This is a genomic window from Blastococcus sp. SYSU D00695, from assembly GCF_054050555.1.
In genome coordinates, this window is sequence record NZ_JBJGZP010000008.1 from 57,672 (window position 1) to 113,279 (window position 55,608).

The window sequence follows — 55,608 nt, forward strand, 5'->3', positions numbered from 1 at the left end:
GCGTCGGAGACGGGGACGATCTCGTCGGCGATCTCGCGGTCGTAGGTGGCGGGCCAGAAGTCCTCGCCCACGCCCTCGACCAGGTAGGGCCGGCCGGTGCCGCCGGAGTAGACCGAGCCCTCGGGGTCGGCGCCGACGACGCGCACGCGGCCGCCGGAGACCTCCTTGAGGTAGCGGCCGGTGCCGCTGATCGTGCCGCCGGTGCCCATGCCGGTGACGAAGGTCGTGACCCGCCCCTCGGTCTGCTCCCAGATCTCCGGGCCGGTGGTCTCGTAGTGCGACTGCGGGTTGGCGGGGTTGGAGTACTGGTCGGGCTTCCAGCCGCCGGGGGTCTCACGGGCCAGCCGGTCGGAGACCGAGTAGTAGGAGCGCGGGTCCGCCGGGTCGACGGCGGTGGGGCAGACGACGACCTCGGCGCCGTAGGCCCGCAGCACGTTGATCTTCTCCTGGCCGACCTTGTCGGGGCAGATGAAGACGCACCGGTAGCCGCGCTGCTGCGCGACCAGGGCCAGGCCGATGCCGGTGTTGCCGCTCGTCGGCTCGACGATCGTGCCGCCCGGCCGCAGCGCGCCGCTGGCCTCCGCGGCGTCGACCATGCGCACGGCGATGCGGTCCTTCACCGACCCGCCCGGGTTGAGGTACTCCACCTTGGCCAGCACCAGGGGCGCGTCGGGGCCCAGGTCCCGGGTGACCGACCGGAGGCGGACCAGGGGAGTGCCCCCGACCAGGTCGACGACGGACTCGGCGTACTGCACGGGGACCTCCTCGGCGGCACCACGGGCGCGGGGCCGACCCGTCCATCCCAGCAGACCGGCGCGTGCCGGGCACCGCCGCTGCTGCCAGGGAGCTCACAGCCGGCGTCCCTCCGGTGCCCGGCCCCTGGCGGCGGGACGCCGGCGCGGGCGAGGATCGACCGGTGACCGAGACCGTGGACCCGACCTGCGGCGTGGCGCACGGCGCGCCCGCCCCCGAGGTGACCGGCCGCGTCCTGGTGGCCGTGTTCGCCTCCCCGGTGGCCGAGGGCTGCTGCGCTGGGCGCCCGAGCTCGGCTACCGCGCCGTGCTGCTGGACCCGGACCCGGCACGGGGCGCACCGGTGACGCGGTTCGACGGGGCGGACCTGCCGATGGCCGACGCCGACGTCGTGGTCACCGACCACCACCGGCCCGAGCTCGGGGAGGTGCTGCGCGACGCGCTGGCCCGGCCGGTGCGCTGGGTGGGCGTGATGGGCAACCCGCGGCACGAGGGGCCGCACGTCGCGGCGCTGACCGCCCTCGGCGTCCCGGCGGCCGACATCGCGCGGGTGCACCGGCCCATCGGGCTCGACATCGGGTCGCGCGCGCCCGCCGAGATCGCGCTGAGCACGCTGGCCGGGCTGCTGGCCGACCGCAACGGCCGGTCCGGTGGTCCCGCGCACGCCCGCGCGGGAGCCGTTCAGGCCTGAGCGGTTCCCCGCAGGTGCGCCAGCGCGGCGTCGTGCAGGTGGCCGTTGGTCGCCAGCGCGCTGCCGCCGGCCGGGCCGGGGGCGCCGGAGACGTCGGTGAACGTGCCCCCGGCCTCGCGGACGATCACGTCCAGGGCGGCGAGGTCCCACACCGACACCTCGGGCTCGCAGGCGATGTCGACGGCGCCCTCGGCGAGCAGCACGTAGCTCCAGAAGTCGCCGTAGGCGCGGGTCCGCCACACGCTGCGGGTCAGGTCGAGGAAGCCGTCGAGGGCGCCGCGCTCCTCCCAGCCCGACAGCGACGAGTAGCTCAGGCTGGCGTCGGCCAGGTCGCGCACGCCCGACACCCGGCAGCGCGTCGCGGACTCCAGCCGCCGCCCGGTCCAGGCTCCGACGCCCTTGGCCGCCCACCAGCGGCGGTTCAGCGCCGGCGCGGACACCAGCCCGACGACCGGCTCGTCCCCGTCGAACAGCGCGATGAGCGTCCCCCAGACGGGCACGCCGCGGACGAAGTTCTTCGTCCCGTCGATCGGGTCCAGCACCCAGCGGCGCGGCCCGTGGCCCGTCGTCCCCATCTCCTCGCCGAGGACGGCGTCGCGGGTGCGCGCCCGCGCCAGGGTGATGCGCAGCTGCTCCTCGACCGCCCGGTCGGCGTCGGTGACCGGCGTCAGGTCGGGCTTCGTGTCGACCTGGAGGTCCTGCGCGCGGAAGCGGTCCATGCTGATGCTGTCGGCCTGGTCGGCCAGCACGTGCGCCAGGTGCATGTCCCCGGTGTGGTCGCGGCCCGACGTCATGGGCACCGAACCTAGCGGGCGCGGTCTGGTTACCGTCGCAGGCGTGGACGCGAGACCCGACGCGACGACGATCGCGGGGCTGCTCGCCGACCCCACGCGGCTGCGGGTGGTGGCCGCGCTGGCGCTCGGTGCGGGCACGATCGAGGAGGTCGCCGCGGCGGCCGGGCTGTCGCTGAAGGACGTCGCGCTCGCCGCCCGCCGGCTGGCCCGCGCCGGCCTGGTGCGCCGCGACCGGCACGCGCTCGAGCTGCTGACCGACCGGTTCGGCGCCGCCGCCCGCGCCGCCGCGCAGGCCGCGCCGCGCCCCGAGCCGCTGTCGGACGACCCGGCGGAGGACGCCGTCCTCTCCGCGTTCGTCCGCGACGGGCGGCTGGTGTCGATCCCGGCGCAGGCCACCAAGCGGCGGGTGGTGCTGGAGCACCTGGTGCGGGTGTTCGACGTCGGCGTCCGCTACCTCGAGCGGGAGGTCAACGCGCTGTTGGCGGTCTGGCACCCCGACACGGCGGCGCTGCGGCGGTACCTGGTCGACGAGGGGCTGCTCACCCGCGAGGCGGGGCTGTACTGGCGCAGCGGCGGCTGGGTGGACGTGTAGGAGCCGCGCCCGCGCCCCGCCGGCGTGCGCGCCCGCATGCGCATGGCGGCGGTCACCCGGGCCGGGGTGACCGCCGCGATGCGCATCGCGGTGCCGGTGCCGGTGCCGGTGGCGGTGCGGTGGCTGGTGCGGGCGTCAGTAGCCGGGGCCGACCTGGCCGACGGCGCCCAGCAGCACCCGCACCGCCCGCAGCTGGTCCTGCCGGTGCGGTGGACCCGTCGCCGCCCAGGCGTCGAGCGCGCAGTCGGGGTCCGCGGCGGTGTGCCCGCAGCCGGGTGGGCACTCCTCGGCGGCTCCGGCGATCTCGTCGAACGCCGCCAGCACGTCGCCGGCGGTCACGTGCGCGAGGCCGAACGAGCGGATGCCCGGGGTGTCGATGACCTCACCCCCGGCCGGCAGGTCCAGCAGCACCGCCGACGACGACGTGTGCCGGCCCTTGCCGATCTTGCTGACGTCGCCGGTGGCCCGGAACGCGTCGGGCACGAGCCGGTTCACCAGTGTCGACTTGCCGACACCGGACTGGCCGACGAGCACGCTCATCCGTCTCCCGAGCCGCGCCAGGAGGTCCTCCAGGGAGGCCTCCCGCGACATCGGGACGGCGTCGACGTCCAGGCCGGCGTACCGGTCCAGCAGCGGCTGCGGGCTGGCCAGGTCGGTCTTGGTCAGGCACAGCAGCGGCTCCAGCCCGCCGGCGTAGGCGGCGACCAGGCAGCGGTCCAGGAAGCCGAGCGCCGGCTCCGGGTCGGTCACCGACGTGACGATCACCAGCAGGTCGGCGTTGGCGACGACGACCCGCTCGGTCGGGTCGGTGTCGTCGGCGGTGCGCCGCAGCGACGTCACCCGGTCCTCGATCACCACGATCCGGGCCAGGGTGTCCGGCCGGCCGCTGGTGTCGCCGACCACCCGCACCCGGTCACCGACCACGACGCCGTGGCGGCCGAGCTCCCGGGCGCGCATCGCGGTGACCTCGAGCGGGGCGCCGCCGGGGCCCGCGACGCGCACCTGCATCCGCCCGCGGTCGACGGCGACCACGAGCCCCGGGACGGCGTCCTCGTGCGCCGGCCGGGTCCGCGTGCGGGGCCGCGAGCCGCGCCGGCTGGGGCGCGAGCGGACGTCGTCCTCGTCGGAGCGGCTGTCCAGCCGCCGGGGGCTCAGGACGCGCTCCCCAGCATCGCCGCCCAGCGCTCGCGGAAGTCCGGCAGGGTCTTGGTGACCGCGCCCGGGCCGGTGACGCGGACGCCGTCGACGGCCAGCCCGAGCACCGCCGCGGCGTGCACCATCCGGTGGTCGGCGTAGGAGTCGACCTCCGCCGCCCGGAGCCGGCCCGGCTCGATGACCAGGCCGTCGGGCAGCTGCTGCACCCGGGCGCCGACGGCCGACAGCACCTCGTCCAGGGCCTGCAGCCGGTCGGTCTCGTGGCCGCGCAGGTGCCCGATCCCGGTGAGCCGGGAGGGGCCGTCGGCCAGGGCGCACAGGGCGGCGAGCACCGGGGTCAGCTCACCGACCTCGCCGAGGTCGGCGGTGAGCGGGCCGATGGCCCCCGTGCCGGTCACGGTCAGCCCGGCGGCGGTGCGCTCGACGGTCGCGCCCATCGCGGTGAACAGCGGCCCGAGGTGCGCGCCGGGCTGCGTGGTCTGCTCCGGCCAGTCGGGGACGGTCACCCGCCCGCCGGTGACCAGCGCCGCGGCCAGGAAGGGGGCGGCGTTGGACAGGTCGGGCTCGACGGCGCGGTCGACGGCACGGACCGGTCCGGGGGCGACCCGCCAGCCGCGGCCGGTCGCGGTCACCTCGACCCCGTGCTCGCGCAGCGTGGTCACCGTCATCTCGACGTGCGGCATCGACGGCAGACCGCCGGCCGGCGCGAGGTCCAGGCCCTCGTCGAACCGGGCCGCGGCCAGCAGCAGCCCGGAGACGATCTGGGAGGACTCGCTCGCGTCCACCGTGACCGGCCCGCCGCGGACGCCGCCCCGGCCGTGCACGGTGAACGGGGCCCGGCCGCGGCCGCCGTCGTCCACCTCGACGCCCAGGTCGCGCAGCGCCGCGACGAGACCGGCGTTGGGCCGCTCGTGCAGCCGCGGGTCACCGTCCACCCGGACCGCACCGTCGGCCAGCGCGGCCACCGGGGGCAGGAAGCGCAGCACCGTGCCGGCCAGGCCCGCGTCGACCTCGGCGGGGCCGCGCAGCGGCGCCGGCGTGACGAGCAGGTCCCCGCCGTCCTCGTCGATCCGCACGCCCAGGGCACGCAGCGCGCCCGCCATGAGGTCGGTGTCGCGGGCGCGCAGCGGGCGGACGAGCCGGCTGGGGCCGTCCGCCAGCGCGGCCAGCACCAGCGCCCGGGCGGTGATGGACTTCGACCCGGGCAGGGGGACGACGGCGTCCACGGGGGAGGGCGCGTGCGGCGCCGGCCAGACCTCGCTCACGCGCTCAGTCTGCCCGGCGCCGTCTCGCTGGACCCGGGGTCCTTCCTCAGCCGGCGACGGGCTTGGACGCCTTCCTCGCCGGGACCGTGCGCACCAGGCGGCGGTTGGCGAACTCGAACATCGCCAGCTCCGACAGCTCGCGGCCGTAACCGGACCGCTTCACGCCGCCGAAGGGCAGCTCGGGGGAGGAGCCGGTGGGCTGGTTGATCCACACCATCCCGGCCTCCAGCCGCTCGGCGACCGCGCGGGCCCGGTCGAGGTCGCTGCTCATGACCGTGGCGCCCAGGCCGAAGTCGCTGTCGTTGGCCAGGGCGACCGCCTCCTCGTCGTCCTTCACCTTGTAGACGACGGCGGCGGGCCCGAACAGCTCCTCGCGGAAGGCCCGCATCTCCGGGGTGACGTCGGTGAGGATCGTCGCCTCGACGAAGGCGCCGGGCCGGTCGGGCCGCTTGCCGCCGGCCACGACGGTCGCGCCCTTGTCGATCGCGTCCTGGATCTGGGCGTGCAGGTCCTGCGCCGCGCGCTCGCTGGACAGCGGGGCCAGGGACGTCGCCGGGTCGGCCGGGTCACCGGGGGAGAAGGTCGAGAAGGCCTGCCGCAGGCCCTCGACGAAGGGCTCGTAGAGCTCCTCGGTGACGATCAGCCGCTTGGACGCCGTGCACGCCTGGCCGGTGTTCTGCATGCGGCCCGTGGTGGCGGCCTTGACGGTCGCGGCCATGTCGTCGGCGTCGAGCACGATGAACGGGTCGCTGCCGCCGAGCTCGAGCACGGACTTCTTCAGGTACTTGCCGGCGAGGGCGCCCACGGAGCTGCCCGCCCGCTCGCTGCCGGTCAGCGTCACGCCCTGGATGCGCGGGTCGGCGATGACCTGCTCGACGTCCTCGATGCGCAGGAAGGTGTTGGTGAACACGCCCTCGGGGGCGCCGGCGTCGGTGAACAGCGCCTCGATGGCCTCGGCGCACTGCGGGGTGATCTCGGCGTGCTTGAGGATGACGGTGTTGCCCAGCACCAGGTTCGGCCCGGCCACGCGGACCACCTGGTAGAAGGGGTAGTTCCACGGCTCGATGGCCAGCAGGACGCCGATCGGCCGGGTCTCCACGACCGCCTCGCCGCGGCCCATCATCGGGGTGATGGACGTCGGCTCGAGGAAGCCGGGGCCGTTGTCGGCGTAGTAGTTGAGGATCATCGAGCACAGGTACAGCTCGCCGGTCGCCTCCTCGAACCGCTTGCCCATCTCGGTGGTGATGAGCTTCGCGAGGTCGTCGCGGCGCTCGTCCATCAGCTCGGCGGCCCGGCGGACGACGGCGGCCCGCTCCTCGACCGGGCGGCGCTGCCACTCCTGGTATGCGGCGTGCGCCGTCCCGATGATCCCGTCGATGGCCTCGGTGGGGGTGAAGTCGAACTCCTTCTCCGTCTCGCCGGTGAAGGGGTTGACCGTGGCGTACCTCCGGCTGCCGGAGTCGCCGGCGGCCGTGGCGTGCTGGGTGTCTGACTGTTCTGTCGCGGTCACGCGTCGATCCTCGTCTCGTCCTCGTCCGTTGCCCAGGGCACCCCTACCCCCACGGGTGCCCGCCACGCGCGCACGGGCCACACGTCGGTGGGCGCCCCTAGGCTCGGCGGCAGCCAACGCGCCTGCAGGGAGGAGCCGCCGATGTGCGGTCGGTACGCCGCCAGCCGCCGCCCGGAGGACCTGGTGGTCGAGTTCGAGGCCGTCCCCGTCGAGGGGCAGGCGCCGTTGCCGGCCGACTACAACGTCGCGCCGACCAAGGACGTCTACGTGGTCCGGCACAAGCGCGAGCGGGACGCCGAGGGGGCGCTGACCGGCGGCGGCCACCGGGAGCTGCGCGCCGTCCGGTGGGGGCTGGTGCCCTCCTGGGCCAAGGACGCCTCGATCGGCAGCCGGATGCTCAACGCCCGCGTGGAGTCGCTGGCGGAGAAGCCGGCGTTCCGCCGGGCGGCGGCCTCCCGCCGCTGCCTGGTGCCGGCCGACGGCTGGTACGAGTGGGCCAGGCGCCTGGACCGGCCCGGCAAGCAGCCGTACTACATGACCCCGGCCGACGGGTCGGTGCTGGCCATGGCCGGGCTGTGGGAGGTCTGGGGCGAGGGCGAGGACCGGCTGTACACCTGCACCGTCATCACCTCCCCGGCCGTCGGTGCGCTGGCCGAGGTGCACGACCGGATGCCGCTGGTGCTGCCGCCCGACCGGTGGGCGGACTGGCTCGACCCCACCCGGCAGGACGTGGCCGCCCTCGCCGAGCCGACGCCGCCCGAGGTCGTCGAGGGCCTGGAGCTGCGACCGGTCAGCGCCCTGGTGAACAGCGTGAAGAACAACGGGCCCCAGCTGACCGAGCGGTCGGAGTCGGTCGCCGAGCCGGCCGAGCAGCCGGCGCTGTTCTGAGATGACCCCGGCCGACGACCCGCCCCCGGCCGACGACCCGCCCCCGGCCGCGGGGCCGCTGCCCCGCTGGCTGGCCGCCGGCCTGACCTTCCTCACCTCCGGTGCGGTGCTGGTCCTGGAGATCGCCGGACTGCGGCTGATCGCGCCCTACGTCGGGATCACGCTGGAGACCAACACGGCGGTGATCGGCTTCGCGCTGGCCGCCATCGCCGTCGGCGCCTGGGCCGGGGGCGGCCTCGCCGACCGCACCGACCCCCGGCGGCTGATCCCGCCGCTGGTGGTGGCCGGCGGGGCGCTGGTCGTGGCGGTGCTGCCGCTGGTCCGGTTCACCGGCGAGGCGTTCGGCGGCGGGGACGCCGGCAGCGTGCTGCTGCTGGCCTTCGTGGCGATCGTGGTGCCCGCGGCCCTGCTGTCGGCCGTCCCGCCGATGGTCGTGAAGCTGCAGCTGGCGAGCCTCGCCGAGACCGGCGCCGTCGTCGGCCGGCTGTCGGGCATCGGGACCCTCGGCGGCATCGCGGCCACCTTCCTCACCGGCTTCGTGCTGGTGGCGCTCTTCCCGACCAGCGGCATCCTGGTCGGTACCGGGCTGCTCACGGTGCTGGCGGGCGTCGTCGCCGCGGTGGTGCTGCGCCGCCCGGCGGCGGCCACCCGGCGGTGGACGGCCGGGCTGCTGGTCCTGGCCGTGGGCGTCACGCTGCTGGCGGCGCTCGCGCCCAGCCCCTGCGAGGAGGAGACCTCCTACCACTGCGCGCGGGTGGCGACCGACCCCGATCGGCCGGCCGGGCGCCTGCTCCTGCTGGACACGCTGCGCCACTCCTACGTCGACCTGGCCGACCCCACCCACCTGGAGTTCGAGTACGTCCGCGCCATCGCGACGGTCACCGACGTGCTCGCCCCCGCGGGGCGGCCGGTGTCGGCCCTCCACCTGGGCGGGGGCGGGCTCACGGTCCCGCGCTACCTGGCCCGGGTGCGGCCGGGCACCGAGAGCCTGGTGCTGGAGGTCGACCCCGGCGTCGTGGCCGTCGACCGGGCGCGGCTGGGGCTGCGGACCTCCGAGGACCTGCGCGTGCGGGTCGTCGACGCGCGCATCGGGCTGGGCGACGAGCCGGCCGGTGGTCGCGACCTCGTCGTCGGGGACGCCTTCGGCGGGCTGTCGGTGCCGTGGCAGCTGACCACCCGCGAGGCGCTGGAGGAGGTGGACGCGGCGCTGGCCGACGCCGGCGCCTACGTCGTCAACCTCATCGACCACCCGCCGCTGGACTTCGTCCGCGCCGAGCTCGCGACCCTGCGCGCGGTGTTCCCGCACGTCCTGCTGCTCGCGCGGGCGCCGGTGCTCGCGGGGGAGGACGGCGGCAACGTCGTCGCGGTGGCCGCGCGCCGGCCGCTGCCCGTCGCCGCCCTCACCGCGGCGCTGCCCGGGCGGGACCTCGCCTGGCAGGTCGCCGGCGGGGCGGAGCTCGACCGCTTCGTCGGGGACGCGCCGGTGCTCACCGACGACCACGCGCCGGTGGACCAGCTGCTCACCCCCTACGGCGCCCCCGGCTGACCCGCCGGCGGTCAGCGGCCGATCGGCGCGGTGCGGGCGCGGGTGAGCCGCACCAGGTCGGCGGGGGCCAGCTCGACCTGCAGCCCCCGGCGGCCGGCGCTCACCATCACCGTCGCGAACCCCAGCGCGGAGTCGTCCACCACCGTCGCCAGCGCCTTGCGCTGGCCCAGCGGGCTGATCCCGCCGCGCACGTAGCCGGTGGTGCGCTCGGCGTCCGCGGGATCGGCCATCGCCGCCTTCCGCCCGCCGGTCGCGGCGGCCAGCGCCTTGAGGTCCAGCGTGGTCGCCACGGGGACGACGGCGACGGTGAGCGCGCCGTCCACCCGGGTGACCAGCGTCTTGAACACCTGGCGGGGATCGGAGCCCAGCGCCGCGACCGCCGCCTCCCCGTGCCCCTGGCCGGACGGGTGCTCGGGGTCGTAGGAGTGCAGGGTGTGCGCGACCCGTGCCCTCTCCAGGACCCGGACCGCGGGGGTGGCCGCCACGGCGCGGCAGCCTAGCGAGGCGCCGTCCGGGGAATCGGCGCCGGACCCGGGCGGTTGGACCCGGCGTGACCAGCACCCCCTCGACCGCCCGCGCGCGGGCCGGCGCCGGTCCCGCCGTGCGCCGCCGTCCGCCGGGCCGCCCCGATTCCGCACGACTAGGATCGTCCGAGGTGGCACCCCGCGTCCGGGGTGCGCAGAGAGGACGGTCGGTGCCCGAGGAGCCCACGAGCACGGACGAGGCGACGGTCGGCGCACCCGTCGAGGTGCCGGAGGCCCGTGAGGGCGGCAGCCGCGCGGAGGTCGCCGAGACGCGGGCCGAGCGCGACGCCCGCTTCGAGCGGGACGCGCTGCCCTACCTCGACCAGCTCTACCCGGCCGCGTTGCGGATGACCCGCAACCCCGCCGACGCCGAGGACCTGGTCCAGGAGACCTTCGTCAAGGCCTACTCGGCCTTCCACCAGTTCGCCGAGGGCACGAACCTCAAGGCGTGGCTGTACCGGATCCTGACCAACACCTACATCAACAGCTACCGCAAGAAGCAGCGGCAGCCGCAGCAGTACCCCACCGACCAGGTGCAGGACTGGCAGCTGTACGCGGCCGAGGAGCACACCTCCAACGGCCTGCGGTCGGCCGAGATCGAGGCGCTGGACCACCTGCCGGACTCCGACATCAAGGAGGCCCTGCAGCAGCTGCCCGAGGACTTCCGGCTCGCGGTCTACCTGGCCGACGTCGAGGGCTTCGCCTACAAGGAGATCGCCGAGATCATGGGCACGCCGATCGGCACCGTGATGTCGCGGCTGCACCGCGGCCGGCGAGGACTGCAGAAGCTGCTGGCCGATTACGCCCGCGAGCGCGGATTCGTCCGCGCGGGCGCCGGGGAGGAGGCGTCGTGAGCGAGCACCCCGACGGGCACGTCGAGATCAACTCCTGCGACGACGTCCTGTCGCACGTCTTCGAGTTCCTCGACCACGAGACCGACGACGCGCGGCGGGCGGTCATCGCCGAGCACCTCGAGGACTGTTCGCCCTGCCTGCGCGAGTTCGGCATCGAGCAGGAGTTCAAGGCGCTGGTCCGCCGCCGCTGCGGGGGCGACCAGCCACCGGTCGGCCTGCGCGACCGGATCAAGATGCAGCTGACCAGCGTCTCCTTCGAGGAGGACGGCACCACGGTCAGCGTGGAGCGGATCACGACCGAGGTCGTCACCGAGCGGACCGGCGAGCGCCCCACCGCCTGAGCGGCGGGGCGCCCGCACCGGCCGCGCCACCCGGTCACCCGGCCCGGGCCCTGCTCGGGGGCTCGCGCCGGGTGCGTGGGGGCCGGGGCCCCGCCTCAGGCGTTGGGCCGCTTGCCGTGGTTGGCCTTGTTCCCCTTGCGGGAGCGACGCTTGCGTCCACGCTTGGACATCGCTGCCCTCCTTCCTCGGATCGTGCGGGAGGCGCCCGGCCGGGCACCTCGGAACGGCGGGACCGGCCGGGGCCCGGGTGTGCGGGCTCCTGGCGGACCCGCCAAGCTGACCGGGCAAGCCTCTCACGCCCGGCGCCGGGGACCGCGCCGGGCGGAGGGCGGGGACGCGACACGGGGAGGGTCACGGCCGGTGGGGCAGTCGGGGATCGAGAGCGTGCTCGTGGCCGGGCGCGGCCCGGCGGCCTGCGCGGTGATCGCCGCCTGCACGCGGCTGGAGATCAAGGCCGTCGCCGTCCACTCCGAGGCCGAGCGGCACGCCCTGCACGTCCGGATGGCCGACGACGCCGTCCTGCTGGGCCCCGCACCCGCCGCGGAGTCCTACCTCGCCGTCGACCGGATCGTCGAGGCCGCGCGGCGCAGCGGGGTCTCCGCCGTCCTCCCGGTTCCGCCGGCCCTGGCCGGCAACGCCCGGCTGGCCGGGGCGGTGGTGGCCTCCGGCCTGACCTGGGTCGGTCCCGAGGCCGCCGTCCTCGAGCGGCTCGGGGGCGACGGCGTCGAGCCGGCCAGCGAGCGGGGGCTGCTCGCGTGGGTCACCGACGAGGGCCTGCGCTGCGCGACGCCCGTCACCCGCGACCGCGCCGCCGGCATCGCCCGCGTGTCCTGGACGCCCGAGGAGCCGCCGCCCCTCCCGGCCGCCGCCCGCCGGCTGGTCGACGTCGGGTGGCGCGGGCTGGTCACCGTGGGCGTGGACCCCGACGGGGAGCTGGCCGAGGTCGCCGCCGGGTTCTCCCTGGACATGGCGGTGCTGGAGCGGGCCCACGGCGTGGACGCCGTCGACCTGGCGCTGCGCAGCGTCTCGGGGACCGCGGCCCGCCCGCTCGCGCCGGCCGACCCGCCCCGTGCCGCGGTGGCCGTGCAGCTGCGCTCGACGCTCCCGCCCGGGCGGGCCGGGCGGGTCACCGGCGGGCTGCCGGGACCGGGCCGGCTGCGCGGCCGGCGGCGGTCCCCGGACGTCGTGGCCACGCGCGGGTACGAGCCGGGGGACCGGCTGGACGGCTGGTACGACGCGCTGCTGGCCACGGTGAGCTCCGGTGCCGCGGACGTCCCGACGGCCGCGCGGGCGGTCAGCGACGCCCTCACCGGCCTGGGCGAGACCGGGGTGCCGCACGACGGCGCCGAGGTGTGCGCCGTCCTCGAGCGCCTGGCCACCGGCGAGCCCGTGCCCGGCGGGCGAGCCGGGTAGCCGGCCTCCCCGGGTGGTTGGATGACCACCGGCAGCGTCGACGTGCGGGAGGTGCCGGTGGCGGTCGAGGAGATCCACGCCGAGATGGTGTCCAGCGTGTGGAAGGTCCTGGTGACGCCCGGTGCGACGGTCGCCGCGGGCGACACCCTGGTCATCCTCGAGTCCATGAAGATGGAGATCCCGGTGCTCACCGAGCGCGCCGGCACGGTCGCCGAGCTGCACGTTGTCGAGGGCGAGGTGCTCCAGGAGGGCGACCTGATCGCCACCGTGGAGAGCTGACCGGCCCCACCACCGGACGCCGCTGCGGACCGGCCGGCGCCGGCGGCGGCACTCCTACGCTCGGGGGCACGATGAACACGCTCTCCGACCGCCTCACGCGGGGCTCGGCCACCTCGCCGTCGCAGGCCGACCACGCCCGCCGGCTGGTGGCCGACTGGCAGTTGCTGGCCGACCTCTCCTTCGCCGACCTCACCCTCTGGGTGCCCCTGCGGACCGGAGCGTGGTGGTGCGTGGCGCAGGTGCGCCCGCTGACCGCGCCGACCAGCCAGCCGGAGGACCTCGTGGGCAGCGAGGTGACCGGGGAGGACGCCGAGCCGTTCGTCGTCGCCCACCGCGAGGGCCGGCCGGTCACCGAGGGGGAGCCGGACTGGTCGGGCGCCACCCCGCGGCGGCGGGAGGTCATCCCCGTGCGGCACGACGGCGTCGTCGTCGCCGTCCTCGCGCGCGACACCAACCTGGCGGTGACCCGGTCCCCGTCGACGCTGGAGCTGACCTACCTCGACATCGCCGCGGACCTGTGCCTGATGGTCTCGGCCGGCACCTTCCCCCCGGAGCAGGTCCTCGACGCGGAGCTGAGCCCCCGCGTCGGCGACGGGCTGGTCCGGCTGGACGGCGACGGGCGCGCCGCCTACGCCAGCCCCAACGCGCTGTCGGCCTTCCGCCGCATCGGCGTGACCGGCGACGTCGTCGGTGCCGACCTGGCGCCGCTGAGCCGGGAGGTGGCCGTCGACCGGGTCGCCGGGGAGACCGTGGCCGCCGCCATCCGCGCCGCCGTCGCCGGCCGCTTCCCCGAGCCGATGGACCTGGAGGGCGCGGGCGCCACGCTGCTGGTCCGCGCGCTGCCGCTGCAGGCGCCCGGCGGGGAGGAGGGGGCCCTGCTGCTGGTCCGCGACGTCACCGACGTCCGCCGCCGCGACCGCGCGCTGCTCACCAAGGACGCCACGATCCGCGAGATCCACCACCGCGTGAAGAACAACCTGCAGACGGTGGCGGCGCTGCTGCGGCTCCAGGCGCGGCGGATGACCGAGCCCGCCGCCCGCGCGGCGCTCGAGGAGTCCGTGCGCCGCGTGGCGTCCATCGCCGTGGTGCACGAGACGCTGGCCGGCAGCCGCGAGGACGTCGTGGACGTCGACGACGTCCTCGACCAGGTGCTGCCGATGCTGGGCGACCTCACCTCGATCGGCCCGGCCGCCCGCACCTGCCGCATCGGCGCGTTCGGCGAGCTCCCGGCCGCCGCCGCCACCCCGCTCGTCCTCGCGGTCACCGAGCTGCTGCACAACGCCGCCGAGCACGCCTTCCCCGACGGCGAGACCGGCAGCATCGAGCTGCAGGCGGACCGGCACGGCGACGACCTCGTCGTCCGGGTGCGGGACGACGGCCGCGGGCTGCCGGCGGGCTTCGACGTCGCCGCCAGCGACGGCCTCGGGCTGCAGATCGTGCGCACGCTGGTCACCAGCGAGCTCGGCGGCGCGCTGACCATGGGGCCGCCGGGCGACGGCGGCCGGGGCACCGAGGTCGTGCTGGACCTGCCGGGGGCCGCCCGCCCGCGCCGCTGACCGCCCCGCCGGCCGTCCCGGGGGTGTCCCGCGTGCCCGGGACGCGCTGCCCCATGTGGCCGGGCCCGGCCCGCGCGAGGGTCGCCTCCCCGCACCGATCCCGAGGAGGCCCCCGTGACCACCGCCCACCCAGTCCCCGCGCCGCTGCCCACCGCCCCGGCGGCACCCGTCCCGGTCCGGCCGCCCGGCCGCGCCTGGGCCTGGACCGGCCTGGCCGGAGCCGTCGTGGGCGTGCCGGGCCTGATGCTGACCGGGAACACCTACGACGCGTCGACCGGCGTGGTGGCCGACAACCCGGCGCTGCTGGCGGCGGTGACCGACAGCGCCGGGCTGGTCTGGGCGCAGCAGGTCGTCTGCGCGGTCGTGGCCGCCTGCTTCCTCGTCTTCGCCGCCGGGCTGCGCCGCTCGCTGGCCCGGCAGGAGCCGGCCGACAGCCTCGTGCCCGGCGTCGCCGCCGCGGGCGTCGTCGTGACGGCGGCGGCGGTCCTCGTCGGCGGGGGGATCAGCACCGAGCTGTACTGGGCGCTGACCGGCGACCAGCCGTTCGACCCGGACACCGTCGGCGCTCACCTGGCGCTCTACAACACCCTCCCGTGGCTGTGGGCCGGGTTGGGCGTCTCGGCGGCGGCCGTCGCGGTCGGCGGCTTCCGGCACGGCTCGGTGGGTCGCCCGACCGCCGTCGTCGGCCTGCTCGCCGCCCTCGCCGTCGCCGCGTCGCAGGCGATGCCGGTCCAGTACGTCGCCGTCCTGCCCGGGGGGCTGTGGGTCGCGGTCACGGCGCTGACCGCCGCGCTGGGACGGCGGCGGGCCTGACCCGGGCGCGCCGGCCGCTACCGTGCGCGCCGTGTCGACGTCCACGGCCGCCGGCCGCGCCCCCGCCGGGGCCGCGGCGGGCGGTCCGCGGCCGGGCGTGCCGGGCCGGTGGACGTCGTCGCTGCGGGCGGGCGCCCTGCCGACCGCGGCCGCCGTCCTGCTCCTCGCCGCGGCCGGGGCGGCGCTGTCGCTGACCGCCGGCCGGCCGCTGTCGGACTCGCTGCACCTGGTCCCCGTCGCGGTCTGCGCGGCGACCGGTGGGCTGGTCGCCCGGTCGCGCCCGGACAACGCGCTGGGCCACCTGCTGCTGGGCAGCGCGGCGGCGTTCGCGCTGCTGGAGGCCTGCGGCCAGCTGGCGCTGCGTGCCCCGGAGGGGTCGGTGGTCGCCGCCGTCCTGGGCTGGCCGCAGACCTGGCTGTGGGTGCCGGCGAACGCGTTGCTCACCGTCACGCCGGTGTTCTTCCCCGACGGCCGGGTGGCGGCGGCCTGGCGCCGGCCGCTGCTGGTCTTCGTCGCGGTGACCACCGCCGCCGCGGTCCTGTCGGCCCTGCGCCCGGGACCCGACGAGCAGCTCGGCGTGCCCGGGCGGCCCAACCCGCTGGGCGTGCCGGGGCTGGGTCCGGTGGCCGACGCGGTGGGCGGGATGTGCACGGTCGTCGCCGCGGCGGTGCTGGCGGGTGCGGGGCTGGACGTCGTCCGCCGGGTGCTGCGCGCGCCGGCCGGCTCGCGGCTGCGACAGCAGGGGGAGTGGCTGGCCTACGCCGCGGGGCTGGCCGCGCTGCTGGTGGCCGTCCGCCTGGCGGCCGGGCTGGCCGACGACGACCCGCGCGGGCTGTTCCCGCACGGCCTGGCGTGGGAGGTGGTGGGCACGCTCGCGGCGTGCCTGCTGCCGGCCGGGCTGGGCGTCGCCGTCGTCCGCCACCGGCTGCTCGACATCGACCGGCTGATCAGCCGCACGCTGGTTCTGGTCGCGCTCTCCGCGGCCGTCGCGGTCCTCTACCTGGCGGGGGTGACGGCCGCGGCCGGGCTCTTCGGGGGCACGGTCGAGCTGCCGGCGTCGCTGGGGGCGGCCGTGGTCGCCGCCGTGCTGCTCGCGCCGGTGCGCACCCGGCTGCAGCGCCGGGTCGACCGGCTGCTCTACGGCGAGCGCGGCGACCCCTACGCCGTCCTCGCCCGGTTGGGGCGCGAGCTGGAGTCCGCGCCGGGCGCGGTCTCGCTGCCCGCCGCCGCGCGCACCGTCCGCGACGCCCTGCAGCTGCCCGCCGCCGGCGTCGAGGTGCCCGGCGAGCGGGTGACCGCGGGCGTGCTGCCGCCGGACCCGGTGGCGCTGCCCCTGGTCTCCGGCGGCGAGCAGGTGGGCCGGCTGCTGCTGGCCCCGCGGCCCGGCGAGGCGACCCTGGGACGCCGGGACCTGCGGCTGCTGCGCGACGTCGCGCCGGGGATCGCCGGGGCGGTGCGCGCGCTGCGCGAGAGCGAGCGGGCCGGCCGGCTCGCCGCGGACCTGCAGCGCTCCCGCGAGCGCCTGGTCCTGGCCCGGGAGGAGGAGCGGCGCCGGCTGCGACGCGACTTCCACGACGGGCTGGGGCCGGTGCTGGCCGGCCTGGCGATGCGCGCGGAGACCGCGCGTGAGGTGGACGACCCCGCGGTGGTCCGGCAGCTGCTCGACGAGGTCGCCGAGGACGCGCGAACGGCGCTGTCGGACGTCCGGCGCCTGGTCGACGGGCTCCGCCCGCCCGCGCTGGACCACCTCGGCCTGGCCGGCGCGCTGGCGGCCACCCTGACCGGCCGCCCGCGCTCGGGCACGCCCGTGGCGCTGGACGTGCCCGAGCCGCTCGGGCCGCTGCCGGCCGCCGTCGAGGTCGCCGCCTACCGGATCGCGGTCGAGGCCGTGGCGAACGTCGACCGGCACGCCGGCGCCTCGGCCGCCGGGGTCCGGCTGGTCGCCGGCGGAGGCCGGCTGCGGGTGGAGGTCACCGACGACGGCCGCGGCTGTGACGGGACGCCGGGCGGCGGGGTCGGGCTGGCCTCGATGCGGGAGCGGGCCGCGGAGCTCGGTGGGAGCTGTACCGTCACCCGCCGCGTGGGTGGCGGCACCGTCGTCCGCGCCGAGCTGCCGCTGGAGCCGGGGGAGGGAGGTCACCGTGGAGCCGATCCGCGTCCTGCTGGTTGACGACCACGCGCACTTCCGGGCGGGGCTGCGGTCGCTGCTGGCGACCGCGCCGGACCTCGAGGTGTGCGGGGAGGCGGCCAGCGGCGAGGAGGCGCTGGCCGTCGTCGGCCGGACCGCGCCCGATGTGGTGCTGCTCGACCTGGGCATGCCGGGCATGGGCGGCGTGGCGGCGACGGAGCGGCTGGTGGCGGCCAGCCCGCACGCCCGCGTGCTGGTGCTGAGCATGTCCGACGACGACGACTCGGTGTTCGCCGCGCTGCGGGCCGGAGCCCGTGGCTACCTGCTCAAGGGCGCCGGCCGGGCGGAGATCCTGCGGTCGGTGCGCGCCGTGGCCGAGGGGGAGGCCATCTTCGGGCCGAGCATCGCGCTGCGCCTGGCGGCGTTCTTCGCCACCCCGCCGACGGAGCCCTCCCGGCCGCCGTTCCCCGAGCTCACCGCCCGCGAGCGGGAGGTCCTCGACCTGGTCGCCCGCCACCGGACCAACCCGCAGATCGCCGACGCGCTGGGGGTCAGCAGCAAGACCGTGCGCAACCACGTGTCCAACGTGTTCGCCAAGCTGCAGGTGGCCGACCGGGCCACCGCCGCGGAGCTCGCGCAGCGCTCGGGCCTGGGCGGCGTGGGTCGCTGACCGGCCCGGGAGACGCGAGAGGCCGGCCCGGTGCTCCGGGCCGGCCTCTCGCGTGGTGGTGCTGTGCTGGTGCGGCCGTCAGGCGCGGACGCGGGTCCGGGACTGCCGGCGCTTGAGCGCGCGGCGCTCGTCCTCGGAGAGGCCGCCCCAGACGCCGGAGTCCTGACCCGAGCGCAGCGCCCAGTCCAGGCACGACTCGACGACCGGGCAGCGCCGGCACACCGCCTTCGCCTGCTCGACCTGGACGGTGGCGGGGCCCGTGGTGCCGATCGGGAAGAACAGCTCCGGGTCCTCGTCGCGACAGAGGGCGCGGTGGCGCCAGTCCATGGTGGTGTGCTCCTCGAAGTCGTCTACGGTGCTGGTCGGGTCGCTGTCTCCGGGCGTCTGCGCGGGCGACACGACGTCGTGCCGTCTACCAGCGACCGCCTGCGCTTTGTTACGGGCAGGTTGCGTTCCTGGTCGCGATGTTTTCACGGCTCAGACGCCTGTCAAGCGCATCGAGGGCCCGGTGGGACCCCTCGTGAGCAAGCTCACCACGCCCGTGATAGGGGCGCCACTCGGCGGGGGTGGACGGTTGACAGGCCGACCCGGACGTGCCCTTCCGGCAACCGCTCGCGCGGCCCCGTCCGGCGGGCCCGCACCGAGCGCGCGGAGGGCGGGGTCCTCGCCTCAGGCGACGACGCGCAGGGCGGCGGGGACCGAGCGCAGGCGCAGGGCGGTGGCCGTGCCCAGGTGGTCGCCGTCCAGCTGCCACCCCTGCGGGCGGGTGGCGGTGAGGGTCAGCTCGGGCAGGTCGTGCCAGCGGTGCACCCGCCGGCCGCGGACGTCGGGCTGGGGGCCCATCACCTGGCGCACCGCGCGGAGCATGCCGACCGAGCCCACCCGGCCGAGGGCGAAGACGTCGAGGTGGGCGTCGAAGGAGGCCTCGGGGCTGGGGTTGACCGGGCGCGCCCCCAGGTAGGTCCACGGGCTGACGTTGGAGACCAGGCAGAGGAAGACCCCGTCGCGCGCGGGCTCGCCGGGCACCTCGACGGTGACGGCGGGACGGCGGCGCTCGCGGCCGAGCAGGAACGCCGTCGTCGCCTCCCGGACGTACAGCAGGCCGGTGGAGCGGCGGCCGCGGGCCCGCTGCGCCTCGACGCGGGCGATGACCTCGGCGTCGAAGCCGAACCCTGCGGTGAAGACGAACCAGCGCGGCTCGTTCCAGCCGGGGTGCGCGGCGGCGTCGCGGGCGGCCCGGGCGGGAGCGACCGCGGGGTCGACGGGCTCGGCCGGCGCGGTGCTGGTGCCCGAGGCGCTCGCCGTGCCGAGCGCGACCCGGCGGGTCCGCCCGGCGCGCAGGCTGTCCAGGATCTCCGCGGTCGCCTCCACCGGGTCGCGGGAGCGGCCCAGCGCCCGGGAGAAGACGTTGGTCGAGCCGCCGGGGACGACGGCCAGCGTCGGCACCTCCGCGCCGGGGCCGTCCTGCAGCAGCCCGTTGACCACCTCGTTGACGGTGCCGTCGCCGCCCAGGGCCACCACGACGTCCACGCCGTCGGCGCGGGCCTGCTGGCCGAGCTCGCGGGCGTGCCCGCGGTGCGTCGTCTCCGCCAGGTCGACCTTCAGCTCGCTGCCCAGGGCGCCGACGAGCACGTCGCGCACCTTGGTGTTGGTGGAGGTCGCCGCGGGGTTGGCCACCACGAGCGCGCGCATGCGGTCCAGGCTAGCCACGACCTGCACTCTCCCCGACCAGCAGCGTGTCAACCGTGTGGCCGCTGACGCGTAGCCTCGCTGCTGTGACGCAGGAGAGCGGTGCGCCCGGGCATGGGGACGGGCACGGCGGTGCGCAGCGGCGCGGCAGCCGGGTCGACCGCCTGCTCGGCGGTGCCGCCGACCCCGGGGCGCCGCGGCCGGCCGCCGACCGCCCGGAGGCGCCCGTCGCCGTCCGCCGGGCCGCGCTCGTCGTCGCCCTCGAGGCGGCCCTGCTGATCGGCGGCGCGCTCGTCCTGCTGTACCTGACCGTGACCGGCGACCCCGCCAGCGTCAGCAACGCCCTCGCCGAGGTCGTCTACGTCGGCATCTTCGGGGTCGCCATGGCGGCCGCCGCCGTCGGCCTCTGGCGGGTCTCCCCGTGGGCGCGGGGGCCGGTCGTGGTCCTGCAGCTGCTGCTCGCCGCCCTGGGGTACACGACGGCGTTCACCGCCGACCGCCCGCAGTTCGGCATCCCCGTGCTGGTGCTCGTGGTCGTGGAGCTGTACCTGCTGGCCACGCCCGAGGCCCGGCTGGCGTACTTCCGCCGCGGCGAGGACTGACCGGCCGGTCCCTAGACGAGGTCGACGACGTCGGCGATCGAGTCCAGCACGCGGCTCGGGCGGAACGGGAAGCGCGCGACGTCGGCGGCCCGGGTCGAGCCGGTCAGCACCAGGATCGTGTCGAGGCCGGCCTCGATGCCGGCGACGACGTCGGTGTCCATCCGGTCGCCGATCATGACGGTGCTCTCCGAGTGCGCCTCGATCCGGTTCATCGCGCTGCGGAACATCATCGGGTTGGGCTTGCCGACGAAGTAGGGCTCCGCCCCCGTCGCCTTGGTGATCATCGCGGCGACGGCGCCGGTGGCGGGCAGCGGGCCCTCCGCCGAGGGGCCGGTGACGTCGGGGTTGGTGGCGATGAACCGGGCGCCGGACCCCACCAGCCGGACGGCGCGGGTGATCGCCTCGAACGAGTAGGTGCGCGTCTCGCCGAGGACGACGTAGTCCGGGTCGGTGTCGGTGAGCGTGTAACCGGCCTCGTACAGCGCGGTGGTCAGGCCGGCCTCGCCGATGACGTACGCCGACCCGCCGGGCTGCTGGGTGGACAGGAAGTCCGCCGTCGCGAGCGCCGAGGTCCAGATCGACTCCTCGGGCACCTGCAGGCCCGAGCGGGCCAGCCGCGCGGCGAGGTCCCGGGGCGTGAAGATCGAGTTGTTGGTCAGCACGAGGAACCGGCGGCGCCGCTCGACCAGGCGCGCGAGGAACTCCGCGGCCCCGGGCAGCGCCTGGCCCTCGTGCACCAGGACGCCGTCCATGTCGGTGAGCCAGCACTCGGCCGGCTGGCGTCCGGTGCTCATGCGCGCCGGTCCGCGGCGAAGCCGGCCAGGGCCTCGTCGGTCAGCCGGAAGACGGTCCACTCGTCCATGGGCAGCGCACCCGCCGCCCGGTAGAAGTCGATCGCCGGCGCGTTCCAGTCCAGCACGGACCACTCCAGCCGGTCGTAGCCGCGCTCCACGCAGGTGGCCGCCAGGGTGCGCAGCAGCTCCCGCCCCAGGCCCGCGCCGCGGTGCTGCGGCTGCACGTAGAGGTCCTCGAGGTAGACGCCGTGGGTGCCGCGCCAGGTGGAGAAGTTGAGGAACCACAGCGCGACGCCGACGACGGCCCCGTCGCCGGTCACGGCGACGTGGCCGAACAGCGCGGGGGAGTCGCCGAACAGGGCGGCGGTGAGCTGCTCCTCGGTCAGCCGGACCTCGTGCAACGCCTTCTCGTACTCGGCCAGCTCCCGGACCAGGCCGACCACGGCGGGGACGTCGGTCTGCCGGATCACCCGGACACTCACGTGAGCAGCTCCTTGACGCGGCCGGGCACCAGCTTGGCCAGCGGCGACAGCGCCGGCACCAGGACGGGGGCGAACAGGTAGCCGTAGGCGAGCACGCAGCCGGTGACCACGGGCACGGTGACGAAGCCGATGACCATGACGACGGCGGCGGCGATCAGCCCGTACGGCCGGCCGCTCTTCGGGCTGACCAGCGAGCGGAAGGACCGGAAGCGCACGGTGCTCACCATCAGCAGCGCCGGGACCGCGACGATCAGCAGCACCCACAGCCGGTCGCGGCCCTGCATCTGGTCGCCGAACGCGAACACCGACGCGAGGACGACGCCCGCGGCGCCCGGGCTCGGCATGCCGGTGAAGTACCGCTTGTCCGCGGTCGGGTCGATCGTGGTGTTGAAGCGGGCCAGCCGGATCGCCGCGCACGCCACCCACAGCCCGCAGACGACCCAGCCGAGCGGGTCCCAGCCGTCGCGGCCCTCGGAGAACAGCGTGAACGCCAGCAGCGCCGGCGCCATGCCGAAGGAGACCAGGTCGGCCAGCGAGTCGAACTGCAGGCCGAACGGGGTCACGGCGCCGACCAGCCGGGCGACCGCGCCGTCGGTGATGTCGAAGACCACCGACAGCCCGACGAGGACGGCGGCCAGCGTGTGGTCGCCGCGGATGGACACCAGGATGGCGACGAAGCCGCACATCATGTTGGCGAGCGTGAACAGGCTGGGCAGGGTCGCCAGCGCCCGCCGGCGGGTGCCGCGGACCGAGCCGCGGACGAACTCCACCGTCGCCGTCCGCCGCGTCTGCGGCGGTCGGGCCCCCGACGCGGAACTGGGCATGCCGGCGGCTCCTAGCCGGCGGGCCAGCGGGCGATGACGGTCTCGCCGCCGCGCACGCGCTGGCCGGTGCGGACGAGGACCTCGCACTCCGGCGGGACGAAGACGTCCATCCGCGACCCGAACTTCATCAGGCCCATCCGCTCGCCGGTCGCCAGCCGCCGGCCCACGCCGGTCCGGGTCACGATGCGCCGGGCCAGCACGCCGACGATCTGGCGGAAGACGACCGTCCGGTCGCCCTCGCGCAGCCACAGCTCGCTGCGCTCGTTGCGGTGCGCGGACTCCTTGCGGTAGGCGGCCAGGAAGCTGCCCTTGCGGTAGGAGCTCTCCACCACCTCGCCGGAGTACGGCGAGCGGTTGACGTGCACGTCGACGACGGACAGGAAGACGCTGACCTGCTGCCAGTCCCCGGGCGGGGCGACGCCCTCCTGCGGCTCGCCGGCCACCATCACCACGCCGTCGGCGGGGGAGAGGACGTCGTCCGCGGCCGGGGGCTCCCGGTCGCAGCGGCGGTCCGGGTCGCGGAAGAACAGCGCCATGTAGGCCGACAGGCCGACGAGCGGCCACGCCAGGCGGCGGGGCCAACGGCGGCCGGACAGCGTCCCGGCGGTGGAGAGGAGGGCCGCAGGGGCCAGCGGGCCGGCGATGAAGGGCCAGCCGGCGGGGTCGATGCGCATGGTGCCCCCACGCTACCGGGGGCGGCCGGGCGAGGTCGGGGTCGTCGCCGGTCCGGTGCGCCCCGGCGACGACCCGCGGTGCTCAGGAGGCGGGTGTGGCGGCGTTCACCAGCCAGCGGATGCCGAAGCGGTCGGTGACCTGCCCGAAGGTGTCGCCCCACATCTGCTTCTCGAACGGCACGTCGACGGTGCCGCCCTGGGCCAGCCCCTCGAAGTACCGGGTGAGGGTGTCCACGTCGTCGCCGGAGAGCGAGCAGGAGACCTTGTCCGGCCCGCCCGCGGCGGGGTCGTGGCCGTCGGAGGCCATGAGCTCCAGGCCGGCGTCGGTGCGCAGGAACGAGTGCATCACGCCGTCGTCGGGGTACTCGCCGCCCCCGCCGCCGGAGTCACCGAACGTCATCACGTCGAGGTGACCGCCCAGGACGGAGCGGTAGAACTCCATCGCCGCGCGCGCGTCGCCGGCGAAGTGCAGGTACGGGGTGAGCCGGATGGCCATGGTCGCTCCTGGGCTGGTGGGCGGACGTCGCAGTGCAGACGCCCGCCCGGCCCCGGACTCATCGGTGCCCGCCGAACGCGACCGGCCGGCGCCCCCGAGGGGGCACCGGCCGGTGCGAGATGCTGGAAGGGCCTCCCTGCGGGGCAGGGAGGTCCTCCCTCAGGCCGCGGCCTTGGTCTCCCAGAAGATCTTGTCGATCTCGGCGATGTAGTCGAGCAGCTTCTGGCCCTCGGCGGGGTCCATGCTGCCCTTGCCGCCGGCCGCACCGGCCTGCTTGGTGGCCTTGTTGAACAGCTCGTGCAGCTGCGGGTACTTCTCGAAGTGCGGCGGCTTGAAGTAGTCGGTCCACAGCACCCACAGGTGGTGCTTGACCAGGTCCGACCGCTGCTCCTTGATCAGGATGGCGCGCGTGCGGAAGGCCGGGTCCTCGTTGGCCTGGTACTTCTCCTGGATGGCCTTGACGGACTCCGCCTCGATGCGGGCCTGGGCCGGGTCGTACACGCCGCAGGGGAGGTCGCAGTGCGCGGTGGCCTCCACGGCGGAGAACATGCGGGACAGACGCATGGTCGTGCCTCCGGGACTCGTGGGGTGGGTCGTCTGCGACCCTACCCTCGGTGAACGCGGCCGACGCAGGGGAGCAGCGGGTCCCCGGCCTGCTCACGCCCTGGGTCCTGGTCCGGGTGAGCGGGCCGTCGATGTCGCCGACGGTCCGCCACGGTGACCGGCTGCTGGCGCGCCGGCTGCGGCCCGGTGGCCGGGTCCGGTCGGGGGACGTCGTCCTCGCCCGGTTCCCCTCGCGGCCGGAGCTGCTCGTGGTCAAGCGGGTGGTCCACCCGCTGCCGGGCGGCCACTGGGTGCAGGGCGACAACCCGCTGGTGACCGACGACAGCCGCGCCTTCGGCGTCGCCGTCGTCGTCGGCCGGGTGGTGGCCCGCCTGTGGCCGCGCCCCGGGCGGCCTCAGCCGCCGCGGCGCTCGGCGTAGCGGGCGGCGCACTCCTCCAGGGTCGGCAGCAGGCCCTGGTCGCGGGCCTGCGCGAGGGTGGGGGCGGCCTGGTCCTTGGCCGACAGCTCGAACTCGACGTCGGAGGGCCAGGGCAGGTCCAGCTCCGGGTCCAGGGGGTGGACGCCGAACTCGCGGGCCGGGTCGTAGCCGCTGGAGACCAGGTAGGTGACCGAGCTGCCGTCGGCCAGCGAGACGAACGCGTGGCCCAGGCCCTCGGCGAGGTAGACCGCCCGCGGCTGCTCGCTGTCCAGCAGCACCGCGTCGGAGACCCCGAAGGTGGGGGAGCCCACCCGGACGTCGACGACGACGTCGAGCACGCGGCCGGCCGGGCAGTAGACGTACTTGGCCTGGCCGGGCGGCACCAGGGCGAAGTGCACCCCGCGCAGCACCCCGCGGGCCGAGACGCTGTGGTTGGCCTGCGCCAGCGGCAGCGCGGAGCCGCTCGCCTCGGCCAGCAGGTCGGCGCGGTACCACTCGGTGAAGCGGCCGCGGGCGTCGCCGTGGGACACGAGGTCGATGGCGTAGGCGTCGGGAACGGCGAGCTCTCGGATCTCCACGCAGCGCACCGTAGCGAGGGGCCGCGCGGGCGGCGATTACGCTCCCGTGTCCATGGACGACTTCCAGCCCGCGCACCTCTCCGACCGCTTCGCCGACGACCCGGCGTTCGCGGTACACGAGGGCGGCAAGCTGGTCGTACGGTCGACGCGGTCGATCGACTCGATCGCGGACCTCGCGCTCACCTACACGCCCGGCGTCGCCCGGGTCAGCAGCGCGATCGCGGTCGAGCCGGAACTGGCCCGCCACTACACGTGGGCGCCGCGCACGGTCGCGGTCGTCTCCGACGGCACCGCCGTCCTCGGCCTGGGCGACATCGGCCCCACGGCGGCGCTGCCGGTCATGGAGGGCAAGGCCTGCCTGTTCAGCGAGTTCGCCGGCCTGTCGGCCGTGCCGGTCGTGCTGGACACCACCGACGTGGACGCCATCGTGGAGACCGTCGCGGCGATCGCGCCGTCCTTCGGCGGCATCAACCTCGAGGACATCAGCGCCCCCCGCTGCTTCGAGGTCGAGGACCGGCTGCGCGAGCGGCTGGACATCCCGGTCATGCACGACGACCAGCACGGGACGGCGATCGTCGTCCTCGCCGCGCTGCGCAACGCCGCCAAGGTGGTGGGGCGGGAGCTGAGCAGCCTGCGGGTGGTGGTCTCCGGGGCCGGCGCCGCGGGCGTGGCCTGCACGAAGATCCTGCTGGAGGCAGGCGTCGGTGACCTCGCCGTCGCCGACTCCCGCGGCGTGCTGCACACCGGCCGCGAGGACCTGACGCCCATCAAGCGCTGGGTGGCGGAGAACACCAACCGGGCCGGCTACGCCGGGACGATGGTGGGCGCCCTCGCAGGTGCCGACGTCTACCTCGGGCTGTCCGGCGGCTCGGTGCCGGAGGCGGCCATCGCGTCGATGGCGCCGAACTGCATCGTCTTCTCCCTCGCCAACCCCATCCCCGAGGTCGACCCGGTGATGGCGGCGCGGTACGCGGCGGTCGTCGCCACCGGCCGCAGCGGCGAGCCCAACCAGATCAACAACGTGCTGGCCTTCCCGGGCGTCTTCCGCGGCGCCATCGACGCGGGCGCCAAGCACATCACCGAGGAGATGAAGCTGGCGGCGGCGACGGCGATCGCCGACGTCGTGGGGGAGGACCTGCGGCCGGACTACATCGTCCCGAGCCCGCTGGACCGCCGTGTGGCCGAGGCGGTCGCCGCCGCGGTCGCCTCCTGCGCCCGCCGGCAGCACGTCACCGTCTGACCCGGCCCACCACGACGAGGGGCCCGGAGGCGTTCGGCCTCCGGGCCCCTCGTCGCGTGCTGCCTGGTGGCCGGGTGGAGCGCACCCGGCCACCGCACCGCGCGGTCAGCCGCCCGCGACCAGCTCGGTGACGAACGGGTCGACGGCGTCGCGCAGCCCGGTGTTGGCGTACAGGAACCACACCGCGGCCACCACGAACGCGGGGGCGAGGACGGCCTTCTCCAGGAAGGCGCCGGTGTGCATCGGGGTGAGCGCCAGGCGGCAGCGGTGCACCAGCCAGACGAGCGGCACCGGCACGCCCTGGCGGGTGATCATGTCCCCGGCGATGTGCACCAGGCAGCCGACCCCCACCGCCCAGGGCAGCCACATCGGCTGCGGCATGTGGTCCAGGACGAACCAGGCCCCGGCCCAGGAGAGGACGAGGTTGCCGATCACGGTGTTCTCGGCGCGGCCCGGGATGATGAAGTGCAGCGCGCGCAGGGCGAGCCCGATGGCCAGCGCCAGGAACAGCAGGCTGGACCAGTAGGCCTGCGCCGCGGCCGCCGCCAGCGCGCCGAAGGCCAGCGGGCCGAGGACGGCGTCGTGGGTGCCCCAGCGGTGCCCCTGCGCGAGCCGGCCGATGGCGCCGGAGGGGACGTCGGTGACGGGGCCCCACATGTCCGAGACGGTGGACCCGTGGGCGTCGAGGTCGGGGAGCATCGCGAACCCGCCGACGGCGGCGACCCAGGCGACCTGGGCGACGGTCCCGTCGACGGGGGCCCAGGGCAGGGTCGCGGCACCGACGGCCAGGCCCGACAGGGCGTGGGAGTGACCGAGCACGCGCGCAGGGTGCCCGCCCGGGCGCGCCGGAGGGGGGAGGCGCGCGGGAGGCCGCCGGACGACGTCGCCCGCCGCCCCGGGGCAGGGGACGGCGGGCGCGGTCGGTGCTGTCGGCCGGTGGTGGTCAGTCGTCGAGGTCGTCGTCGGTACCGCCGCGGGCCAGCCACGTGGCCAGCCGTTCGACGGGCACCTCGAACTCCGGGTTCTGGTCGACGAAGGCCTGGAGCTGGTCGGCCAGCCAGGCGAGGGAGACCTGCTCCTCGCCACGCCGGTCGACCAGCTCCTCCAGGCCACGATCGGTGAAGTACACGGACGCGTGCCTCAGCCGGCGAACGCCTGCGCGATCAGCTGGCGCTGCTCGACCTCGTGCACCTTGGCCGAGCCGACGGCCGGGCTGGCCGACGCGCGACGGCTGACCGGGCGCAGCCGGCGGCCGGCGGGCAGGTGCTCGGGCAGGTTGACCGCCATGAACTGCCAGGCGCCCATGTTGGCCGGCTCCTCCTGCACCCAGACCACGTCCGAGGCGTTCGGGTAGCGCTCCAGCTCGGCCACGATCTGCTCGGCCGGCAGCGGGTAGAGCTGCTCGACCCGCACGATCGCGGTGTCCTGCGCCCCGGCGGACTCCCGCTGCGCCAGCAGGTCGTAGGCGACCTTGCCGCTGCACAGCAGCACCCGGCGGACGGCGCTGCCGTCGAGCTGCCGGCCGGCCAGGCCGGGGTCGGGCAGGACCGGGCGGAAGCCGTCGTCGGTGAAGTCCGCGACCGCGCTGACCGCCGCCCGCGAGCGCAGCAGCGACTTGGGCGTGAAGACGACCAGCGGCCGGTGCACGTCCGACAGCGCCTGGCGGCGCAGCAGGTGGAAGTAGTTGGCCGGCGTCGTGCAGTTGGCGACCGTCATGTTGTTCTCGGCCGACAGCTGCAGGAACCGCTCGATCCGGCCGCTGGAGTGGTCCGGGCCCTGCCCCTCGAGGCCGTGCGGCAGCAGCAGCACGACGCCCGAGCGCTGGCCCCACTTGGCCTCGCCGGAGCTGATGAACTCGTCGATGACCATCTGCGCGCCGTCGACGAAGTCGCCGAACTGCGCCTCCCACAGCACCAGCGCCTTGGGGTTGGCGACCGAGTAGCCGTACTCGAAGCCGAGGGCGGCGTACTCGCTCAGCAGGGAGTCGTAGACGAAGAACTTCGCCTGCTCCGCGCCCAGGTGCAGCAGCGGCGTGTACTCCGCGGCGGTCTCCCGGTCGATGAGGACGGCGTGCCGCTGCACGAAGGTGCCGCGGCGCGAGTCCTGGCCGGCCAGCCGGACCGGGATGCCCTGCATGAGCAGCGACCCGAAGGCCAGCAGCTCGCCCATCGCCCAGTCGATCCCGCCCTCGCTGACCATCGCCGCGCGCCGCTCGAGCATCTTCTGCAGCTTCGGGTGCGGGCTGAAGTCCGGCGGGAAGGAGACGTGGGCGTCGCCGATCGCCTTGAGCACCTCGGTCGAGATCGCCGTGGCGACGTCGGACTCCTGCGCCGTCCGCGGGTCCATGACCGGCTCGGGGCTGGACGTGTCGCGGGCGTCGTGGGTCTCGGCGAACGCCCGCTCCAGCTGCCCGCGGTAGTCCTTGAGCGCCTCCTCGGCCTCGGCCAGCGTGATGTCACCGCGGCCGATCAGCGCCTCGGTGTACAGCTTCCGGACCGAGCGCTTGCGGTCGATGATGTCGTACATCAGCGGCTGGGTCATCGACGGGTCGTCGCCCTCGTTGTGCCCGCGCCGGCGGTAGCAGACCAGGTCGATGACGACGTCCTTCTTGAACGCCTGGCGGTAGTCGACCGCCAGCCGCGCGACCCGCATGCAGGCCTCGGGGTCGTCGCCGTTCACGTGGAAGACCGGGGCACCGATCATCCGCGCGACGTCGGTGGAGTACAGGCTCGACCGCGACTGGGCCGGGCTGGTGGTGAACCCGACCTGGTTGTTCACGACGACGTGCACGGTGCCGCCGGTGCGGTAGCCGCGCAGCTGGGAGAGGTTGAGGGTCTCGGCCACGACGCCCTGGCCGGCGAACGCCGCGTCGCCGTGCAGCAGGACCGGCAGCACGGTGAAGCCGCTCTCGCCCTTGTTCAGCATGTCCTGCTTGGCGCGGGCGATGCCCTCGAGGACCGGGTTGACGGTCTCCAGGTGCGAGGGGTTGCTCGCCAGGGAGACGGCGATCTCCGCGCCCTCGGAGAAGGGGTTGCGGAAGGTGCCGGTCGCGCCGAGGTGGTACTTGACGTCACCGGAGCCCTGGACGGTGCCGGGGTCGATGTTGCCCTCGAACTCGCCGAAGATCTTCGAGTAGCTCTTGCCGAGCACGTTGGCCAGCACGTTCAGCCGGCCGCGGTGCGGCATGCCGATCGCGACCTCGTCCAGCCCGTAGTCGGTGGAGGCGATGAGCACCTCGTCCAGGACCGGGATGAGCGACTCGCCGCCCTCCAGGCTGAACCGCTTCTGACCGACGTACTTGGTCTGCAGGAAGGTCTCGAAGGCCTCGGCGGCGTTGAGCCGGCCCAGGACGTGCTTCTGCTTCTCCCGGTCGGGCTGCTCGGCCTTGACCTCGACGCGCTGCTGGATCCACTCGCGCTCTTCGGGGTCGGTGATGTGCATGTACTCCACGCCGACCGTGCGGCAGTAGGAGTTGCGCAGCACGCCGAGGATGTCCCGCAGCGCCATCATCCGCTCGCCGGCGAAACCGCCGACGGGGAACTGCCGGTCCAGGTCCCACAGGGTCAGCCCGTGCTGGAGGATGTCCAGGTCGGGGTGGGTGCGGACCTTGAACTCGAGCGGGTCGGTGTCGGCCATGAGGTGGCCGTTGCGCCGGTAGGCCTCGATGACCTCGATGACCCGGGCTTCCTTGTCGATCTGCCCCTCGCGGCTGACCCGCACGTCGGGCATCCAGCGCACCGGCTCGTAGGGGATGCGCAGCGAGCGGAAGACGTCGTCGTAGAAGCCGTCCTCGCCCAGCAGCAGGGCGTGCAGCCGGCGCAGGAAGTCGCCGGACTCGGCGCCCTGGATGATCCGGTGGTCGTACGTCGACGTCAGCGTGATGATCTTGGAGACGCCGAGGTCGGTGAGCGCCTCGGGGCTCATCCCCTGGAACTCCGCCGGGTACTCCATCGCGCCGACGCCGATGATCGCGCCCTGACCGGCGGTCAGCCGCGGCACGGAGTGGTTGGTGCCGAGCGTGCCCGGGTTGGTGAGGCTGATCGTGGTGCCCTGGAAGTCCTCCAGGGTGAGCTTGTTCTGCCGGGCACGGCGGATGACGTCCTCGTAGGCCCCCCAGTACTGGGCGAAGTCCATGGTCTCCGCGGCCTTGATGGAGGCCACGACCAGCGACCGCGACCCGTCCGGCTTCGGCAGGTCGATGGCCAGGCCGAAGTTCACGTGCTCGGGCTGCACGAGCACCGGCTTGCCGTCGACCTCGGCGAAGGCGTTGTTCATGTTCGGGAAGTCGTCCAGGGCCCGGACCAGCGCGTAGCCGATCAGGTGCGTGAACGAGACCTTCCCGCCGCGGGAGCGGGTCAGGTGGTTGTTGATGACGATGCGGTTGTCGGCCAGGAGCTTGGCCGGCACGGCGCGCACGCTGGTCGCGGTCGGCACCGTCAGCGACGCGTTCATGTTCTTCACGACGCTGGCGGCCGCCCCGCGCAGCGGCGACTGCTTCGGCCCCTCGCCGGCCGCGGGCGCCTTGGCGGCGGGTGCCTTGGCGGCGGGCTGCGGGGCGGGGGCCGCCGGGCGCTGCTGGTCGGTGCGGTCTGCGGCGCGGTGCACGACCGTGGCCTCGGTCTTCGGCTCGCTGACGGCGGGAGCCGGTGCGGAGCCGCCGTTGCCCGCTGCCGGGGCGGGCTGCTGCTGGGCGGCGGGGGCCGGCGCGGCGGCCTGCCGCGGCTGGGTGGACGGCGCCGGCGCGCCGTCGCGGTCGTCGCTGGCGCTGACCGGGCTGCCGGGCCGGTAGTCGGCGAAGAAGTCGTGCCAGGCCTGGTCCACGCTGGAGGGGTCGCTGAGGTACTGCTGGTACATCTCCTCGACCAGCCACTCGTTGGTGCCGAAACCGGCCACCGCGGAGGTCTGGGAGGAGGGGCTGGAGGACCGGGAGGGGCTCACGCTTGACACGGGGTCGAGTGCCTTCTTCGTCGTCGTCGGACGGGGTCGAAACCGGTGTCTGACTGTACGCCCGCCGGTCCCGGACGACCCTCCGGCGCCGGGACCCGGCGGCCCGTCGTGACGGGCGGGACGCGTGGGACCCCCGCCCCGCCGTCGGCGGGGCGGGGGTCCCCTCAGGCGACGTCGCGGCGCGAGGCCAGCCAGGTGCCGATGAGGGCGGCGACCAGGCCGTAGGCCAGCAGCAGCACCGTGCCCTGCCACGGCGCGAGGACGTCGGGGGCGTCGAGGTCGGTCTGGTCGCCCGCGGTGACCGCCTGCACCGCCCCGCCGGGCAGCCACTTGTAGGCCCCGGCGATGGCCCCGATCGAGGCGACGATCGGCTCGATGACGTTGAGGTAGACCAGCGCCCCGACGATCGCGCCGACCTGGTTGCGCACCAGGGCGCCCACACCCACGCCGATCACCGTGAAGACCACGAGGACCAGGCCGGCGGCGCCGAGCGTCCGCAGGTTGTCCCCGGACAGCGACGGCGCGTTCCCGCGGGCCCCGGCGTAGACCATGACGACGGCGACGGTGACGGCCAGGACCGCCAGCGCCATCGGGACGGCGGCGACGCCGTAGGCGAGCAGCTTGGCGCTGATGACCCGCCCGCGCCGCGGTGTGGTCAGGAAGGTCGGCGTCGCCGTGCGGTGCCGGTACTCCTGGGTCATCCCGATGATCCCGAGGATCAGCAGCAGGACCTTGGCGTTCGAGGCGATGGAGAAGACCAGCTCCTCGTACAGCGGGGTGCCGACCGCGGGGATGCCCGGGCCGTCGTCGGACTCCTGCCCGGCGAGCCCGGTGAACAGCGCGGCGAAGCCGCCCGCCAGCGCGCAGCTGCCCAGCAGCAGCCCCAGCCACGTCCGCGTCGTGAACAGCTTGGTCCACTCGGATCGCACCAGTGCGGTCATCGGGCGGCTCCCGCGGTCGGCGCGCCACCGGCGGGCGCGGCGGCGTACTGCTCGGTGCCGCTGGTCAGCTGGAAGTAGATCTGCTCCAGGCCGCTGGCCTTGGAGGCGAGCTCGTGCAGCTCGACGCCCGCGGCGAAGGCCGCGGCCCCCACCTCGTCGGTCGTCACGCCCGTGACGGTCAGCCGGGTCGGGTCCTCCAGCTCGACGGTGCGGCCCGGCGCCTGCAGCGCCGGCGCGAGCCGGGCGACCTCCGGGCCGCGGACGACGACGCTGCCCGCCCCGGCCGCGCCCGCGCGCAGCTCGGCGATCGACCCCTCGCGGACCAGCCGGCCGGCGCCGACGATGACGACGCGGTCGACGGTCTGCTCGACCTCGGCGAGCAGGTGGCTGGAGACGAGCACCGTGCGGCCCTCGACGTGCGCGAGGTGGCGCAGGAAGCCGCGCAGCCACTGGATGCCCTCGGGGTCCAGGCCGTTGGCCGGCTCGTCGAGCACCAGCACCGCCGGGTCGCCGAGCAGCGCGGTGGCCAGCCCGAGCCGCTGCCGCATGCCGAGGGAGTAGCCGCCCGCACGGCGCTTGCCGGCGTCGCCCAGGCCCACCTGGTGCAGCACCTCGTCGGCCCGGCTGAGCGGCAGGCCCGCGGCACGGCAGTACACGCGCAGGTGGTTGCGGCCCGAGCGGGCCGGGTGGAAGGCGGTCTCCAGGACCGCACCCACGGTCCGCGTCGGCGCCGGCAGGTCCCGGTAGGCGCGGCCGTTGAACGTCGCCCCGCCGCGGTCGGCCACGAGCAGCCCGAGGGCCATCCGCAGCGTCGTCGTCTTGCCGGCGCCGTTGGGGCCGAGGAAACCGGTCACCGAGCCGGGTTCGACGGTGAAGCTGAGGTCGTCGACCGCGCGGACGGAGCCGAAGGTCTTCGTGAGCCCCGTGACCTCCACCCGGACCGGTTGGCGGCCGTTGCCGCGGCCCGGGACGGGACGGCCGGGGACGGTGGTGCCGGGGACGGTGCTGCCCGTGGCGATGACGGCCTCCTCGTGCGCGGCGATCGGGTCGCGGGTCATCCAACCGCACCCGGGGCCGCGGCGGCACCGCGTTCGCCGATCGTTCACCGTGTCCCGGCCCGGGAGCGCACTCCGCCCGGGAGCGCGCGTGTGTTCGGTCACCTACAGTCCGGCGACGACGGGGCAACACCGGTGGGGAGCGGAGGGCTCGTGGACGGATGTCGCACGGCCGTCGTCCGCACCACCGGCTGAGGCGCGGGCGGTCGCGCGGATGGAGGAACCGGCCCCGGCGGAGGGCGCGGAGGCCCGGGACGCCGTGGAGCGGCTGCTGCTGGGCGGGCCGCGCCGCTGGACCCGCCGCGAGGTGGCGGAGATGGCCGGCATGCCGCCGCACCGCACGCAGCGCCTGTGGCGCGCGCTGGGCTTCCCCGACGTCGCCGACGAGGCCGTCGTCTTCACCGACGCCGACGTGCACGCGCTGGGGCTGCTGTCGTCGCTGATCGACGCCGGGTTCGTCGACGAGAACACCGAGGCGTCCATCGCGCGGGCGCTGGCCCAGGCGCTGTCGCGACTGGCCGACTGGCAGGCGGGCCTGCTGGCCGAGGTCCTCGCCCGCGGCGCCGGGGAGCCGGACCGGGTCGACCCGCAGCAGGCGGTGGCCAGCACCCAGCGGCTGCTGCCGGTGCTGCGCGCCGTGCAGGACTACGTGTGGCGGCGGCACCTGGCGGCCAACGCCGACCGGCTGCTCACCGGGCCGGCGACGGCCGGGGACCGCCGGGAGCTCGCCGTCGGCTTCGCCGACCTGGTCGGGTACACGACCCGCAGCCGGGACATGAGCGCGCGCGAGCTGGGCGAGATGATCGAGGACTTCGAGTCGATCGCCGCCGCGGTGGTCGCCCGCGGAGCCGGGCGGGTGGTGAAGACGGTCGGCGACGGCATCCTGTTCACCGCCGGGACGGCGGCCGAGGCCGCCGAGATCGCCCTCGAGCTGCCGGCGACCTGGGACGCCGAGGACCGCCCGCCGCTGCGGGTGGGCGCGGCGCACGGGACGGTGCTCACCCACCTCGGCGACGTGTACTCACCGGTGGTGAACCTGGCCAGCCGGCTGACCTCGATCGCCCGGCCGGGCACGGTGCTGCTCGACCGGGAGATGGCCCTGCGCCTGCACGGGCTCCCCGGGTACCGCGTGCGGCCGCTGCGCCGGGTGTCGGTGCGCGGGTACGACCAGCTCCAGCCCTGGCTGCTGCGCCGCCGCACCGGCGACGAGCCCGCGGAGGAGCACCCCGACGACGCGACGGTGGACCCGCGCGGCGGGGACGACGCGGAGCGCGGCTGACCGGCACTGGCAGGCTGGACCCCCGTGAGCGCCACCCTCGTCGCCCGGGAGCTGGCCGCCGGCCACGGCGCCCGCGTGCTGTTCTCCGGCCTGGACCTCGTCGTCGCCCCCGGGGACGTCGTCGGCCTGGTCGGGGTCAACGGCGCCGGCAAGTCCACGCTGCTGCGCATCCTGGCCGGTGAGCAGCCGGCGGAGTCCGGCAGCATCGCGCTGAGCCCGCCGCACGCGACCGTCGGCCACCTGCCGCAGGAGACCGACCGGCGACCGGGGGAGACCGTGGCCGGGCTGCTGGCCCGCCGCACCGGCGTCGCGGCGGCGCAGGCGGCGATGGAGGCGGCGCTGGAACGGCTGACCGCGGGCGAGCCGGGGGCCGACGACGCCTACGCCGAGACCCTCGAGCGGTGGCTCGCGCTCGGCGGGGCGGACCTCGACGAGCGCGCCGGTCAGGTGGTCGCCGAGGTCGCGCCCGGTGTCGCGCTCGAGGCGCCGACGGCGGGGCTGTCCGGCGGGCAGGCGGCGCGGGTCGGGCTGGCCGCGCTGCTGCTGTCGCGCTACGACGTCCTGCTGCTGGACGAGCCGACCAACGACCTGGACCTCGCGGGCCTCGACCAGCTGGAGCGCTTCGTCACCGGCGCCCGCAGCGGCGTGGTGGTGGTCAGCCACGACCGCGAGTTCCTCGCCCGCACGGTCACCCGGGTGGTCGAGCTCGACCTGCCCCAGCAGCTCGTGCGGGTGCACGACGGCGGGTACGAGAGCTACCTCGTGGAGCGGGAGGTGGCCCGCCGGCACGCCCGCGAGGAGTACGAGGAGTACGCGGACACGCGGGCCGAGCTGGAGGCGCGGGCACGCATGCAGCGCAACTGGCTGGCCAAGGGCGTGCGCGACTCCATCAAGAAGAAGAAGGACCCGGACAAGCACGTCACCGCCCACGCCCGCTCCACCGCGGAGAAGCAGGGCGCCAAGGCCAAGCAGACCGAGCGGCGGATCGAGCGGCTGGAGGTCGTGGAGGAGCCCCGCAAGGAGTGGGAGCTGCGGATGGAGATCGCCGCCGCGCCGCGGGCCGGGGCGGTCGTGGCCACGCTGCGCGGCGCCGTCGTCCGGCGGGGGGACTTCACCCTGGGCCCGGTCGACCTGCAGGTCGACTGGGGCGACCGGGTCGCGATCACCGGGCCGAACGGCTCGGGGAAGACGACGCTGCTGGCGGCGCTGCTGGGCCGGGTCGCGCTCGACGGGGGAAGCTCCTCGCTGGGGCCGGCGGTGCAGGTCGGGGAGATCGACCAGGCCCGCGGCCGGTTCCTCGGGCCCGAGCCGCTGCTGGACGTCTTCTCCGCCGAGGTGCCCGACTGGCCGACGGCGGAGGTCCGCACCCTGCTGGCGAAGTTCGGGCTGGTCGCCGAGCACGTGCTGCGACCGGCCGAGACGCTGTCACCGGGGGAGCGCACCCGCGCCGGCCTGGCGCTGCTGCAGGCCCGCGGGTTGAACGTGCTGGTCCTGGACGAGCCGACCAACCACCTGGACCTGGCGGCCATCGAGCAGCTGGAGCAGGCCCTGGCCGGTTACCGGGGCACGCTGCTGCTGGTCACCCACGACCGCCGGATGCTGGAGGCCGTGGAGACGACCCGCCGGCTCGACGTCCGCGCCGGGCGGGTCACCGAGGGCTGAGCCCCGGCCGGGAGGTCCGATCGCCCTGGCGGGACCTCAGGACCGGCCGAGTGCGGTCAGCGCGCGCCGCGCGCCCTCGGCCAGCGCCGCGGCGTCCCCGGCTGCACCGGCGACCTCCGGCAACAGGTGCAGCTCCACCACCGTGACGCCCGCCCCCGGCCGGCTGCGGACGGCGACCGGGCAGACCGGCGCGCCCACCTCCGCCGCGGCCGCGAAGCCGGCGGCCGGCAGGCGACCGTCGGCGCCGGGGCGCACGGTCACGGTCGTCCCGGCGGACAGGGCCGCGGCGATCGCCTCGGCGGTGGCCGGCAGGACCGGCAACCGCAGCGCGCGGGCGTGGCGGCCCGGGCGACGCTCCGCGGCGACGGTCCCCGGGACGGCGGTGGTCAGGGCGAGGTGGGCCAGGTCGGAGGACGAGTCGGCGACCACCAGCAGGCCGGGGGAGCCGGGGTGCACCCGCGGCCAGGCCACCAGCGGGGCGCGCACGCGCACCCGGACGCCCAGCGCCGTCAGCAGTCGGGCGGCGCCGCAGACGGCGGCCCGCCGGGAGGTGGTCGGCCGCAGGCCGGCGCCGGCCAGCACCGCGGCCGTGCGGATCCAGCGGCGGGAGCGGACGCCGGGGGCGGTGGCGTGCCGGGGGGCGGCGGGCGCGATCAGGGTCGGGCTCACACGCAGGAGCGTGGTCGCCCCAGGTGTCGGGCCGGTGACGCCGCGGGGACGGCGGCGGGGTCAGTGCGCGACGGCTGCCCGGCGCTCAGGGGCGGATGGCCGGACCGGCCCAGTGCCGCAGCTCCTCCGTGCTCTCGTCCAGACGGCGGCGGCCGCCCGGGAAGGGCGGTGTCTCGGTGGCCGCCAGGGGCAGCGTCGTACCGTCCCGCAGCAGCAGCTCGACCCGCCGCGCCGAGCCCGGACCGGCCATCCGGCGGACCAGCACCCGGTCGAGGTCGGCGCGGTCCAGTCGGTGGGTGCGGAACCGGTTGCGGACCTCCAGCGCCCCGTCCCGGTGCGCGCGGACCGCCGTGCGTACCACCGCTGCGGTGCAGCCGCCCATCCCGAGGGCGACGGCCACGACGACGATCGTGAACACGGGCGGGGTCGCGGCGACGACGACGAGCACGGCGAGAGCCACCGCCGCGACCGCCGAGGTGCCGGCGAGCACGCGCGTGGCCGTGGGCGGACGCAGGTCCAGGACGACGCCGGGCGAGGTCACGGCCGGGATCATGCGACGCGACGACCCCGGCCGCGACCGGGCGGTCCGCTCAGGACGGCTCGGCGCCCAGCGCGTCGGCCACCCCGACGGCGTCCATGCCGGCCCACGTGTCGTCGACGTGGTGGGCCAGGACCATGAGGTCGCGCAGGTCGCCCTCGCGGTCGCGCACGTGGTCGACCAGCACCGCCTCGCCGCGGAAGCCCAGGCCGGAGAACAGCGCGACCGCGGCGCCCTGCTCGGCCACCACCTCGACCACGATCTTCCGCAGCCCCGCCGACACCGCCTGCACGAGGGCGTGCCGGGCGAGCTCGCCGCCCAGGCCCGTGCCGCGGGAGGCGGGGGCGACGACCAGCCGCAGCCGGCCGACGTGGTCCGACCACCCCGGCAGCGGCCGGACGGCGACGTACCCGGTGACGGCCGGCCCGTCGGGGCCCTCCTCGACCGCGACCCAGCGCTCGCCGCCGCCTTCCCCGCGTGCCCACGACCGGACGACCTCGGGGTCGGTGACCTCCTCCTCGATGAAGGTCAGGTCGCCCTCGGGCAGCGCGCGGAAGAACCGCACCAGCGCGTCGCCGTGCTCCGGGCGCAGCTCCGTCACGGTCACGTCAGGCCTCCACGGGGGTGTCGGGTCGGGCGGTGTCGGGTCGGGCGGACGCGGCGGGGGCGACCTCGTCGCTGCGCCGCCGGAGGAAGTCGATGATGGTCGGCACCGTCGTCCGGGCCGCCGTGCGGCCGACCACCAGACCCATGTGCCCGGCGGGCAGCCGCAGCTCGTGCTTGTCGGGGGAACCGACGAGGTCGATCAGCGGCGCGGTCGCGTCCGCCGGCACGATGTGGTCCCGGTCGCCGCGCACGGTCAGGAACGGCACCCGCACGTCGCGCAGGTGCACGCGGTCGCCGGCGACGGTCAGCCGGTCGGTGACCATGCCGTTGTCGTGCACGAGCATCGCCACGGTCTCGCGCGCGGCGGCACCGGGGAAGGGCACGTGGTCGTCGGCCCAGCCGGTCATCGCCTGGTAGGAGTTCACGTACTCGTCGCTCCACAGCCGCTCCCACAGGGTCACGTAGCGGGTGACCTCCGCGGTGGGGGTGAGCGAGCGGAACCCCTGCACGACGACGCGGGGCGGGACGTTGCCGTCGGCGTCCACGACCTGGTCGACGTCCAGGCCGCCCACGCGGAAGACGTCGGCGAGCGGCCCCATGTGCCGGAAGTCCACCGGCGTGGCCAGCACCGTGAGGCTGCGCAGCGGTGCCTCGGGGTGGTGCGCGGCGTAGAGCAGCGCGAGGTCGCCGCCGAAGCAGTAGCCGAACAGGTTGACCTCGTCGGCCCCGGAGATCTGCTGCACCCGGGCGACGGCGGCCGGGATGTAGTCGTCGACGTAGTCCTCGAGCCGGTTGTGCGCGTCGCGCTCGTCCGGCTCGCCCCAGTCGAGCATGTACACGTCGAAGCCCGCCTCCAGCAGCTGCTCGACGAAGCTGTTGCCCGGTTGCAGGTCGAGGATGTAGCTGCGGCTGATCATGCTGAACACGATCAGCAGCGGCGGCGAGTACCGCACGCCCCCGTACCCGTCCAGGTCGTTGCGGTAGTGCCACAGCTGGGTGCGCCCGCGCTGCCAGACGACGTCCTTGGCGGTGCAGCCGACGCCGGGCCGGTCGATCCCGGCGACGAGCTTGATCCCGTTACGCGCGCGGAGGGCGTTGCGCTCGACGTCGCGGCGCACCCGGTCCAGGACGCTCTGCGGGCTGGGCATCGTGGGCATCGGTCAGCTCTCCCTCGATCGGTGTCGCGGCGGTGGCGGGACGACGGCGCTCGGTCTCCAGTGCCACGGTGAGGCGGCGGACCTCCCGGTCCAGGGCCCCCAGCTGTGCCCGCAGCCGGGCGACGTCGCTGCCGGCGGGCAGGTTCACCAGGTGCCAGGCGCCCGCGGTCAGGTCCCGTGCGGTGCCCCGGGCCGCCGCCTGCGCGCGCCGCAGCAGCGTCACCCCGAGGGCGAACCCGGACGTGCGCACCAGCCGCTCGGCATGCGGGGTCACCCGCTGCTCCGCGGCGTCGAAGGCCTGCCGCCACCGCGGCGCGCCGCTCACCGTCGCGCTCCCTGCTCCCGCGAGCCCGCGGTCGGGCCGCGGGACCGCGCGGAGGACGGGACGGCCTCGTCCGTCCGGGGCGCGGGGTGGTCGCCGTGGACCTCGGCGGTGTCCGCGAGGTGCTGCGCGAGGGTCGTCATCGGGGCTCCTGGGCCGGGGGCACGGGGGCCTACCCCGGCTCCCGTGTGGTCTACCCCACATCTTCGGGCACCCCGCGGTGGCGGGCCAGGCGGCCGGGGGACAGGCTCGGGGCAGGTGGCAGCGACGACAGGAGGACCCCGTGGCGGACGACGGCGTCGACCGGACCGTGCTGGACATGTTCCGGCTCGACGGCAGGGTGGCCATCGTGACCGGGGCGTCCTCCGGCCTGGGCGTGGTGTTCGCGCGGGCCCTGGCGCAGGCCGGCGCGGACGTCGTCCTCGGCGCGCGCCGCGAGGACCGGCTGGCGGCGACCCGGGAGGCGGTCGAGGCGGCCGGGCGGCGGGCGATCACCGTGCGCACCGACGTCGCGCGTCCCGAGGACTGCCAGGCGCTCGTCGACGCGGCGATGGCGGGGTTCGGCCGGGTCGACGTCCTCGTGAACAACGCCGGCATCGGCACCGCGGCGCCGGCCACCCGCGAGACCCCGGAGCAGTTCCGGCAGGTCATCGACGTCAACCTCAACGGCTGCTACTGGATGGCGCAGGCCTGCGGGCGGGTGATGCGGCCCGGCGGCTCGATCGTGAACATCTCCAGCGTGCTGGGCCTGACCACCGCGGGGCTGCCGCAGGCGGCCTACGCCGCGAGCAAGGCCGGGCTGATCGGGCTCACCCGCGACCTCGCGCAGCAGTGGACCGGCCGCAAGGGCATCCGGGTCAACGCGCTGGCGCCGGGCTTCTTCGCCTCGGAGATGACCGACCAGTACCCCGAGGGCTACCTCGACCAGCAGATGGGCCGGGTCCTCGCCGGCCGTCCCGGCGACCCGATGGAGCTCGCGGCGGCGCTGGTCTTCCTGGTCAGCGAGGCGGGCGGCTACGTCACCGGGACGACGATCCCGGTGGAGGGCGGGATGCTCACCAGCTGACCGGCCGGGAGTGGCGCACGTCGCACTCCTGCCGATCTTGACCTCACTAAGTCCATCGGATTAGTGTGCTTTTCATGCGCCGACGCGAAGGGGTCCTGCTGGTGGGTCGTCCCCACCTGGACCTCGTGCGCTACGCCGGCGCGCTCTGTCCCGGCCGCTGACCCTCCCGAGGTCGAGCCGCCCCGCGCTCACGCGCCCGCCGGCCCCGCGACGCCGCTCCCGGCGTCCGCGGTCCGCGCCGTGACCTGACGCCGGCGCCCACCGCGGCTCCGTCGCGCCCGCCCGGCACGCCGCCGCGGCCGCCCGCGGGGCGTCGCCGTGCCCCGGGCACGGCGCGTGCCGCCGCGCCGTCCCCACCCCTCGCGGTCCTCCCGCGCGGCCCTCCGGTCGCGCGGCGGTGCCGCACGCCCGCACCACCCGCCGGACCCCCGAGCCACCCCCACCAGAGGAGAACCACGTGTCCCTGCTCGACGCCGCCCCGTCCACCACCCTCGCCGTCCGCCCGGTCACCGGCCACGTCGGCGCCGAGATCTCCGGCGTCCGGCTCGGGCCCGACCTGACCCCGGCCGTCGTCGCCGAGATCCGCCGCGTCCTGCTGGAGCGCAAGGTCGTCTTCCTCCGCGACCAGCACCACCTCGACGAGGCCGGGCAGATCGGCTTCGCCCGGCTCCTGGGCCCCCTGACCACCGCGCACCCGACCGTCCCCGCCGGCGACGACACCGGCACGGTGCTGCCGATCGACAGCACCGCGGGCCGGGCCGACCAGTGGCACACCGACGTCACCTTCGTGGAGCGCCCCCCGGCCTTCTCCGTCCTCCGCGCGGTGACGCTGCCCCCCGCCGGCGGCGACACCGTCTGGGCCGACACCACCCGCGCCTACGCCCGGCTGCCCGAGCCGCTGCAGGCGCTGGCCGACCGCCTCCGCGCGGTGCACACCAACGCCCACGACTACGCCCGGCCCGTCCCGCCGGAGGGCAGCGCGCAGCGGCGCCACCACGAGCAGTTCGTCGCCCAGGTCTTCGAGACCGAGCACCCGGTGGTCCGCGTGCACCCCGAGACCGGCGAGCGCACCCTGCTGCTCGGCGGCTTCGCCCGGTCGTTCGCCGGCCTGGGGACCCGCGACCTCGCCGCCCTCCTGCCGCTCCTGCAGGACCGCATCACCCGGCCGGAGAACCTGGTGCGCTGGACCTGGCGGACCGGCGACGTCGCCGTCTGGGACAACCGCGCCACCCAGCACTACGCCGTCAACGACTACGGCAGCGCCGACCGGCAGCTGCGCCGGGTGACCGTGGCCGGTGACCTGCCCGTGGGCGTCGACGGGCGGCCCTCGGCCGCCCTGCGCGGCGACGCGTCCACCTACGCCCCGGCCGCCTGAGCGACCGAGGCGGAGGAGACGAACCGATGCGCACCCGAAGCGTCCGCGCCGCGCTCGCGGCAGCCGCGCTCGTCGTGGGCCTCACGGCCTGCGGCGGCGGCGACGACCGGACCGCCGCCGACGGCACCGTGACCCTGCGGTACCAGGGCTGGGCCAACCAGGTCACCCTGCCCGAGCTCGCCGAGCACCTCGGCTACCTCGACGGGGTGCACCTGGAGTGGGTCGGCAACACCACCAGCGGCCCGCAGGACATCCAGGCCGCCGCCAGCGGCGCCGTGGACGTCGGCGGCGCCTTCGACGGCGCGGTGGCCAAGCTGGCCACCTCCGGCGCCCCGGTGACGGCGGTCGTGGCCTACTACGGCTCCGACGCGGACGCCTTCAACGGCTTCTACGTCCTCGACGGCAGCCCGATCACCGAGGCGCGCGACCTCATCGGCAGGACCGTCGGGGTGAACACCCTCGGCGGCCACAACGAGGCGGTCATCGACACCTGGCTGCTGCAGCAGGGCCTGTCCTGGGACGAGGTCCAGCAGGTGCAGCTGGTGCCGCTGCCGCCGCCCAACATCGACTCCGCGCTGCGGCACGGGCAGATCGACGTCGCGGCGCTGAGCGGGCAGTTCCGCGACCAGACGCTGGCCACCGGCGGGGTCCGGGCCCTGTTCACCGACTCGGAGATCTTCGGCGACTTCAACGCCGGCAGCTACGTGCTGCGCGACGACTTCATCGCCGAGCACCCCGACGCCGTGCGCACCTTCGCCAGCGGCATCGGCCGGGCGATCGAGTGGACGCGGACGACGCCGCACGAGGAGGTCCTGGCCACCTACACCGAGATCATCGAGCAGCGGGGCCGCAACGAGAGCACCGACAGCCTGCCGTTCTGGCGGAGCACCGGCGTCGCCACCCGGGGCGGGGTCATCGAGGACGAGGACTTCACCCGCTGGGCGGACTGGCTGCAGCAGACCGGGGCGCTGGAGGACGGGGAGCTCGACCCCGCCGACGTCTACACCAACGAGTACAACTCCTTCGCCACGGAGGGGGACGCGTGAGCGCCGGCATCCGGCTCGAGGGCGTCGGCCGGACCTTCCCCGCCCGCGGCGGTGGCGCGCCGTTCACCGCGCTGGAGGACGTCAGCCTCGACGTCCGGCCGGGGGAGTTCGTGTCCCTGGTCGGACCCAGCGGCTGCGGCAAGTCCACGCTGCTGGACCTCGTCGGCGGCTTCACCCGACCGACCTCGGGCTCCGTGCTGGTCGGCGGGCGGCCGGTGACCGGCCCGGGACTGGACCGCGGGCTGGTCTTCCAGCAGTACGCGCTGCTCCCGTGGCGGACGGCGCTGGGCAACGTCGAGCTCGGGCTGGAGGCGGGGGAGCTGTCCCGCCGGGAGCGCCGCGCGGTCGCCCGGGAGCACCTGGAGCTCGTCGGGCTGGCCGGCTTCGAGGACCGCTACCCGCACCAGCTGTCGGGCGGCATGCGCCAGCGCGTGGCCATCGCGCGCAGCCTCGCGTTCGACCCCGAGGTCCTGCTGATGGACGAGCCGTTCGCCGCCCTGGACGCCCAGACGCGGGAGACCCTGCAGGGGGAGCTGCTGCGGATCTGGGACCGCACCGGCAAGACCGTCGTGTTCATCACCCACGGCATCGACGAGGCGGTCCTGCTCGGCCAGCGGGTCGCCGTGATGAGCGCGCGGCCGGGGCGGGTCCGGGCGGTGCTCGACGTCCCGCTGGACCTGGCGAGCCGGCTGGGCGACGTCCGCTCCGACCCCCGCTTCGTGCAGGTCCGCCACCGGGTGTGGGAACTCCTGCAGGACGACGCCCCCGCCCCGGCGCCGGTGGCGGCCGAGCGCGGCCCGGCGCGGGAGGTGGTCGGCGTTGGCTGACACCGGCCTCCGCGACCGGCCCGCCGCCGCGTCGCGGCCGGGCGTGGCCGACCGGCCGGCGGCCCGCCGGGTGCGGGTCGCCGGGCGGGCGGCGCGGCGGCTGGTCCTGCGGACCGCGGCGATCGCGGCGTTCCTGCTGCTGTGGCAGGTCGCCCCCAGCGCCGGCTGGGTGGACCGGGCGCTGATCCCGCCGCTGTCGGAGGTCCTCGCCGCCTGGCAGGGGCTCGCGGCCGACGGACAGCTGTGGAGCAACACGTCCGCGAGCCTGCAGCGCGCGCTCGCCGGCTTCGCCCTCGCCGTCGTCGTCGCCGTCCCGCTCGGGCTGCTCATCGCCTGGTACCGCCCGGTGCGTGACCTCCTCGAGCCGCTGCTCGAGGTGTTCCGCAACACCGCGGCCCTGGCCCTGCTGCCGGTGTTCACCGTGCTGCTGGGCATCGGGGAGACGTCGAAGATCGCGATCGTCGTCTACGCCTGCTTCTTCCCGGTGCTGCTCAACACCGTCAGCGGCGTGGGAAGCGTGGACCACCTGCTGGTGAAGTCCGCCCGCAGCCTCGGCTTCGGGGAGCTGCGGGTGTTCCAGAAGGTGGTGCTCCCCGCGGCGCTGCCCGCCGTGTTCACCGGCGTCCGCATGGCCGGGGCGTCCGCCGTCCTGGTCCTCATCGCCGCCGAGATGGTCGGGGCCCGGGCGGGCCTGGGCTACCTCGTCACCTACGCGCAGATGAACTTCCTCATCCCGCAGATGTACGCGGGGATCCTCACGATCTCCGCGATCGGGCTGCTCGTGAACGCCGCCCTCGTCTCGATCGAGCGCCGGGCGTCCCGCTGGCGCGCCGACCTTTCCTCCTGACCACCCGCTCGCCCGTGCGCGAGCCCGACGCTGGAGCGTCCCCATGACCCGGCACCTGCACCTCAACGCGTTCCTCATGAACGTGGGCCACCACGAGGCCGCCTGGCGGCACCCGCTGTCCGACCCGGCCGCGGCCCGCTCGGCCCGGCACTACGTCGAGCTGGCCCGCACCGCCGAGCGCGGCCTGCTGGACTCCGTCTTCTTCGCCGACGGCCTGTCGGTCGGCGCGGCCGCCCGGCACAACACCCAGGGCGGCCTGGACCCGCTCGCCGTCCTCAACGCGATCGCCACGCACACCGAGCACATCGGGCTGATCGCCACGGTGTCGACGTCGTTCACCCACCCCTACACGGTGGCCCGCGCCTTCGCGTCGCTGGACCACCTCTCCGGCGGGCGGGCCGGCTGGAACATCGTCACCTCCGGCAGCGAGGCCGAGGCGCGCAACTTCGGCCTCGACCAGCACTACGAGCACGCCGAGCGCTACCGCCGCGCCGCCGAGCACGTCGACGTCGCGATCCAGCTGTGGGACAGCTGGGAGGACGGCGCCCTGGTGGCCGACCAGGCCTCGGGGCTCTACACCGACACCTCCCGGGTGCACGAGATCCGCCACCGCGGCGAGCGCTTCGCCGTCCAGGGGCCGCTGACCACGCCGCGCAGCCCGCAGGGGCGCCCGGTCCTGGTGCAGGCGGGCTCCTCCGAGGACGGCCGGGAGTTCGCCGCCCGCTACGCCGAGGCCGTCTTCACCGCCTGGCAGGCCCTGCCGGGGGCGCTGGCGTTCGCCGGCGACCTGCGGGCCCGGGCCGCGCGGCGGGGCCGCGACCCGGAGCTGCTCAAGATCCTCCCGGGCGTCGTGCCCGTCGTCGGCGACACCGAGACCGAGGCGCGGGCGCTGGCGGCCGAGCTCGACGACCTGCTGGTGTGGGACCACGGCCTCGCCCAGCTGTCGGGGATCCTCACCGTGCCGCTCGGGCACGCCGACCTCGACCGCCGGGTGACCGACCTCGACCTGCCCGACGCCGACCGGGTCAACGGCAACCGCAGCCGCTTCGAGCTGGTGGTGGACCTCGGCCGCGACGAGCAGCTGACCGTGCGGCAGGTGATCGCCCGGCTGGGCGGCGGCCGCGGCCACCGCACCGTCACCGGCACCCCGGAGCAGGTCGCCGACACCCTGGAGGAGTGGTTCCGGGCCGGGGCCGCCGACGGGTTCACCATCATGGCGCCGCTGCAGCCCTCCCAGCTGGAGCGCTTCGTGGACGGGGTCGTGCCGGTCCTGCAGGACCGCGGGCTGTTCCGGCGCGAGTACACCGGCAGCACGCTGCGCGAGCACTATGGGCTGCCCCGCCCGGCCAGCTCGCTGGCCGGCGGCGGGAGGGCGACCTCGCGGCCGCTCGCGGGGACGACGCCCGCGGGCACGTTCGGCGGCCGGCGGCTGCCGGCGCCGGTCGCGAGCTGACGACGGCGGTGGGCCCGGTCCGCCGACCGGGCCCACCCCTCAGCGCGCGGCCTCGCCCCGCCCGACGACGGCGGCGATCCGGTCCACCAGCTCCGGCCACACCTCGCGGGGCAGGTCGTGGCCCATGCCCTCGACCACCCACAGCTCCGCGCCGGGGATCGCCGCGGCCGTGGCCCGGCCGCCGCTGACGTCGACCAGCGCGTCCTGCGCGCCGTGCACCACCAGCGACGGGACCGTGATCTCGCCCAGGTGTCCCGTGCGGTCGTCGGTGGTGAGGATCGCGGCCAGCTGCCGGGCCACCCCGGCCGGGTCGTGCGCGCGGTCGAAGGAGAGGCCGGCCCGCTCGCGCAGCGCCGCCTCGTCGAACTCGAACCCGGGGGAGCCGATCACCCGGTAGGTGTCGACCGCCCGCTGCAGGGCCCCCTCGCGGGTGCGGGCTGCCGGGGCGAGCAGCACGCCCATCGCGGCCTCCGCGGGGGCGCCGACGCCGCGGTCGCCGGTGGTCGACATGATCGAGGTCAGGCTGCGGACCCGCTGCGGGTGCCGGATCGCCAGCGACTGGGCGATCATCCCGCCCATCGAGGCGCCGACCACGTGCGCGCTGTCCAGGCCCAGGGCGTCGAGCAGACCTGCCGTGTCGTCGGCCATGTCCGCCAGCGTGTACGGCGCGCTGCCCGCGCCGGTCAGCAGCGCCATGACGTCCGGGGCGCCGGCGTCGTCCAGGTGCGTGGACAGGCCGATGTCGCGGTTGTCGAAGCGGACGACGTACAGGCCGCGGTCGGCCAGCGCCCGGCAGAACTCGTCGGGCCAGCCGACCATCTGCGTGGCCAGCCCCATGACCAGCAGCAGCGGCGTGTCCTCGGGCGAGCCGAAGGTCTCGTAGGCGATCTCGACGGTCCCTGCGCCGGTGCGCTGCACCCCGGTGTGCTCCATGCCCGCGACGCTAGCCCGCCGCGGCCGTCGGGACCCGGGGACGGCGGGGCGGGTCAACCCCGCCCGCTCATCCGGTGGTACCCGTGCGGGCGCGCCCGGCGCAGCACCGCGGCGGCGCCCGGTGCCAGCGACAGCCGGGAGGGCACCCGCTGCACGGGGATGCCGATCATCTCCTCGTGCCGGCACAGGCCCTCGTCCTCGCGGGCGTGCAGAGGTACCGGTCAGTGGTGCGGATCTGTGTGCCCCCGGCAGGATTCGAACCTGCGCCCCTGCCTCCGGAGGGCAGTGCTCTATCCCCTGAGCTACGGGGGCTCGGGGCACGGACGAAGTTACCAGCCCCGTCCGGCCCGGCCGACGGCGGTCCCCGTCACGGCGGCGGCAGCGGGGTGCCGCCGCGCGCCGCGAGCATCGACGTCATCGTCGTCGTCTCGGCCGCCTGGGTCTCGGCGATCGAGCGGGCCAGCGACCGGACGGCGTCCGTCCCGCCGTGCTCGGCGGCGTACACGGCCATCTCCGCGCCGCCCTGGTGGTGGCGGGTCATCAGCCGCAGGAACTGGACGTCGAACGCGGTGCCCGACAGGCCCCGCAGCTCCGTCAGCTCCTCGTCGGTGGCCATGCCGGGCATGAGCGCCGCCCCGCCGCCCATGTCCATGCCGTCCATGCCGCCGGACGGGTGGCCACCGTGCCCGCCGTCCATCCACGACATGTGCGCCTCGCCGGTGAGCGGCAGGCCCCACAGCGTCAGCCAGCCCTGCATCCGCCCCACCTGGTTGGTCTGCGTCGCGGAGATGTCGAAGGCGAGCTGGCGGACCTCCGGGTCGGTGCTGCGCTCGAGCGCCAGGTTCGCCATCTCGACGGCCTGCAGGTGGTGCACCGCCATGTCACGCGCGAAACCGGCGTCTACGGAGTCCGTGGCCGGGGTGGCCGGCGTCGCGTCGTCCCCGAGGCCGAGCGCCACGGCGAGCCCGCCGCCCAGGACCACCAGCGCGACCGCGATGACCGCGAGCAGCGCGGTCCGCAGCGGCCGGCGGGGCGCCGGGGCCGGGGCCTCGGCGGCGTGGTGCTCGGCCACGGCGGTCACGGCGCGGTCGAGCCGGTGGCGGCCGGGTCGGTGCTGCCGTCGGTCGGGGTGGTCGGCGCGTCCGAGGGCATGCTCTGCGTGCCGTCGCTGGCCTGGCCCGCCACCAGCGGCGAGGCGAGGAAGGCGGGGTTCTCGCAGCTGGCGCCGATCTCGGGGTAGTGGCCCTCGACCTCGGCGTTCTGCGTCAGCAGGTCGGCGAACTCGGCGAGCCGCCCGTCGTCGGCGGAGTCCACCTTCAGCTGGTGGTTCCAGGACTGGATGCTGACCGGGGAGTCGAGCCCGGCGTAGGGCGACATCATCCGGTAGGGGATGCCGTCGACCAGCTCGCGCAGCGTCGCGACGTCGTCGCCGGACACCTGGTCGGGGTCGTACGTGACCCACACGGCGCCGTGCTCGAGCCCGTGCACCGCGTTCTCGTGCCGGATGTCGACGTCGTAGACCGAGCCGGTGCAGTCGGCCCAGCTGCCGTCGTGCGGGCCGCCGACCGGCGGGGACTCCTGGTAGTCCACCGGGGTGGTGACGTGCTCCTGGCCGGCCGCGTAGTCGAAGGTCTGCACGCCCGAGATCTCGTCGACCGCGTCGACGGCCTCCGCGTCGGCCTCGCGCACCTTGAGGACGGCGTAGGTGAGCACCGCGCCGGCGAAGACGACGACGGCGATCGCGGCGGCGATCAGGCCCCACGGCCGCTGCGCGGTGACGACGTTCGCCGGCGGGCGGGTGCGCCCACCGGAACCGCCCCGACCGCCACCGGCCGGGCGCGACCCGCTGCCGCCGCGGCCGGACGACGACGAGCCGTTCCGGCCGGCGGCTCCGCGCGCGCCCCGGGCGTCGCCGGGCTTACCGTCCTTGGGCACAGCTGCTCCTCGTGCTCGTCCTCGCCGACCCGCACGTCGCCGGTCCGCCGGGGCGACGCCGGGCCACCCCGGCGAGCGAGTCTAGGTCGGTTCCCTGTGCGTGCCCCGGACCTCGGCCGGGGCGCTGCGGCGGGCCCCGTACGATCGCGCGGTGACACCCGAGCAGTTGCGCGACCTGGTCCGGACCGCGGTCGGGGCGGCGGTCGGGCGCGGCACGCTCGCCGTCCCCGTCCCCGACGACCTCGTCGTCGAGCGCCCCAAGAACCCCGAGCACGGCGACTACGCCACCAACGTCGCGCTGCGGCTGGCCAAGCCGGCCGGTCGCCCGCCGCGCGAGGTGGCCGAGGTGCTGGCGGAGGAGCTGCGGGCGCTCCCGGCCATCGACCGGGTCGACGTCGCCGGTCCCGGCTTCCTCAACATCACCCTCGCCCAGGGCGCGCTGGGCCGGATCGCCGTCGACGCGGTGACCGCGGGGGAGGCGTACGGCCGCACCGGCGCGCTGTCCGGTGTCCGGCTGGACCTGGAGTTCGTCTCGGCCAACCCGACCGGGCCGGTGCACATCGGCGGCAGCCGGTGGGCCGCGGTGGGCGACGCGATCGGCCGCCTGCTGGAGGCCAGCGGCGCCGACGTGACCCGCGAGTACTACATCAACGACGCCGGGGCGCAGATCGACCGCTTCGCCCGCAGCCTGCACGCCGCGGCCAACGGCCGGCCGGTGCCCGAGGACGGCTACGGCGGCACCTACATCGGCGACATCGCCGCCCAGGTCGTCGCCGCCGAGCCCGCGGTGACCGGCCTGGACGAGGCCGCCCAGGTGCAGGTGTTCCGCGACCGCGGCGTCGCGCTGATGGTCGACGAGATCCGCCGCTCGATGGAGGGCTTCGGCGTCGGCTTCGACGTGTGGTTCAGCGAGAAGTCGCTGTACGACTCGGGCGCGGTGGAGAAGGCGATCGGCCGGCTGCGCGACCAGGGCCACGTCTACGAGTCCGACGGCGCGGTGTGGCTGCGGACGACGACGTTCGGCGACGACAAGGACCGCGTGCTGGTCAAGGCCGACGGCGAGACGACCTACTTCGCCTCCGACTGCGCCTACTACCTGGACAAGCGGGCCCGCGGCTTCGACAAGGTCGTGATCATGCTCGGGGCCGACCACTCCGGGTACGTCGGCCGGTACAAGGCGCTGGTCGCGGCCACCGGCGACGACCCGGCCGTGCACCTGGAGATCCTCATCGGGCAGCTGGTCAACCTGCTGCGCGGCGGGGAGCCGGTCCGGATGAGCAAGCGGGCCGGCACGATCGTGCTGCTGTCCGACCTCGTCGACGCCATCGGGGTGGACGCCGCCCGCTACGCCCTGGCCCGGGCGTCGGTGGACCAGATGATCGACATCGACGTCGACGTGTGGAGCCGGCAGACCAACGAGAACCCGGTCTTCTACGTCCAGTACGCCCACGCCCGGATCTCCTCGCTGCTGCGCAACGCCACCGACCTGGGCCTCGCCCCGGCCGTCGCCGACGTCGACCCGGCGCTGCTGGTCCACGACCGGGAGAACGACCTGCTCCGGGCGCTCGGGGAGTTCCCGCGGACCGTCACCTCGGCCGCGGAGCTGCGCGCCCCGCACCGGGTGGCCCGCTACCTGGAGGAGCTGGCCGGCACCTACCACCGGTTCTACGACTCCTGCCGGGTGCTGCCCCGCGGCGACGAGGAGGCCGGCCCGCTGACCGCGGCGCGGCTGACCCTCTGCGCGGCGACCGCCGTCGTGCTGCGCAACGGCCTCGGCCTGCTCGGCGTCACCGCCCCGGAGCGGATGTGAGGGCGCACCCGGCCGGCCCGCTGCACGGCGCCTTCGAGGTGGCCTCGGCGGTCGGTGCGCCCCCGGCCGACCTCGGCGCGCTCGACCCCGCCGTGTGGCCGCGCTCGGCGACCCGCGTCGACGGCGAGCTGCACCTGGCCGGCCGCGCGGTCACCGACCTGGCGCGCGAGCACGGCACCCCGCTGTTCGTCCTCGACGAGGCGGACTTCCGCGGCCGCGCCGCCGACTTCGCCACCGCGTTCGCGGGCGAGGGGGCCGACGCCGACGTGCACTACGCGTCCAAGGCCTTCCTGTGCGGCCAGGTCGCGCGCTGGATCGCCGAGGACGGGCTGCACCTGGACGCCTGCAGCGGCAACGAGCTCGCCGTCGCCTTGGCCGCGGGCTTCCCGGCGGAGCGGATCGCGCTGCACGGCAACAACAAGTCCCTCGTCGAGCTGCAGCTGGCGGTCGACGCCGGCATCGGGCACGTCGTCGTCGACTCGTTCGACGAGATCGACCGCCTGGTGCCGCTGGCCGCCGCGCGGGTGGCCGCCGGCGGTGCGCCGGTGCCGGTGCTGATCCGCACGACGGTCGGCATCGAGGCCCACACCCACGAGTTCATCGCCACCGCGCACGAGGACCAGAAGTTCGGGTTCTCGCTGGCCACCGGCGACGCGCTCACCGCCGCCGTCCGGATCATCCGCGAGCCGGCGCTGGACCTCTCCGGCCTGCACAGCCACATCGGCTCGCAGATCTTCGACACCGCCGGCTTCGAGGCCGCCGCGCACCGCGTGGTGGGCCTGATGGGGCAGGTCGCGCAGGCCACCGGGCACGTGCTGGGCCAGCTGAACCTCGGCGGCGGCTTCGGCATCGCCTACCTGCCCGAGGACGACCCGGTCAGCCCCGCCGACGTCGCCCGGCGGTTGCGCGCCGTGGTCGCCGCCGAGTGCTCGGCGCTGGACCTGCCGGTGCCGCGGCTGGCCGTCGAGCCCGGCCGCGCCATCGCCGGCCCCGGCACGGTGACCCTCTACGAGATCGGCACCATCAAGCCGGTCCGCCTGGGGTCCGGCGGCGGCACCGCCGGCGCGCCCGCCGTGCGCAACTACGTGTCCGTGGACGGCGGGATGAGCGACAACATCCGCACCGCCCTCTACGACGCCGCCTACACCTGCGTGCTGGCCAACCGCACGTCGACCGCGCCGCCGGCGCTGTGCCGGGTGGTCGGCAAGCACTGCGAGAGCGGTGACGTCCTGGTCCGCGACCTGTGGCTGCCGTCGGACGTCGTCCCCGGCGACCTGCTCGCGGTCGCCGCGACCGGCGCCTACTGCTGGTCCATGGCCAGCAACTACAACTACCTGCTCAAGCCGCCGGTGGTGGCCGTGCGGGACGGCGTCGCCACGGAGATCGTGCGCCGTCAGACACTGTCGGACGTGTTCGCCCTCGACGCCGTCCTCGCCGGCCTGCCCGCGCCCTCCCCGGCGATCGACCAGCCCGCGCCCGAGCACGCCGCGGGGGTCTCCTCGTGAGCGCTCCGCTGCGCGTCGCGCTGCTGGGCTGCGGCACCGTCGGCGGCGCGGTGCTGCGGCTGCTGGAGGAGCAGTCCGGCGACCTCGCCGCCCGCATCGGCCGTCCGGTGGAGGTGGCCGGCGTCGCCGTCCGCCGTCCCGACCGGCACCCGGGCGTCCCCGCCGCGCTGCTCACCACCGACGCGCACGCGCTGGTCACCCGCCCGGACGTCGACCTCGTCGTCGAGGTGATCGGTGGGATCGAGCCGGCCCGGTCGCTGCTGCTGGCCGCGTTCGCCGCCGGCAAGTCCGTGGTGAGCGCGAACAAGGCGCTGCTGGCCGAGGACGGCGTGGCACTGCACGCCGCGGCGGCCGAGGCCGGCGTGGACCTCTACTACGAGGCGGCGGTGGCCGGCGCCATCCCGATGCTGCGCCCGCTGCGCGAGTCGCTGGCCGGCGACCAGCTGCGCCGCGTGGTCGGCATCGTCAACGGCACGACGAACTACATCCTGTCCCGCATGGCCGAGACCGGGGCCGGCTTCAGCGAGGCGCTGGCCGAGGCGACCGACCTGGGCTACGCCGAGGCGGACCCGACGGCCGACGTCGACGGCTTCGACGCCGCCGCCAAGGCCGCGATCCTGGCCTCGCTGGCCTTCCACACGCCGGTCACCGCCGCCGACGTCTACCGTGAGGGCATCTCCGCGGTCACCTCCGCCGACGTCGCCCGGGCCGCCGAGATCGGCTGCACGGTGAAGCTGCTGGCCATCTGCGAGCGCGTGGAGGGCGAGGGCGGCGCGTCGGTGGCCGCCCGGGTCCACCCGGCGATGATCCCGACGACGCACCCGCTGGCCGCGGTCGGCGGGTCGTTCAACGCCGTCTTCGTCGAGGCCGAGGCCGCCGGCGAGCTGATGTTCTACGGGCGCGGTGCCGGCGGCGAGCCGACCGCCAGCGCCGTCCTCGGCGACCTCGTGGCGGTGGCCCGCAACCGGGTCGCCGGGGTCGCCGGGCCGGGCGTCACCACCTACGCGGGGCTGCCGGCGCGGCCGATCGCGGAGACGCCGACCCGCTACCACGTCAGCCTCGACGTGGCCGACCGGCCCGGCGTGCTGGCGACCGTGGCCCAGGAGTTCGCCCGACAGGGCGTCAGCATCGCGACCGTGCGCCAGGACGGGCACGACGACGCCGCGTCGCTGGTGATCGTCACGCACAGCGCGCCGGACGCCGCGCTGTCGGCGACCGTCACCGCGCTGCGGGAGATGCCCGCGGTCCGCGGGGTCACGAGCGTGCTCAGAGTGGAGGGGCTGTCATGACCGGGACGCTGCGCGGGAGCGTGTCGCCGCACTGGCCGGGGCTGATCGAGGCCTACCGGTCCCGGCTGCCGGTCACCGAGACCACCCCGGTGGTGACCCTGCAGGAGGGCGCCACGCCGCTGGTGCCCGCCGTGGAGCTGTCCCGGCGGACCGGCTGCGACGTCTACCTCAAGGTCGAGGGCGCCAACCCGACCGGTTCGTTCAAGGACCGCGGGATGACCATGGCCATCACCAAGGCCAAGGAGGAGGGCGCGCAGGCCGTCATCTGCGCGTCCACCGGCAACACCAGCGCCAGTGCCGCCGCCTACGCCGCGCGGGCCGGGATGGTCTGCGCCGTCCTCGTGCCGCAGGGCAAGATCGCGCTCGGCAAGCTCGCCCAGGCGCTCGTGCACGGCGCCAAGCTGCTGCAGGTCGACGGCAACTTCGACGACTGCCTCGCGCTGGCCAGCAAGCTCGCCATCGACTACCCGGTCAGCCTGGTGAACAGCGTCAACCAGTACCGCATCGAGGGCCAGAAGACGGCGTCGTTCGAGGTCGTCGACGTCCTCGGCGACGCCCCCGACGTCCACTGCCTGCCGGTCGGCAACGCCGGCAACATCACCGCCTACTGGCAGGGCTACCGCGAGTACGCGGCCGACGGGACCGCGACCCGCACCCCGCGGATGTGGGGCTTCCAGGCCGCCGGGTCCGCCCCGATCGTCGACGGCGCGGTGGTCGAGCACCCGCAGACGATCGCCACCGCGATCCGGATCGGCAACCCCGCGTCGTGGACCAAGGCGCTGGCCGCGCGCGACGAGTCGGGCGGGCGCATCGACGCCGTCACCGACCGCGAGATCCTGGCCGCCTACCGTCTCCTGGCCCGCACCGAGGCCGTGTTCGTCGAGCCGGCCTCGGCCGCCTCGGTCGCCGGTCTGCTGAAGACGGCGGAGGCCGGCGAGCTGGAGCCGGGGCAGCGGGTCGTCTGCACGGTCACCGGCAACGGCCTCAAGGACCCGGAGTGGGCCATCTCGGGCGCGCCCGCGCCGGTCACCGTCCCCGTCGACGCGGCCGCCGCGGCCGCGCAGCTGGGCCTGTGACCTCGGCGGCCGGGGGAGCGGACCCCGCCACCACCGGCTCCTCGGTGCGGATCCGCGTCCCGGCCACCAGCGCGAACCTCGGCCCGGCCTTCGACTGCGCCGGGCTGGCCCTGAGCTGCCACGACACGGTCGAGTTCGCGCTGGCCGAGCGCGGGTCGACGGAGATCGTGATGCGGGGGGAGGGGGCGGGGACGCTCCCCACCGACGAGCGGCACCTGGTCGTGCAGGCCTTCCGCGCCGGGTGCGCGGAGCTCGGGTGGAACGCGCCGGGTGTGCGCATCGTGGCCGAGAACGGCATCCCGCAGGGGCGCGGGATGGGCTCGTCGGCCGCGGCCGTCGTCGCCGGCCTGCTCGCGGCCTGGGCGCTGTGCCCCTCCGTGGACGCGATCGACACCGCGGCGGTGCTGCGGATGGCCGATGCGATGGAGGGCCACCCCGACAACGTGGCCGCGTGCCTGCTGGGCGGCGCGACGCTGTCGTGGTCGGCGCCCGGTGGTGCGGGCGCCGAGTCGCTGCAGGTCTCGCCGGAGGTGCTGCCGGTCGTGCTGGTGCCGGAGACGGTGCTGCCCACCCACGTGGCGCGCACGCTGCTGCCGGCGACGGTCCCGCACGCCGACGCCGCCTTCAACGCCGGGCGTGCCGCGCTGCTGGTGCACGCGCTGACGACCGAGCCCGCGCTGCTGCTGACCGCGACGGAGGACCGGCTGCACCAGCGGCAGCGGGCGAGCGCGATGCCGGAGTCGCTGGAGCTGCTGGACCGCCTGCGGGCCGCCGGGCACGCGACCGTGGTCTCCGGCGCCGGGCCCAGCCTGCTGGTGCTCACCCGGGTCCACCCCGACGACCCGCCGGGGGACCCGGCCGCCGCGGTGCGGGTGCGCGAGGTGACGGCGCTGACCCCGCTGGGGTGGCGGGTGCTCCCGCTGACGGTGGACGACACCGGTGCGCGGGTGCTGCCGGACGCTCGGGTATCGTCCTGATAACGAGGAACACACCGGCGACGACCAGCGTTGTCCTGCTCGTGAGCGAGATCTAGGCTCGCGCTGCAGCCGCTCCGCTGGAGCCGGCCTCGCGCGGGGCGTTGCCGACGGCGGTCCGTCGTCGCAGATCCCGCCTCGCACCATGACGACCCCCTCCTCC

At 75.7% G+C, this 55,608-nt stretch carries 59 protein-coding genes and 1 tRNA gene (1 of these 60 cut by a window edge); 30 read left to right on the forward strand and 30 right to left on the reverse strand.

Annotated elements, in window-relative coordinates; all coding sequences use genetic code 11:
- Positions 1 to 755, reverse strand: partial view of a cystathionine beta-synthase gene (locus tag ACI781_RS07560; RefSeq protein ID WP_456565465.1) — the 5' portion only. Its footprint begins 640 nt before the window's first position; 755 of the gene's 1,395 nt are visible here — the first part of the coding sequence; its start codon is at positions 753 to 755; the stop codon falls past the left edge of the window.
- A 161-nt stretch (positions 756 to 916) separates the two neighbouring features.
- On the opposite strand from ACI781_RS07560, the gene ACI781_RS07565 reads away from it, so the two are divergent.
- Positions 917 to 1,099: a hypothetical protein gene (locus ACI781_RS07565; RefSeq protein WP_456565466.1), complete on the forward strand. Its 183-nt coding sequence runs from the start codon at positions 917 to 919 to the stop codon at positions 1,097 to 1,099.
- On the forward strand, positions 1,060 to 1,443 hold the full coding sequence (locus ACI781_RS07570) for an XdhC family protein (protein ID WP_456565467.1): 384 nt from the start codon (positions 1,060 to 1,062) through the stop codon (positions 1,441 to 1,443). The genes ACI781_RS07565 and ACI781_RS07570 overlap by 40 nt, the downstream gene beginning before the upstream one ends.
- On the opposite strand, the gene hisN is transcribed toward ACI781_RS07570, so the two are convergent.
- Positions 1,434 to 2,237 carry a histidinol-phosphatase gene (hisN, locus tag ACI781_RS07575; protein ID WP_456565468.1) on the reverse strand — a complete coding sequence of 268 codons (804 nt, stop codon included), beginning with the start codon at positions 2,235 to 2,237 and terminating at the stop codon, positions 1,434 to 1,436. The two genes, ACI781_RS07570 and hisN, sit on opposite strands and share 10 nt — an antisense overlap.
- 43 nt (positions 2,238 to 2,280) lie before the next feature.
- Here hisN and ACI781_RS07580 point away from each other — a divergent pair, with 43 nt between their 5' ends.
- Positions 2,281 to 2,829, forward strand: a complete 549-nt coding sequence (locus ACI781_RS07580; protein ID WP_456565469.1) for a DUF2087 domain-containing protein — start codon at positions 2,281 to 2,283, stop codon at positions 2,827 to 2,829.
- 135 nt (positions 2,830 to 2,964) lie between these two features.
- Here the strand turns inward: ACI781_RS07580 and rsgA are convergent, their stop codons facing one another.
- The 3 genes from rsgA to ACI781_RS07595 all read right to left on the reverse strand — a co-directional run bounded on the left by rsgA (position 2,965) and on the right by ACI781_RS07595 (position 6,759).
- A complete protein-coding gene (rsgA, locus tag ACI781_RS07585) occupies positions 2,965 to 3,837 on the reverse strand; it encodes a ribosome small subunit-dependent GTPase A (protein WP_456565470.1) in 873 nt (290 codons plus the stop codon).
- 143 nt (positions 3,838 to 3,980) lie between these two features.
- Positions 3,981 to 5,249, reverse strand: a complete 1,269-nt coding sequence (aroA, locus tag ACI781_RS07590) for a 3-phosphoshikimate 1-carboxyvinyltransferase (protein ID WP_456565471.1) — start codon at positions 5,247 to 5,249, stop codon at positions 3,981 to 3,983.
- Positions 5,250 to 5,295: 46 nt separating this feature from the next.
- Positions 5,296 to 6,759: an NAD-dependent succinate-semialdehyde dehydrogenase gene (locus ACI781_RS07595; RefSeq protein WP_456565472.1), complete on the reverse strand. Its 1,464-nt coding sequence runs from the start codon at positions 6,757 to 6,759 to the stop codon at positions 5,296 to 5,298.
- Positions 6,760 to 6,900: 141 nt separating this feature from the next.
- Here ACI781_RS07595 and ACI781_RS07600 point away from each other — a divergent pair, with 141 nt between their 5' ends.
- Together ACI781_RS07600 and ACI781_RS07605 are read left to right on the forward strand one after the other, a co-directional pair.
- On the forward strand, positions 6,901 to 7,647 hold the full coding sequence (locus ACI781_RS07600) for an SOS response-associated peptidase (RefSeq protein WP_456565473.1): 747 nt from the start codon (positions 6,901 to 6,903) through the stop codon (positions 7,645 to 7,647).
- 1 nt (position 7,648) lies between these two features.
- The gene (locus ACI781_RS07605; RefSeq protein ID WP_456565474.1) at positions 7,649 to 9,193 is read left to right on the forward strand and encodes a fused MFS/spermidine synthase; all 1,545 of its coding nucleotides are present in this window, start codon (positions 7,649 to 7,651) and stop codon (positions 9,191 to 9,193) included.
- Positions 9,194 to 9,204: 11 nt separating this feature from the next.
- On the opposite strand, the gene ybaK is transcribed toward ACI781_RS07605, so the two are convergent.
- Positions 9,205 to 9,678, reverse strand: a complete 474-nt coding sequence (gene ybaK, locus ACI781_RS07610) for a Cys-tRNA(Pro) deacylase (protein WP_456565475.1) — start codon at positions 9,676 to 9,678, stop codon at positions 9,205 to 9,207.
- 209 nt (positions 9,679 to 9,887) lie between these two features.
- Here ybaK and ACI781_RS07615 point away from each other — a divergent pair, with 209 nt between their 5' ends.
- On the forward strand, positions 9,888 to 10,571 hold the full coding sequence (locus ACI781_RS07615; protein ID WP_456565476.1) for a sigma-70 family RNA polymerase sigma factor: 684 nt from the start codon (positions 9,888 to 9,890) through the stop codon (positions 10,569 to 10,571).
- Positions 10,568 to 10,912 (forward strand): mycothiol system anti-sigma-R factor, encoded by a 345-nt coding sequence (gene rsrA, locus ACI781_RS07620; RefSeq protein WP_456565477.1) that lies wholly within the window; start codon positions 10,568 to 10,570, stop codon positions 10,910 to 10,912. The genes ACI781_RS07615 and rsrA overlap by 4 nt, the downstream gene beginning before the upstream one ends.
- Before the next feature lie 95 nt (positions 10,913 to 11,007).
- Here rsrA and ACI781_RS07625 read toward each other — a convergent pair whose 3' ends face one another.
- Complete coding sequence (locus tag ACI781_RS07625; protein WP_014377707.1) at positions 11,008 to 11,082, reverse strand: 50S ribosomal protein bL37; 75 nt, start codon at positions 11,080 to 11,082, stop codon at positions 11,008 to 11,010.
- Between the two features lie 190 nt (positions 11,083 to 11,272).
- On the opposite strand from ACI781_RS07625, the gene ACI781_RS07630 reads away from it, so the two are divergent.
- The 6 genes from ACI781_RS07630 (at position 11,273) to ACI781_RS07655 (ending at position 17,771) form a co-directional block, all read left to right on the forward strand.
- Entirely contained in the window at positions 11,273 to 12,325 is a 1,053-nt protein-coding gene (locus ACI781_RS07630; protein WP_456565478.1) for a biotin carboxylase N-terminal domain-containing protein, read from the forward strand.
- 21 nt (positions 12,326 to 12,346) lie between these two features.
- Positions 12,347 to 12,604 carry a biotin/lipoyl-binding carrier protein gene (locus ACI781_RS07635; RefSeq protein ID WP_456565479.1) on the forward strand — a complete coding sequence of 86 codons (258 nt, stop codon included), beginning with the start codon at positions 12,347 to 12,349 and terminating at the stop codon, positions 12,602 to 12,604.
- 71 nt (positions 12,605 to 12,675) lie between these two features.
- Complete coding sequence (locus ACI781_RS07640; protein WP_456565480.1) at positions 12,676 to 14,160, forward strand: sensor histidine kinase; 1,485 nt, start codon at positions 12,676 to 12,678, stop codon at positions 14,158 to 14,160.
- A 114-nt stretch (positions 14,161 to 14,274) separates the two neighbouring features.
- On the forward strand, positions 14,275 to 14,973 hold the full coding sequence (locus ACI781_RS07645; RefSeq protein WP_456565481.1) for a hypothetical protein: 699 nt from the start codon (positions 14,275 to 14,277) through the stop codon (positions 14,971 to 14,973).
- A gap of 31 nt (positions 14,974 to 15,004) precedes the next feature.
- Entirely contained in the window at positions 15,005 to 17,143 is a 2,139-nt protein-coding gene (locus tag ACI781_RS07650) for a sensor histidine kinase (protein ID WP_456565482.1), read from the forward strand.
- Entirely contained in the window at positions 17,115 to 17,771 is a 657-nt protein-coding gene (locus tag ACI781_RS07655) for a response regulator (protein ID WP_456565483.1), read from the forward strand. The genes ACI781_RS07650 and ACI781_RS07655 overlap by 29 nt, the downstream gene beginning before the upstream one ends.
- Positions 17,772 to 17,849: 78 nt before the next feature.
- Here ACI781_RS07655 and ACI781_RS07660 read toward each other — a convergent pair whose 3' ends face one another.
- Both ACI781_RS07660 and ACI781_RS07665 read right to left on the reverse strand, forming a co-directional pair.
- A complete protein-coding gene (locus ACI781_RS07660; RefSeq protein ID WP_456565484.1) occupies positions 17,850 to 18,170 on the reverse strand; it encodes a WhiB family transcriptional regulator in 321 nt (106 codons plus the stop codon).
- 270 nt (positions 18,171 to 18,440) lie between these two features.
- Positions 18,441 to 19,481 (reverse strand): diacylglycerol/lipid kinase family protein, encoded by a 1,041-nt coding sequence (locus ACI781_RS07665; protein WP_456565485.1) that lies wholly within the window; start codon positions 19,479 to 19,481, stop codon positions 18,441 to 18,443.
- Positions 19,482 to 19,546: 65 nt separating this feature from the next.
- On the opposite strand from ACI781_RS07665, the gene ACI781_RS07670 reads away from it, so the two are divergent.
- Positions 19,547 to 20,062, forward strand: coding sequence for a hypothetical protein (locus ACI781_RS07670; RefSeq protein ID WP_456565486.1), 516 nt, complete (start codon positions 19,547 to 19,549; stop codon positions 20,060 to 20,062).
- An 11-nt stretch (positions 20,063 to 20,073) separates the two neighbouring features.
- Here the strand turns inward: ACI781_RS07670 and ACI781_RS07675 are convergent, their stop codons facing one another.
- The 6 genes from ACI781_RS07675 to sodN form a co-directional block, all read right to left on the reverse strand.
- Entirely contained in the window at positions 20,074 to 20,856 is a 783-nt protein-coding gene (locus ACI781_RS07675) for an HAD-IIA family hydrolase (protein WP_456565487.1), read from the reverse strand.
- Entirely contained in the window at positions 20,853 to 21,338 is a 486-nt protein-coding gene (locus tag ACI781_RS07680; protein ID WP_456565488.1) for an N-acetyltransferase family protein, read from the reverse strand. The genes ACI781_RS07675 and ACI781_RS07680 overlap by 4 nt, the downstream gene beginning before the upstream one ends.
- Positions 21,335 to 22,162, reverse strand: coding sequence for a CDP-diacylglycerol--serine O-phosphatidyltransferase (gene pssA, locus ACI781_RS07685; protein WP_456565489.1), 828 nt, complete (start codon positions 22,160 to 22,162; stop codon positions 21,335 to 21,337). Before pssA ends, ACI781_RS07680 begins: the two co-directional genes overlap by 4 nt.
- Before the next feature lie 11 nt (positions 22,163 to 22,173).
- Positions 22,174 to 22,836: a phosphatidylserine decarboxylase gene (locus ACI781_RS07690; RefSeq protein ID WP_456565490.1), complete on the reverse strand. Its 663-nt coding sequence runs from the start codon at positions 22,834 to 22,836 to the stop codon at positions 22,174 to 22,176.
- 82 nt (positions 22,837 to 22,918) lie between these two features.
- Positions 22,919 to 23,332 carry a VOC family protein gene (locus tag ACI781_RS07695; protein ID WP_456565491.1) on the reverse strand — a complete coding sequence of 138 codons (414 nt, stop codon included), beginning with the start codon at positions 23,330 to 23,332 and terminating at the stop codon, positions 22,919 to 22,921.
- Between the two features lie 159 nt (positions 23,333 to 23,491).
- Positions 23,492 to 23,896, reverse strand: coding sequence for a superoxide dismutase, Ni (gene sodN, locus ACI781_RS07700; RefSeq protein ID WP_456565492.1), 405 nt, complete (start codon positions 23,894 to 23,896; stop codon positions 23,492 to 23,494).
- Positions 23,897 to 23,946: 50 nt separating this feature from the next.
- Between sodN and ACI781_RS07705 the strand changes: the two genes are divergently transcribed.
- Positions 23,947 to 24,315 carry a S26 family signal peptidase gene (locus ACI781_RS07705; protein WP_456565493.1) on the forward strand — a complete coding sequence of 123 codons (369 nt, stop codon included), beginning with the start codon at positions 23,947 to 23,949 and terminating at the stop codon, positions 24,313 to 24,315.
- Here the strand turns inward: ACI781_RS07705 and ACI781_RS07710 are convergent.
- Entirely contained in the window at positions 24,291 to 24,893 is a 603-nt protein-coding gene (locus ACI781_RS07710) for a dTDP-4-dehydrorhamnose 3,5-epimerase family protein (protein ID WP_456565494.1), read from the reverse strand. The two genes, ACI781_RS07705 and ACI781_RS07710, sit on opposite strands and share 25 nt — an antisense overlap.
- 52 nt (positions 24,894 to 24,945) lie before the next feature.
- Here ACI781_RS07710 and ACI781_RS07715 point away from each other — a divergent pair, with 52 nt between their 5' ends.
- The gene (locus ACI781_RS07715; protein WP_456565495.1) at positions 24,946 to 26,133 is read left to right on the forward strand and encodes an NAD(P)-dependent malic enzyme; all 1,188 of its coding nucleotides are present in this window, start codon (positions 24,946 to 24,948) and stop codon (positions 26,131 to 26,133) included.
- Positions 26,134 to 26,238: 105 nt separating this feature from the next.
- Here ACI781_RS07715 and ACI781_RS07720 read toward each other — a convergent pair whose 3' ends face one another.
- From ACI781_RS07720 to ACI781_RS07740, 5 genes are all read right to left on the reverse strand, one after another.
- On the reverse strand, positions 26,239 to 26,952 hold the full coding sequence (locus ACI781_RS07720) for a metal-dependent hydrolase (RefSeq protein WP_456565496.1): 714 nt from the start codon (positions 26,950 to 26,952) through the stop codon (positions 26,239 to 26,241).
- A 124-nt stretch (positions 26,953 to 27,076) separates the two neighbouring features.
- Positions 27,077 to 27,262, reverse strand: a complete 186-nt coding sequence (locus ACI781_RS07725; protein WP_456565497.1) for a DUF6104 family protein — start codon at positions 27,260 to 27,262, stop codon at positions 27,077 to 27,079.
- Positions 27,263 to 27,273: 11 nt separating this feature from the next.
- Complete coding sequence (locus ACI781_RS07730; RefSeq protein ID WP_456565498.1) at positions 27,274 to 31,071, reverse strand: multifunctional oxoglutarate decarboxylase/oxoglutarate dehydrogenase thiamine pyrophosphate-binding subunit/dihydrolipoyllysine-residue succinyltransferase subunit; 3,798 nt, start codon at positions 31,069 to 31,071, stop codon at positions 27,274 to 27,276.
- A 173-nt stretch (positions 31,072 to 31,244) separates the two neighbouring features.
- Entirely contained in the window at positions 31,245 to 32,021 is a 777-nt protein-coding gene (locus tag ACI781_RS07735; protein WP_456565499.1) for an ABC transporter permease, read from the reverse strand.
- A complete protein-coding gene (locus ACI781_RS07740; RefSeq protein ID WP_456565500.1) occupies positions 32,018 to 33,079 on the reverse strand; it encodes an ABC transporter ATP-binding protein in 1,062 nt (353 codons plus the stop codon). The genes ACI781_RS07735 and ACI781_RS07740 overlap by 4 nt, the downstream gene beginning before the upstream one ends.
- A 211-nt stretch (positions 33,080 to 33,290) precedes the next feature.
- Here ACI781_RS07740 and ACI781_RS07745 point away from each other — a divergent pair, with 211 nt between their 5' ends.
- Complete coding sequence (locus ACI781_RS07745) at positions 33,291 to 34,355, forward strand: adenylate/guanylate cyclase domain-containing protein (RefSeq protein ID WP_456565501.1); 1,065 nt, start codon at positions 33,291 to 33,293, stop codon at positions 34,353 to 34,355.
- A 24-nt stretch (positions 34,356 to 34,379) separates the two neighbouring features.
- Entirely contained in the window at positions 34,380 to 36,017 is a 1,638-nt protein-coding gene (locus tag ACI781_RS07750) for an ABC-F family ATP-binding cassette domain-containing protein (RefSeq protein WP_456565502.1), read from the forward strand.
- A 36-nt stretch (positions 36,018 to 36,053) separates the two neighbouring features.
- Here ACI781_RS07750 and ACI781_RS07755 read toward each other — a convergent pair whose 3' ends face one another.
- The 5 genes from ACI781_RS07755 to ACI781_RS07775 form a co-directional block, all read right to left on the reverse strand.
- Positions 36,054 to 36,686, reverse strand: a complete 633-nt coding sequence (locus ACI781_RS07755) for a hypothetical protein (protein WP_456565503.1) — start codon at positions 36,684 to 36,686, stop codon at positions 36,054 to 36,056.
- Between the two features lie 85 nt (positions 36,687 to 36,771).
- A complete protein-coding gene (locus ACI781_RS07760) occupies positions 36,772 to 37,227 on the reverse strand; it encodes a hypothetical protein (protein WP_456565504.1) in 456 nt (151 codons plus the stop codon).
- Positions 37,228 to 37,276: 49 nt separating this feature from the next.
- Positions 37,277 to 37,831: an N-acetyltransferase family protein gene (locus ACI781_RS07765; protein ID WP_456565505.1), complete on the reverse strand. Its 555-nt coding sequence runs from the start codon at positions 37,829 to 37,831 to the stop codon at positions 37,277 to 37,279.
- 1 nt (position 37,832) lies between these two features.
- The gene (locus ACI781_RS07770; protein WP_456565506.1) at positions 37,833 to 38,987 is read right to left on the reverse strand and encodes an alpha/beta fold hydrolase; all 1,155 of its coding nucleotides are present in this window, start codon (positions 38,985 to 38,987) and stop codon (positions 37,833 to 37,835) included.
- A complete protein-coding gene (locus ACI781_RS07775) occupies positions 38,908 to 39,312 on the reverse strand; it encodes a hypothetical protein (RefSeq protein ID WP_456565507.1) in 405 nt (134 codons plus the stop codon). The genes ACI781_RS07770 and ACI781_RS07775 overlap by 80 nt, the downstream gene beginning before the upstream one ends.
- A gap of 280 nt (positions 39,313 to 39,592) precedes the next feature.
- Between ACI781_RS07775 and ACI781_RS07780 the strand changes: the two genes are divergently transcribed.
- The 7 genes from ACI781_RS07780 to ACI781_RS07810 all read left to right on the forward strand — a co-directional run bounded on the left by ACI781_RS07780 (position 39,593) and on the right by ACI781_RS07810 (position 45,923).
- Positions 39,593 to 40,375, forward strand: a complete 783-nt coding sequence (locus tag ACI781_RS07780; RefSeq protein WP_456565508.1) for an SDR family NAD(P)-dependent oxidoreductase — start codon at positions 39,593 to 39,595, stop codon at positions 40,373 to 40,375.
- A gap of 74 nt (positions 40,376 to 40,449) precedes the next feature.
- Positions 40,450 to 40,536 (forward strand): putative leader peptide, encoded by an 87-nt coding sequence (locus ACI781_RS07785; RefSeq protein WP_456565551.1) that lies wholly within the window; start codon positions 40,450 to 40,452, stop codon positions 40,534 to 40,536.
- 296 nt (positions 40,537 to 40,832) lie between these two features.
- Positions 40,833 to 41,750, forward strand: coding sequence for a TauD/TfdA dioxygenase family protein (locus ACI781_RS07790; protein ID WP_456565509.1), 918 nt, complete (start codon positions 40,833 to 40,835; stop codon positions 41,748 to 41,750).
- A gap of 26 nt (positions 41,751 to 41,776) precedes the next feature.
- Positions 41,777 to 42,796 carry an ABC transporter substrate-binding protein gene (locus ACI781_RS07795; protein ID WP_456565510.1) on the forward strand — a complete coding sequence of 340 codons (1,020 nt, stop codon included), beginning with the start codon at positions 41,777 to 41,779 and terminating at the stop codon, positions 42,794 to 42,796.
- The gene (locus ACI781_RS07800) at positions 42,793 to 43,623 is read left to right on the forward strand and encodes an ABC transporter ATP-binding protein (protein WP_456565511.1); all 831 of its coding nucleotides are present in this window, start codon (positions 42,793 to 42,795) and stop codon (positions 43,621 to 43,623) included. Before ACI781_RS07795 ends, ACI781_RS07800 begins: the two co-directional genes overlap by 4 nt.
- A complete protein-coding gene (locus ACI781_RS07805; RefSeq protein WP_456565512.1) occupies positions 43,616 to 44,470 on the forward strand; it encodes an ABC transporter permease in 855 nt (284 codons plus the stop codon). Before ACI781_RS07800 ends, ACI781_RS07805 begins: the two co-directional genes overlap by 8 nt.
- Positions 44,471 to 44,513: 43 nt before the next feature.
- Positions 44,514 to 45,923 carry an LLM class flavin-dependent oxidoreductase gene (locus tag ACI781_RS07810; RefSeq protein WP_456565513.1) on the forward strand — a complete coding sequence of 470 codons (1,410 nt, stop codon included), beginning with the start codon at positions 44,514 to 44,516 and terminating at the stop codon, positions 45,921 to 45,923.
- A 39-nt stretch (positions 45,924 to 45,962) separates the two neighbouring features.
- On the opposite strand, the gene ACI781_RS07815 is transcribed toward ACI781_RS07810, so the two are convergent.
- The 4 genes from ACI781_RS07815 to ACI781_RS07830 all read right to left on the reverse strand — a co-directional run bounded on the left by ACI781_RS07815 (position 45,963) and on the right by ACI781_RS07830 (position 48,791).
- Entirely contained in the window at positions 45,963 to 46,856 is an 894-nt protein-coding gene (locus ACI781_RS07815; RefSeq protein WP_456565514.1) for an alpha/beta fold hydrolase, read from the reverse strand.
- 240 nt (positions 46,857 to 47,096) lie between these two features.
- A tRNA-Arg gene (locus ACI781_RS07820) sits at positions 47,097 to 47,168 on the reverse strand.
- Between the two features lie 55 nt (positions 47,169 to 47,223).
- Complete coding sequence (locus ACI781_RS07825) at positions 47,224 to 47,937, reverse strand: DUF305 domain-containing protein (RefSeq protein ID WP_456565515.1); 714 nt, start codon at positions 47,935 to 47,937, stop codon at positions 47,224 to 47,226.
- Complete coding sequence (locus ACI781_RS07830) at positions 47,934 to 48,791, reverse strand: DUF3105 domain-containing protein (RefSeq protein ID WP_456565516.1); 858 nt, start codon at positions 48,789 to 48,791, stop codon at positions 47,934 to 47,936. Before ACI781_RS07830 ends, ACI781_RS07825 begins: the two co-directional genes overlap by 4 nt.
- 151 nt (positions 48,792 to 48,942) lie before the next feature.
- Here ACI781_RS07830 and argS point away from each other — a divergent pair, with 151 nt between their 5' ends.
- Genes argS through thrB form a run of 5 tightly spaced genes read left to right on the forward strand, consistent with a single transcriptional unit; the run spans position 48,943 to position 55,448 of the window.
- Positions 48,943 to 50,601, forward strand: coding sequence for an arginine--tRNA ligase (gene argS, locus ACI781_RS07835; RefSeq protein ID WP_456565517.1), 1,659 nt, complete (start codon positions 48,943 to 48,945; stop codon positions 50,599 to 50,601).
- Positions 50,598 to 52,106, forward strand: coding sequence for a diaminopimelate decarboxylase (lysA, locus tag ACI781_RS07840; protein WP_456565518.1), 1,509 nt, complete (start codon positions 50,598 to 50,600; stop codon positions 52,104 to 52,106). The genes argS and lysA overlap by 4 nt, the downstream gene beginning before the upstream one ends.
- A complete protein-coding gene (locus tag ACI781_RS07845) occupies positions 52,103 to 53,395 on the forward strand; it encodes a homoserine dehydrogenase (RefSeq protein ID WP_456565519.1) in 1,293 nt (430 codons plus the stop codon). Before lysA ends, ACI781_RS07845 begins: the two co-directional genes overlap by 4 nt.
- The gene (thrC, locus tag ACI781_RS07850; RefSeq protein WP_456565520.1) at positions 53,392 to 54,471 is read left to right on the forward strand and encodes a threonine synthase; all 1,080 of its coding nucleotides are present in this window, start codon (positions 53,392 to 53,394) and stop codon (positions 54,469 to 54,471) included. Before ACI781_RS07845 ends, thrC begins: the two co-directional genes overlap by 4 nt.
- Entirely contained in the window at positions 54,468 to 55,448 is a 981-nt protein-coding gene (gene thrB / locus ACI781_RS07855; RefSeq protein WP_456565521.1) for a homoserine kinase, read from the forward strand. Before thrC ends, thrB begins: the two co-directional genes overlap by 4 nt.
- Positions 55,449 to 55,608 lie beyond the last annotated feature (160 nt).

What these genes read in the sequence shown, in the direction of transcription:
- ACI781_RS07605 (WP_456565474.1), top strand. Translation starts at nt 7,649, where the DNA reads ATGACCCCGGCCGACGACCCGCCCCCGGCCGACGACCCGCCCCCGGCC.
- hisN (WP_456565468.1), bottom strand. Translation starts at nt 2,237, where the DNA reads ATGACGTCGGGCCGCGACCACACCGGGGACATGCACCTGGCGCACGTG.
- ACI781_RS07785 (WP_456565551.1), top strand. Translation starts at nt 40,450, where the DNA reads ATGCGCCGACGCGAAGGGGTCCTGCTGGTGGGTCGTCCCCACCTGGAC.
- ACI781_RS07635 (WP_456565479.1), top strand. Translation starts at nt 12,347, where the DNA reads ATGACCACCGGCAGCGTCGACGTGCGGGAGGTGCCGGTGGCGGTCGAG.
- ACI781_RS07695 (WP_456565491.1), bottom strand. Translation starts at nt 23,332, where the DNA reads ATGGCCATCCGGCTCACCCCGTACCTGCACTTCGCCGGCGACGCGCGC.
- thrC (WP_456565520.1), top strand. Translation starts at nt 53,392, where the DNA reads ATGACCGGGACGCTGCGCGGGAGCGTGTCGCCGCACTGGCCGGGGCTG.
- ACI781_RS07690 (WP_456565490.1), bottom strand. Translation starts at nt 22,836, where the DNA reads ATGCGCATCGACCCCGCCGGCTGGCCCTTCATCGCCGGCCCGCTGGCC.
- ACI781_RS07675 (WP_456565487.1), bottom strand. Translation starts at nt 20,856, where the DNA reads ATGAGCACCGGACGCCAGCCGGCCGAGTGCTGGCTCACCGACATGGAC.
- ACI781_RS07745 (WP_456565501.1), top strand. Translation starts at nt 33,291, where the DNA reads ATGGAGGAACCGGCCCCGGCGGAGGGCGCGGAGGCCCGGGACGCCGTG.
- pssA (WP_456565489.1), bottom strand. Translation starts at nt 22,162, where the DNA reads ATGCCCAGTTCCGCGTCGGGGGCCCGACCGCCGCAGACGCGGCGGACG.
- ACI781_RS07810 (WP_456565513.1), top strand. Translation starts at nt 44,514, where the DNA reads ATGACCCGGCACCTGCACCTCAACGCGTTCCTCATGAACGTGGGCCAC.
- ACI781_RS07715 (WP_456565495.1), top strand. Translation starts at nt 24,946, where the DNA reads ATGGACGACTTCCAGCCCGCGCACCTCTCCGACCGCTTCGCCGACGAC.
- ACI781_RS07600 (WP_456565473.1), top strand. Translation starts at nt 6,901, where the DNA reads ATGTGCGGTCGGTACGCCGCCAGCCGCCGCCCGGAGGACCTGGTGGTC.
- ACI781_RS07640 (WP_456565480.1), top strand. Translation starts at nt 12,676, where the DNA reads ATGAACACGCTCTCCGACCGCCTCACGCGGGGCTCGGCCACCTCGCCG.
- ACI781_RS07795 (WP_456565510.1), top strand. Translation starts at nt 41,777, where the DNA reads ATGCGCACCCGAAGCGTCCGCGCCGCGCTCGCGGCAGCCGCGCTCGTC.
- ACI781_RS07740 (WP_456565500.1), bottom strand. Translation starts at nt 33,079, where the DNA reads ATGACCCGCGACCCGATCGCCGCGCACGAGGAGGCCGTCATCGCCACG.
- rsgA (WP_456565470.1), bottom strand. Translation starts at nt 3,837, where the DNA reads ATGCAGGTGCGCGTCGCGGGCCCCGGCGGCGCCCCGCTCGAGGTCACC.
- ACI781_RS07735 (WP_456565499.1), bottom strand. Translation starts at nt 32,021, where the DNA reads ATGACCGCACTGGTGCGATCCGAGTGGACCAAGCTGTTCACGACGCGG.
- ACI781_RS07770 (WP_456565506.1), bottom strand. Translation starts at nt 38,987, where the DNA reads ATGCCCACGATGCCCAGCCCGCAGAGCGTCCTGGACCGGGTGCGCCGC.
- sodN (WP_456565492.1), bottom strand. Translation starts at nt 23,896, where the DNA reads ATGCGTCTGTCCCGCATGTTCTCCGCCGTGGAGGCCACCGCGCACTGC.
- ACI781_RS07815 (WP_456565514.1), bottom strand. Translation starts at nt 46,856, where the DNA reads ATGGAGCACACCGGGGTGCAGCGCACCGGCGCAGGGACCGTCGAGATC.